This window comes from Kitasatospora sp. NPDC058115 (assembly GCF_042884635.1).
Classification (GTDB): domain Bacteria; phylum Actinomycetota; class Actinomycetes; order Streptomycetales; family Streptomycetaceae; genus Kitasatospora.
In genome coordinates this window covers 57,672-113,373 of record NZ_JBHVTL010000019.1, presented here as the reverse complement: position 1 = coordinate 113,373, position 55,702 = coordinate 57,672, and the positions used below count along the sequence as shown (strand labels likewise).

53 protein-coding genes (2 of these 53 only partly in view) are annotated in these 55,702 nt (G+C 71.7%); 21 read left to right on the top strand and 32 right to left on the bottom strand.

What is annotated here, in order from left to right; translation table 11 throughout:
• Positions 1-226, top strand: partial view of a VOC family protein gene (locus ACFVVL_RS21110; protein WP_380288481.1) — the 3' portion only. The gene continues 221 nt to the left of window position 1, outside the view; 226 of the gene's 447 nt are visible here — the last part of the coding sequence; its start codon lies beyond the left edge, outside the window; it ends in the stop codon at positions 224-226.
• Positions 227-297: 71 nt separating this feature from the next.
• Here the strand turns inward: ACFVVL_RS21110 and ACFVVL_RS21105 are convergent, their stop codons facing one another.
• A complete protein-coding gene (locus ACFVVL_RS21105; protein ID WP_387677358.1) occupies positions 298-1,911 on the bottom strand; it encodes a hypothetical protein in 1,614 nt (537 codons plus the stop codon).
• Between the two features lie 335 nt (positions 1,912-2,246).
• Here ACFVVL_RS21105 and ACFVVL_RS21100 point away from each other — a divergent pair, with 335 nt between their 5' ends.
• The 4 genes from ACFVVL_RS21100 (at position 2,247) to ACFVVL_RS21085 (ending at position 6,125) form a co-directional block, all read left to right on the top strand.
• Positions 2,247-3,578: an MFS transporter gene (locus tag ACFVVL_RS21100; RefSeq protein WP_380288483.1), complete on the top strand. Its 1,332-nt coding sequence runs from the start codon at positions 2,247-2,249 to the stop codon at positions 3,576-3,578.
• Between the two features lie 251 nt (positions 3,579-3,829).
• Positions 3,830-5,041, top strand: coding sequence for a helix-turn-helix domain-containing protein (locus ACFVVL_RS21095; protein WP_387677355.1), 1,212 nt, complete (start codon positions 3,830-3,832; stop codon positions 5,039-5,041).
• 91 nt (positions 5,042-5,132) lie between these two features.
• Positions 5,133-5,609, top strand: a complete 477-nt coding sequence (locus ACFVVL_RS21090; RefSeq protein ID WP_387677352.1) for an ATP-binding protein — start codon at positions 5,133-5,135, stop codon at positions 5,607-5,609.
• Between the two features lie 36 nt (positions 5,610-5,645).
• The gene (locus ACFVVL_RS21085) at positions 5,646-6,125 is read left to right on the top strand and encodes an NUDIX domain-containing protein (RefSeq protein WP_387677349.1); all 480 of its coding nucleotides are present in this window, start codon (positions 5,646-5,648) and stop codon (positions 6,123-6,125) included.
• 186 nt (positions 6,126-6,311) lie between these two features.
• On the opposite strand, the gene ACFVVL_RS21080 is transcribed toward ACFVVL_RS21085, so the two are convergent.
• Entirely contained in the window at positions 6,312-6,797 is a 486-nt protein-coding gene (locus tag ACFVVL_RS21080; protein ID WP_387677347.1) for a MerR family transcriptional regulator, read from the bottom strand.
• 25 nt (positions 6,798-6,822) lie between these two features.
• Here ACFVVL_RS21080 and ACFVVL_RS21075 point away from each other — a divergent pair, with 25 nt between their 5' ends.
• The 3 genes from ACFVVL_RS21075 to ACFVVL_RS21065 all read left to right on the top strand — a co-directional run bounded on the left by ACFVVL_RS21075 (position 6,823) and on the right by ACFVVL_RS21065 (position 10,408).
• Positions 6,823-8,256, top strand: coding sequence for an MFS transporter (locus ACFVVL_RS21075; RefSeq protein ID WP_387677344.1), 1,434 nt, complete (start codon positions 6,823-6,825; stop codon positions 8,254-8,256).
• 131 nt (positions 8,257-8,387) lie between these two features.
• Positions 8,388-9,251, top strand: a complete 864-nt coding sequence (locus ACFVVL_RS21070; RefSeq protein WP_387677342.1) for a hypothetical protein — start codon at positions 8,388-8,390, stop codon at positions 9,249-9,251.
• Between the two features lie 41 nt (positions 9,252-9,292).
• Positions 9,293-10,408, top strand: coding sequence for a serine hydrolase domain-containing protein (locus ACFVVL_RS21065; RefSeq protein ID WP_387677339.1), 1,116 nt, complete (start codon positions 9,293-9,295; stop codon positions 10,406-10,408).
• Between the two features lie 59 nt (positions 10,409-10,467).
• Here the strand turns inward: ACFVVL_RS21065 and ACFVVL_RS21060 are convergent, their stop codons facing one another.
• From ACFVVL_RS21060 to ACFVVL_RS21025, 8 genes are read right to left on the bottom strand one after another with little or no spacing between them, the layout of a single operon-like run.
• On the bottom strand, positions 10,468-10,842 hold the full coding sequence (locus tag ACFVVL_RS21060) for a metal-sulfur cluster assembly factor (RefSeq protein WP_376088450.1): 375 nt from the start codon (positions 10,840-10,842) through the stop codon (positions 10,468-10,470).
• A gap of 23 nt (positions 10,843-10,865) precedes the next feature.
• Positions 10,866-11,318, bottom strand: coding sequence for a Fe-S cluster assembly sulfur transfer protein SufU (gene sufU, locus ACFVVL_RS21055; RefSeq protein WP_380288504.1), 453 nt, complete (start codon positions 11,316-11,318; stop codon positions 10,866-10,868).
• 20 nt (positions 11,319-11,338) lie between these two features.
• Positions 11,339-12,592 carry a cysteine desulfurase gene (locus ACFVVL_RS21050; protein ID WP_387677539.1) on the bottom strand — a complete coding sequence of 418 codons (1,254 nt, stop codon included), beginning with the start codon at positions 12,590-12,592 and terminating at the stop codon, positions 11,339-11,341.
• A 26-nt stretch (positions 12,593-12,618) separates the two neighbouring features.
• Complete coding sequence (sufC, locus tag ACFVVL_RS21045; protein ID WP_380288506.1) at positions 12,619-13,383, bottom strand: Fe-S cluster assembly ATPase SufC; 765 nt, start codon at positions 13,381-13,383, stop codon at positions 12,619-12,621.
• 6 nt (positions 13,384-13,389) lie between these two features.
• Positions 13,390-13,707, bottom strand: a complete 318-nt coding sequence (locus ACFVVL_RS21040; protein WP_380288508.1) for a non-heme iron oxygenase ferredoxin subunit — start codon at positions 13,705-13,707, stop codon at positions 13,390-13,392.
• Positions 13,708-13,712: 5 nt separating this feature from the next.
• A complete protein-coding gene (gene sufD, locus ACFVVL_RS21035) occupies positions 13,713-14,945 on the bottom strand; it encodes a Fe-S cluster assembly protein SufD (RefSeq protein ID WP_387677334.1) in 1,233 nt (410 codons plus the stop codon).
• A gap of 60 nt (positions 14,946-15,005) precedes the next feature.
• On the bottom strand, positions 15,006-16,421 hold the full coding sequence (sufB, locus tag ACFVVL_RS21030) for a Fe-S cluster assembly protein SufB (RefSeq protein WP_350567561.1): 1,416 nt from the start codon (positions 16,419-16,421) through the stop codon (positions 15,006-15,008).
• Between the two features lie 9 nt (positions 16,422-16,430).
• On the bottom strand, positions 16,431-17,276 hold the full coding sequence (locus ACFVVL_RS21025; RefSeq protein WP_380288512.1) for a helix-turn-helix transcriptional regulator: 846 nt from the start codon (positions 17,274-17,276) through the stop codon (positions 16,431-16,433).
• Between the two features lie 164 nt (positions 17,277-17,440).
• Between ACFVVL_RS21025 and ACFVVL_RS21020 the strand changes: the two genes are divergently transcribed.
• Together ACFVVL_RS21020 and ACFVVL_RS21015 are read left to right on the top strand one after the other, a co-directional pair.
• Positions 17,441-18,367, top strand: coding sequence for an ABC transporter ATP-binding protein (locus ACFVVL_RS21020; protein WP_387677330.1), 927 nt, complete (start codon positions 17,441-17,443; stop codon positions 18,365-18,367).
• Positions 18,364-19,161, top strand: coding sequence for an ABC transporter permease (locus ACFVVL_RS21015; protein WP_380288516.1), 798 nt, complete (start codon positions 18,364-18,366; stop codon positions 19,159-19,161). Before ACFVVL_RS21020 ends, ACFVVL_RS21015 begins: the two co-directional genes overlap by 4 nt.
• A gap of 96 nt (positions 19,162-19,257) precedes the next feature.
• Here the strand turns inward: ACFVVL_RS21015 and ACFVVL_RS21010 are convergent, their stop codons facing one another.
• Both ACFVVL_RS21010 and ACFVVL_RS21005 read right to left on the bottom strand, forming a co-directional pair.
• Entirely contained in the window at positions 19,258-20,022 is a 765-nt protein-coding gene (locus ACFVVL_RS21010) for an LAETG motif-containing sortase-dependent surface protein (RefSeq protein WP_387677327.1), read from the bottom strand.
• 328 nt (positions 20,023-20,350) lie between these two features.
• The gene (locus tag ACFVVL_RS21005) at positions 20,351-21,742 is read right to left on the bottom strand and encodes a choice-of-anchor A family protein (RefSeq protein WP_387677324.1); all 1,392 of its coding nucleotides are present in this window, start codon (positions 21,740-21,742) and stop codon (positions 20,351-20,353) included.
• A 243-nt stretch (positions 21,743-21,985) separates the two neighbouring features.
• Between ACFVVL_RS21005 and ACFVVL_RS21000 the strand changes: the two genes are divergently transcribed.
• The gene (locus ACFVVL_RS21000) at positions 21,986-22,975 is read left to right on the top strand and encodes a heme A synthase (RefSeq protein ID WP_387677322.1); all 990 of its coding nucleotides are present in this window, start codon (positions 21,986-21,988) and stop codon (positions 22,973-22,975) included.
• A 71-nt stretch (positions 22,976-23,046) separates the two neighbouring features.
• On the opposite strand, the gene ACFVVL_RS20995 is transcribed toward ACFVVL_RS21000, so the two are convergent.
• On the bottom strand, positions 23,047-23,385 hold the full coding sequence (locus ACFVVL_RS20995; protein ID WP_387677319.1) for a hypothetical protein: 339 nt from the start codon (positions 23,383-23,385) through the stop codon (positions 23,047-23,049).
• 72 nt (positions 23,386-23,457) lie between these two features.
• Between ACFVVL_RS20995 and ACFVVL_RS20990 the strand changes: the two genes are divergently transcribed.
• Entirely contained in the window at positions 23,458-24,099 is a 642-nt protein-coding gene (locus ACFVVL_RS20990; protein ID WP_387677316.1) for a DUF2461 domain-containing protein, read from the top strand.
• Positions 24,100-24,157: 58 nt separating this feature from the next.
• Here the strand turns inward: ACFVVL_RS20990 and ACFVVL_RS20985 are convergent, their stop codons facing one another.
• Complete coding sequence (locus ACFVVL_RS20985) at positions 24,158-25,099, bottom strand: heme o synthase (protein ID WP_380288528.1); 942 nt, start codon at positions 25,097-25,099, stop codon at positions 24,158-24,160.
• A gap of 500 nt (positions 25,100-25,599) precedes the next feature.
• Here ACFVVL_RS20985 and tkt point away from each other — a divergent pair, with 500 nt between their 5' ends.
• The 5 genes from tkt (at position 25,600) to pgl (ending at position 32,432) form a co-directional block, all read left to right on the top strand.
• Positions 25,600-27,696 carry a transketolase gene (gene tkt, locus ACFVVL_RS20980; protein ID WP_387677312.1) on the top strand — a complete coding sequence of 699 codons (2,097 nt, stop codon included), beginning with the start codon at positions 25,600-25,602 and terminating at the stop codon, positions 27,694-27,696.
• 93 nt (positions 27,697-27,789) lie between these two features.
• Positions 27,790-28,929, top strand: a complete 1,140-nt coding sequence (gene tal, locus ACFVVL_RS20975; protein WP_387677309.1) for a transaldolase — start codon at positions 27,790-27,792, stop codon at positions 28,927-28,929.
• Between the two features lie 58 nt (positions 28,930-28,987).
• The gene (zwf, locus tag ACFVVL_RS20970; protein ID WP_380288595.1) at positions 28,988-30,544 is read left to right on the top strand and encodes a glucose-6-phosphate dehydrogenase; all 1,557 of its coding nucleotides are present in this window, start codon (positions 28,988-28,990) and stop codon (positions 30,542-30,544) included.
• The gene (opcA, locus tag ACFVVL_RS20965; protein WP_387677306.1) at positions 30,541-31,647 is read left to right on the top strand and encodes a glucose-6-phosphate dehydrogenase assembly protein OpcA; all 1,107 of its coding nucleotides are present in this window, start codon (positions 30,541-30,543) and stop codon (positions 31,645-31,647) included. Before zwf ends, opcA begins: the two co-directional genes overlap by 4 nt.
• Complete coding sequence (gene pgl, locus ACFVVL_RS20960; RefSeq protein ID WP_387677303.1) at positions 31,644-32,432, top strand: 6-phosphogluconolactonase; 789 nt, start codon at positions 31,644-31,646, stop codon at positions 32,430-32,432. Before opcA ends, pgl begins: the two co-directional genes overlap by 4 nt.
• A 63-nt stretch (positions 32,433-32,495) precedes the next feature.
• Here pgl and ACFVVL_RS20955 read toward each other — a convergent pair whose 3' ends face one another.
• The 11 genes from ACFVVL_RS20955 to uvrA all read right to left on the bottom strand — a co-directional run bounded on the left by ACFVVL_RS20955 (position 32,496) and on the right by uvrA (position 45,546).
• Positions 32,496-32,831, bottom strand: coding sequence for an RNA polymerase-binding protein RbpA (locus tag ACFVVL_RS20955; RefSeq protein ID WP_380288538.1), 336 nt, complete (start codon positions 32,829-32,831; stop codon positions 32,496-32,498).
• Between the two features lie 157 nt (positions 32,832-32,988).
• Positions 32,989-33,225, bottom strand: a complete 237-nt coding sequence (gene secG / locus ACFVVL_RS20950) for a preprotein translocase subunit SecG (protein ID WP_380288540.1) — start codon at positions 33,223-33,225, stop codon at positions 32,989-32,991.
• 87 nt (positions 33,226-33,312) lie between these two features.
• A complete protein-coding gene (gene tpiA / locus ACFVVL_RS20945) occupies positions 33,313-34,098 on the bottom strand; it encodes a triose-phosphate isomerase (RefSeq protein ID WP_380288542.1) in 786 nt (261 codons plus the stop codon).
• Positions 34,099-34,105: 7 nt separating this feature from the next.
• On the bottom strand, positions 34,106-35,308 hold the full coding sequence (locus ACFVVL_RS20940; protein ID WP_387677299.1) for a phosphoglycerate kinase: 1,203 nt from the start codon (positions 35,306-35,308) through the stop codon (positions 34,106-34,108).
• A 151-nt stretch (positions 35,309-35,459) separates the two neighbouring features.
• Positions 35,460-36,464: a type I glyceraldehyde-3-phosphate dehydrogenase gene (gene gap, locus ACFVVL_RS20935; protein WP_380288546.1), complete on the bottom strand. Its 1,005-nt coding sequence runs from the start codon at positions 36,462-36,464 to the stop codon at positions 35,460-35,462.
• A gap of 306 nt (positions 36,465-36,770) precedes the next feature.
• Positions 36,771-37,751 carry a DNA-binding protein WhiA gene (gene whiA, locus ACFVVL_RS20930; protein ID WP_209411690.1) on the bottom strand — a complete coding sequence of 327 codons (981 nt, stop codon included), beginning with the start codon at positions 37,749-37,751 and terminating at the stop codon, positions 36,771-36,773.
• Positions 37,742-38,815 (bottom strand): uridine diphosphate-N-acetylglucosamine-binding protein YvcK, encoded by a 1,074-nt coding sequence (gene yvcK, locus ACFVVL_RS20925; RefSeq protein ID WP_387677536.1) that lies wholly within the window; start codon positions 38,813-38,815, stop codon positions 37,742-37,744. The genes whiA and yvcK overlap by 10 nt, the downstream gene beginning before the upstream one ends.
• A 138-nt stretch (positions 38,816-38,953) precedes the next feature.
• Positions 38,954-39,784: an RNase adapter RapZ gene (gene rapZ / locus ACFVVL_RS20920; protein WP_350567636.1), complete on the bottom strand. Its 831-nt coding sequence runs from the start codon at positions 39,782-39,784 to the stop codon at positions 38,954-38,956.
• 199 nt (positions 39,785-39,983) lie between these two features.
• The gene (gene uvrC / locus ACFVVL_RS20915; RefSeq protein ID WP_380288548.1) at positions 39,984-42,035 is read right to left on the bottom strand and encodes an excinuclease ABC subunit UvrC; all 2,052 of its coding nucleotides are present in this window, start codon (positions 42,033-42,035) and stop codon (positions 39,984-39,986) included.
• A gap of 51 nt (positions 42,036-42,086) precedes the next feature.
• Positions 42,087-42,515, bottom strand: coding sequence for a Rieske (2Fe-2S) protein (locus ACFVVL_RS20910; protein ID WP_380288550.1), 429 nt, complete (start codon positions 42,513-42,515; stop codon positions 42,087-42,089).
• Positions 42,516-42,630: 115 nt separating this feature from the next.
• Positions 42,631-45,546 (bottom strand): excinuclease ABC subunit UvrA, encoded by a 2,916-nt coding sequence (gene uvrA / locus ACFVVL_RS20905; RefSeq protein ID WP_380288552.1) that lies wholly within the window; start codon positions 45,544-45,546, stop codon positions 42,631-42,633.
• A gap of 279 nt (positions 45,547-45,825) precedes the next feature.
• Between uvrA and ACFVVL_RS20900 the strand changes: the two genes are divergently transcribed.
• Complete coding sequence (locus ACFVVL_RS20900; protein WP_387677294.1) at positions 45,826-46,602, top strand: maleylpyruvate isomerase family mycothiol-dependent enzyme; 777 nt, start codon at positions 45,826-45,828, stop codon at positions 46,600-46,602.
• A 57-nt stretch (positions 46,603-46,659) separates the two neighbouring features.
• The gene (locus ACFVVL_RS20895) at positions 46,660-47,313 is read left to right on the top strand and encodes an MBL fold metallo-hydrolase (RefSeq protein ID WP_380288556.1); all 654 of its coding nucleotides are present in this window, start codon (positions 46,660-46,662) and stop codon (positions 47,311-47,313) included.
• A gap of 54 nt (positions 47,314-47,367) precedes the next feature.
• On the opposite strand, the gene ACFVVL_RS20890 is transcribed toward ACFVVL_RS20895, so the two are convergent.
• Complete coding sequence (locus ACFVVL_RS20890) at positions 47,368-48,426, bottom strand: RNA-guided endonuclease InsQ/TnpB family protein (RefSeq protein WP_387677291.1); 1,059 nt, start codon at positions 48,424-48,426, stop codon at positions 47,368-47,370.
• Between ACFVVL_RS20890 and ACFVVL_RS20885 the strand changes: the two genes are divergently transcribed.
• Positions 48,419-48,778, top strand: coding sequence for a UTRA domain-containing protein (locus tag ACFVVL_RS20885; protein ID WP_387677289.1), 360 nt, complete (start codon positions 48,419-48,421; stop codon positions 48,776-48,778). The genes ACFVVL_RS20890 and ACFVVL_RS20885 overlap by 8 nt on opposite strands.
• A gap of 89 nt (positions 48,779-48,867) precedes the next feature.
• Here the strand turns inward: ACFVVL_RS20885 and ACFVVL_RS20880 are convergent, their stop codons facing one another.
• The 6 genes from ACFVVL_RS20880 to zapE form a co-directional block, all read right to left on the bottom strand.
• Entirely contained in the window at positions 48,868-49,860 is a 993-nt protein-coding gene (locus ACFVVL_RS20880) for a TerC family protein (protein ID WP_380288565.1), read from the bottom strand.
• Positions 49,861-50,087: 227 nt separating this feature from the next.
• The gene (locus ACFVVL_RS20875; protein ID WP_380288567.1) at positions 50,088-50,669 is read right to left on the bottom strand and encodes a TerD family protein; all 582 of its coding nucleotides are present in this window, start codon (positions 50,667-50,669) and stop codon (positions 50,088-50,090) included.
• Positions 50,670-50,920: 251 nt separating this feature from the next.
• Positions 50,921-53,020 carry an excinuclease ABC subunit UvrB gene (gene uvrB / locus ACFVVL_RS20870; protein WP_380288569.1) on the bottom strand — a complete coding sequence of 700 codons (2,100 nt, stop codon included), beginning with the start codon at positions 53,018-53,020 and terminating at the stop codon, positions 50,921-50,923.
• Positions 53,021-53,076: 56 nt separating this feature from the next.
• Positions 53,077-53,385, bottom strand: a complete 309-nt coding sequence (locus tag ACFVVL_RS20865) for a helix-turn-helix domain-containing protein (RefSeq protein ID WP_380288571.1) — start codon at positions 53,383-53,385, stop codon at positions 53,077-53,079.
• The gene (locus ACFVVL_RS20860; protein WP_387677284.1) at positions 53,382-53,756 is read right to left on the bottom strand and encodes a type II toxin-antitoxin system RelE/ParE family toxin; all 375 of its coding nucleotides are present in this window, start codon (positions 53,754-53,756) and stop codon (positions 53,382-53,384) included. The genes ACFVVL_RS20865 and ACFVVL_RS20860 overlap by 4 nt, the downstream gene beginning before the upstream one ends.
• 65 nt (positions 53,757-53,821) lie before the next feature.
• Positions 53,822-54,877 carry a cell division protein ZapE gene (zapE, locus tag ACFVVL_RS20855; RefSeq protein WP_387677281.1) on the bottom strand — a complete coding sequence of 352 codons (1,056 nt, stop codon included), beginning with the start codon at positions 54,875-54,877 and terminating at the stop codon, positions 53,822-53,824.
• Between the two features lie 64 nt (positions 54,878-54,941).
• Between zapE and ACFVVL_RS20850 the strand changes: the two genes are divergently transcribed.
• Positions 54,942-55,702: the 5' portion of a pyrimidine reductase family protein gene (locus ACFVVL_RS20850; protein ID WP_380288577.1), read on the top strand. 7 nt of this gene lie beyond the right edge of the window; only the first 761 of its 768 coding nucleotides appear in the window; the start codon lies at positions 54,942-54,944; its stop codon lies off the right edge, out of view.

Genomic DNA, 55,702 nt, shown 5'->3' with positions numbered 1-55,702 from the left:
GTTCCGCGGCGTCACCCTCGCCGTGAACCTGGAGTCCCCGGCGCTGGTGGACGCCGCCCTGGGGACGGCGGTGGCGGCCGGCGCCATCGTGGTCAAGGCCCCGGCCGCCACCGACTGGGGCGGTTACTCCGGGTACTTCGAGGACCCGGACGGCCACCTCTGGGAGCTGGCCCACAACCCGTTCTTCGCCTTCACCGAGGACGGCTCGCTCGACCTGCCGAACTGACGGCGGGCTCGGCGGCCCCGGGAGCCCGGCGCCGGGAGCCCGCCCCCAGGGGCCCGGCCCCTGGACGCGCCTCAGCCCCGCGAGCGCGCCTTGAACGCCGCCTTGCGGGCCTCCTTGGCCACCGCCCGGTCCGGATGCAGCTCGCCGACCGCCTCCAGCACGTCCGCCGTGTAGGGGTGCTCGACCCGCCACAGCTCGCCGAAGTAGCCCACCGGCTCGTCCGTCACCGGCAGCTCGGTGACCAGGTCGCGCAGCTGGTCCGGATCGCCACCGGTGTCCAGCAGCTGGGCCGCGAAGGCGTCCACGACCGTCCACAGCGCCATCGCCCGGTCCGGCACGGGCACGTCCGCCACCCCGAGCGACACCAGCCAGGCCCGCGCGCCGCCGCCCAGCTCCGGGTCGTCCAGCACCTCCCGGGCGGCCGGCTCGGCGGGCGCGCCGAGCAGGCTCAGCGCCGAGTGGCAGAGCAGCCGCCGCATCGGGGCGTACGCGTCGGTGCCGCGCGCCGCCGCGAGCAGCTCGCGCGCCGCCGCCACCGGCTCCCGGCCGGCCACCCAGACCTTCAGCTCCTCCTCGGGCAGCACGTTGGCGGCCTCGCTGATCCCGCGGAGCAGCTCGGCCGCGTCGCCCCGGGCCAGGTCACCGACCAGCGGCGCGTCGTAGCCGTCCTCCAGCAGCCACTGGCGGATGCCGTACTGGCCCAGCGGGGTCAGCCGGACCAGCCCGAACCGGGCGGACTCCGCCTCGTCCAGCTCCGTCGGCTCCGCCCGCTCGTCCTCCCCCTCCTCCTCGTCGAAGAGCTCCGGGTCGATCGGCCGGTACTCCAGCACGCCCAGCTCGGCGAGGTCGGCGAGCATCGGGTCCAGGGCGACCATCACATCGGTGATGTCACCGAGCAGCTCGTCGCTCGGCTCCTCGCCCTCCGGGACCACCAGCAGCGCGGCCAGCACGCCCAGCGGCACCGTCTCGTTGCCCGGCTCGGCGAAGGCGGTGGTCTCGTACAGCACCTGGAGCGCCTCGTCGAGCAGCTCGGCGGCCTCGTCGCGGGCGTCCTCGACCTCGTTCAGGCCGTCCTCGTCCGCCTCGTCCGCCTCCACCGCGTCCTCGGCGGACTCCAGCTCCTGGGAGTCCGCCTCCACCGCCAGCTCCCGGACGATCCCGGCGGCGGTCAGCCACAGCTCCAGGACGGTCTCGGCGTCGCCCGCCTCGGCCTGCTCCAGGTCCGGGCCGGGAATCGCGACGTGCTCGCCCGCCGCCGTGGTGCCGATCTCGACGAGGTCGAGGTCGCAGGCCAGCGACCAGGCGCGCATCGCCTCGACCACCGCTTCCTGCGGCGCGTCCCCCTGCTCGGGGGCCAGGCCCAGCAGCCGGGCGGCCGGGGCCCGGTCCGGGCCGGCGAGGTCGCCGAACTCGTCCACCGCACGGTGCGGGGCCGTCCAGCGGGCCAGCTGCAGTGCCCAGCCGATCATCGGGACGGCCTTCGCCTGCTCGGCCAGCTCCGCCTCGGACGGCAGGGTGACCGGCGGCACCAGCACGGCCGCGTCGTCCAGGTCGTCGTCGTCCAGCCCGTGCGCGGCGAACGCCCCGTACAGATCCTGCAGCTCCAGGTCGGCGGGCAGCACCGCGCCCTCGCCCGGCGCACCCGCCGCCGGGGTGTCGGCGTTCCTACGACGTCGTGCGGCCATCGTTGCGCGTTCTCCCTACGCCGAGCGGTCAGCCGGGCCGGGGCCCGCGGAGATCACCTCCGCGTCACCGGTCCACCACCTCAGCGTATAGGCCGGGCACCCCGGACGCCCGGCCTCAAGGGGCGCGCGCCGCAACCGTGCGCCCACCCCTTATCCTTCGAAGTCGGTACCGCGCACAACCCCGCGCGCGCCGACGGGCAACGTAGCCCCCCTCTTCAAGCTCACCCGCTCCACCAGGGAGCCCGCACCGAGGCCACCACCACAGCGCCGCCAGGACGGGCGCGCCGGCACACCCCGCCGACCCGGGTGGTGCCCGGCCACAGGAGATCCCTGCCATGGCGGACCTCTCCCCCGCCGGCTCCGGCCTGCGCACCGCGCAGTTCGACGGACGCCGACTGTCGGAGGCCCTGCTTCCCCTGGAGCTCGCGCCACGCGCCCAGCTCCAGCTCTCCGCGATCAGCCGCTGGAACGCGCTGCGCGGAGTACGCGTCGGCCTCGTCGCCGCCGCCCTGCTCCTCATGCTGATCGGGGCCAACCTGGCCACGCCGATCTACTCGCTGCTCCAGCAGCAGCTGCACCTGACCGCGCTGGACACCACGATCCTCTTCGCGATCTACGTGTTCGCCCTGGTCCCGGTGCTGGCCGTGGTCGGCCACTGGTCCGACCACCTCGGCCGACGCGCCCTGATCCTGCCCGCCGTGGCACTGTCCGCCGTCGGCGACGTCGTGTTCGCGACCTCGGGCAGCTTCTGGCAGCTCGCCGCCGGGCGCGCCGTCCAGGGCATCGCGGTGGGCCTGTCGACGGGCGCCGCCGGAGCCGCCCTCGGCGACCTGATGCCGGACCACCCGGCCCGGGCCGCCAAGATCACCCTGGCCTGCTCGGCGGGCGGCGTCGCCCTCGGGCCGGTGATCGGCGCCCTGCTGGCCGGCGGCGCCGACCCGCTGCTCAGCCCGTTCCTGCTGCATTCCATCGCCCTGCTCGCGCTCTGCGTGCCGCTCGCGCTGGTCCACCCCCGCATGCCCGGCCGCAACCGCCCCCCGGCGTCCCCGCCCCGCATCACCACCCCGGCCCACCTGCGCCCCCAGCGCCCCCGGCTGCCGCTCACCGGCCGCCGCCCCTTCCTGCTCGCCGCCTCGGCCGGCTTCATCTCCTACGCGGTGTTCGGCGTCTACCTCAGCCTGGCCCCGGCCTTCGCCGCCAAGCTGCTGCACACTGACTCCAAGCTGGTCGGCGCCGTCGTCGCGGCCCTGCTGCTCGGCTCCTCGGCCGTTGCCCAGCTCCTCGTCCCGCCCACCGCGGACCGGCTGGTGATCGCCCTGGGCATGGCCGGCCTCGCCGCGGGCCTCGCCCTGGTGGTCACCGCCCAGTACACGGGCACCCCCGCGCTCCTCTTCATCGGCAGCGTCCTCGGCGGCGCCTGCCAGGGCATCGCCTTCCGCTCCCTGTTCACCACCGCCGTCGCCGCGATGAACCCCGAACGGAGGGGCTCCGAACTCTCCTCCCTCTGGATCATCATCTACCTCGGCTCCTCCCTCCCCATCGTCGCCGTGGGCGCCCTCGTCCAGGTCTACGGCCTCCTCCCCGCCACCAGCGGCTTCACCCTCCTCGCCGCCCTCCTCTGCGCCACCCTCGCCCTCGCCGTCGCCCGCAAGCCCAAGCACGGCTGACCGCAACGCCGCTGCCCGGGACTTCCCCCGAAGTCCCGGGCAGCGGCGTTTCCCGCGCATCATCCGCCTCGCCGAGCAGCCCTCCCGCCGTCCCCCACCCTCCACCCCCACCCGCCTCCCGGCGGGTGCCCGCCCCCGGCCCGGCCACGTGCCGCCCGGCGCCGTGGCACGGCGAGAACCGAAGCACCTCTGCCTGCCCCTGGGAACGGGTACCTTCCGAGTACGGCGGTGCACCCGGAAGGGGACCAGGGATGACTCAGTGGACCGACTACACCACTGGCGAGCGCATCAAGCTCCTTCGCGGGCCCGACATGACACAGGAACAGCTCGCCGAAGCATCCGGCCTGTCCGTGGCCACCATCCGCAAGGCGGAACGCAACCTCGGTGGCAGCCTCCAGACGCTGCTGCGGATCTCGGCCGCGCTGCACACGGATGTCTCGGTGATCCTCGGCCAACAAGCCCCGCGCCGTGCGATGCAGGGCGCCGACCGGGCCATGATGCGCGAGCTGTCCCGCGTCGTCCACGACACCGCCGCCGGTGTCGGCGTCGATGTGCAGCCCCCGTCCCCCGCCGAACTCGCTGCCGGACTCGCCGCCGCATGGGAGACCTACCGCTCCGGCGACTACTTGGGCGCGGGAGTCCGGGTCGCCCCGGCCTTGCGCGAAGCCGCCGCCACGCTGGAGGCCACTCCGGCCGAGCAGAGGAGCACGGCATCAGGCGTCCTCGCGGACGCGTACCGGCTGGCCGCCTACGTGGCGAACCAGTTCGGCGCCCGCGATCTGGCATACGCCGGAATCGGTCACGCCCAGCACGAGGCCGACCGCGCCGGGGACACCGTCCGCTCGGCCATGGTCGCCTCCGGCCGGTCGTGGATCTACCTGCGGGATGCCCGGCTCGACCAGGCGGAGGAGACCGCGCGCCTGTCGTACGAGTCCATCGAGCCCAGATACGGAGATCGGGATCTCGGAATGCTCGCCACCTACGGGTGGCACGTGACCTTCGCGGCCGTTGTCGCCACCCGCCAGGGGGACGTGGACAGCGCCGACGATCTGCTGTCGCAAGGGTATGCGGTAGCGGCCCGGATGGGCCGGGACGTCCGGGTGAACGGCACGGCGTTCGGGCCCACGACGGTCACCGCCCAGGCGATCGGGATCTCCGTCTCGACCAACCGTCCGGCACGGGCGTTGGGCCTGTTCGAGTCGCTCGCCGACATGAGCTCGCTCACCCCGTCCGCGCGCAACCGGATGATGCTCGACGTGGCGCTCGCGCAAGCCGAGACGCGGCAGTCGGACACCGCCCTGGACACCCTGCTCGACGTGTGCTCGGCCGCCCCCGGATGGGCGCGGCACCAGGGGCTGCCCGGGGTGATCGCACAGAAGGCGAGCGCGGGCAGCGCCACCACGGCGAAGCTGCGCAAGCTCTCGGCGATCCTCGGAACCTCCGTCATCATCAGCCAGGAGTGATACGAAGCGTCTCACTCGACACCGGTACGACTTCTGGAAGTGATACAGCCCGCCCGTTCACGAACGGTGACGGCTTCGCGACAGTGGCTGCATGCTGATGATCCATCGCCGACGCCCCGCGCTCACGCGCACATCGGGCCCGGCCACCCTCCGGCTGCCGTACACCCCCGCGTCGGCCCGCACTGCCCGCCTCCTGGTCCGCGCCAAGCTCACCGAGTGGAAGCTGCCGCAACTGATCGACGACGCCGAGTTGGTCATGTCCGAGCTGGTGGGCAATGCAGCGAGGACCGGTTGCCGGACGTCCATGCTGGTCGGCATCCGGCATGCAACCGGCGACACCGTGCGACTGCTGGTCGCGGACGGGTCGGCGATCCTGCCGGTGCTGATCGATGCCGACCCGGATGCCGAGTCCGGCCGAGGACTCCTCCTGGTCGATCAGCTCACCCGGCAGCGATGGGGCGTGATCCCCTGGCCGCGTGGCAAGGTCGTGCACGCCACTCTCTCCGTGTCGGCCGCGTGCACCGGCACGCGGCCGACACCTGGAACCCCCAAGCCTCCGGGCCGTTGAGCAGAAGGAACCCGCCCCACCCAGGAAGAAGGCGCCATGCAGCACCGAGTCCGGGCCGTCCTCCTCACTCCTCACAGCACCCTGCTGCTGATCAAACGCATCCGCCCCGGCGTCGACCCGTACTGGGTGATCGTCGGCGGCAGGGTCGAGCCGACCGACGCCGGGCCCGAGGAGGCGCTGGTGCGCGAGGTGCGGGAGGAGGTCGGGGGCGAGGCGGAGATCGTCGGCCTGCTCCACACCGTTGAGGGCGACGGCGAGCGCCAGGACTTCTACCTCGCCACCATCGAGAAGTGGAGCTTCGAGGACCGCAGCGGTCCCGAGTTCAGCCAGGAAGGCCGGGGCGAGTACCTCCTGGAGGAGATCCCGCTGACCACCGAGGCGCTCGACCCGATCAACCTCCTGCCGCCGGAGATCGCCACGGTCCTCCGCGCGGCCGTCGCCTGCCCCTCCAAGCACCCCTGGCCAGCAAAAACACCGCCGCCCCGAAACCTCCGTTTCGGGGCGGCGGCCGGCTGAGGGCGGCACGGGCTGCGGTGACAGTGTCAGCGGTCCCCCCGCGCCCGCTGCCGGGCCTGCCGTCCCACACGGCGAACAGGTGGTCAGCACGGCGCAGCAACTCGCTGATGGCGGCGTCGTGAAGACGGTCGAACTCCGCTCCGAAGGCCGGCTTGACCTTGGTCCGGCGGTGGTCCGCCGACGGGATCACGGCGACCGGTCGGCCCCCGGCGACGCCGTACGGCTCGCCGGTGTGCGGTGGGGCGCCCAGAGCTGGTCGGCGTCGCCGGCGGCGAGCCGGCCCCGGTAGACGTCGACCTTGTGAGCGATGAGTTTCAGGTCCTCCTGGAGTTCGGCGATCCTGGCGAGCACCTCGTCGTGGTGCGATTCGAGCAAGGCCAATCGCTCGCCTTCGTTGCCCCGGCCCGCCGCGACGAGTTCGGCGTAGCGGCGGATGCCCTTGATGGGCATGCCGGTCGCTCGGAGCCTGGTGCAGATGGTGATCCACTCCAGGTCGAACTCGCGGTAGCGGCGCCGGCCGCCGTGGGTGCGGTGGACGGGGCTGACGACCAGGCCGGCGCGTTCGTAATAGCGCAGGGTGTGCGCGCTCACTCCGGTACGGCGAGCAGCCTCGGCGATGCTCAGCCCCGTCTCGGGTACGGGCTCGGCACGTTGTTGGTTGACTTCGACCACGCTCTAGAACCTAGCGTCCTTGAACATGACCGACCCCATACCCGTGCTCGGTCCTCACCGCCGACTCCTGGTGCTCGCGATCTGCTGCGCCAGCGTGATCGTCGTGGTGATGGACATCTCCATCGTCAACGTCGCACTGCCGTCCATCCATCGGGACCTGCACGCCTCGGTGTCCGACCTGCAGTGGACGGTCGACGCCTACACCCTGACGCTGGCCGGATTCCTGGTGCTGGCCGGGTCCACCGCGGACCGCGTCGGCCGCCGGCGCGTCTTCCGGATCGGGCTGGCCGCCTTCGGGGTCGGCTCGTTGCTGTGCGGCCTGGCGCCGAGCATCGGTTGGCTGATCGCGGCGCGTACGCTGCAAGCCGTCGGTGGCACGATGCTCAACCCGGTGGCGCTGGCGATCGTCGCCGACACGTTCTCCGATCCAGCCGAACGGGCCCGGGCCATCGGCGTGTTCGGATCGATGACCGGCCTGTCCCTGACGCTCGGCCCGATCATCGGCGGCGCCCTGGTCGATGGCCTCGGCTGGCACTCCGTCTTCTGGATCAACGTACCGATCGTGGCCACCGTGGCCGTGCTCACCACCCTGTTCGTACCCGAGTCGCGCGCACCGCGGGCGCGCCGATTCGACCCGGTGGGCCAGCTCCTGACGATCCTGGTCCTCGGCAGCGTCGTCTTCGCGATCACCGAATCCAAGGAACTGGGCTGGTCCTCACCGGTCGTCCTGGGCCTGCTCGCCGTGGCCGTGCTCGGCGTGCTCGGGGTCCTGGGATACGAACCACGCCGGGTCGACCCGCTGCTGGAGCTACGCCTGTTCCGCAGCGTGCCGTTCAGCTCAGCGATCCTGATGGCGCTCTTCGCCCTGTGCGGGTTCGGTGCGTTCCTGTTCGTGACCACCCAGTACCTGCAGGGCGTGCGCGGCATGTCGGCGCTGACGACCGGGCTGTGCCTGCTCCCCGTCGGGACGCTGGTCATCGCGCTCTCCCCGTTCACAGGACGGCTGGTCGCCACCCACGGTCCCAGGCTGCCGCTGGTGCTCTCCGGGGGCGCGCTGGCGCTGGGCGGCGGCGCGTCCGTCTGGGTCGGACCGACGACCCCGCTGCCGACCGTGCTCTCGATCTACGCACTGTTCGGCTTCTTCCTGGGCACCGTCAACCCGCCGATCACCAACACGGCGGTCTCCGGAATGCCTCGCTCGATGGCCGGGCTGGCCGCCTCGTTGACCTCCGCCGGCCGGCAGACCGGCACCACACTGGGCGTCGCGATCTCCGGAACGATCGTGGGGTCGGCCTTGCCTCACGGCGGGACGGCGTTCAGCAGCACGGAGCGCGGAGTGTGGTGGATGGTGGCCGGGTTGGGCCTGGGCATTGCGGCCTTGGGACTGTTCAGCACCGGGGCCTGGTCCTCGGGCACCGCAGTGCGAGCTGCGGCACTGTTCAAGGAGGTGGAGCCTTGAATCCTATCAGGTAGTCACGAATTCCTCACGCTGCGTCAAATGGCGTGGTACGTTCCGTGCGCAGAGAGAAAAATGCGACCCCGGCGGTGCTACCAACACCCCGGGGTCCGGCAACAGGAGCAGACACTCCCATGCGTATCCATCGTAGCGCCCACGTGCGCAACTTCACCGTGTTGCCCAACTTCGTGTTGCAGTACCGGAAGTTGAGCTACACCGCCCGCGGTCTGCTCGCGGACCTGCTCTCCCGGCCCGATGGGTGGCGGGAGGACGGGCGGCACATGGCCGACACCAGTCCGCAGGGGCGTGGGGCCGTCCGCAAGGCCCTGAAGGAGCTCACCGACGCCGGGTACTACCACGTCGAGAAGATCCGGCTGCCCGACGGCACCCTCCGCAGCGAGGCGCACGTCTACGACACCCCGCAGCTTGCCCGGCCGGGTGTCACCCTCCCGGCGTCCGGTGGGCCGCCAACCGGCGGCGCTGGCAGTCCTGTTGTCAAGGACCGGTGCCAAGAACCCACCCTCCCGTCGGAGTCGGCCGACGACAGCGGGCGGGAGGCGGTGGACACCCTGTTCCGCGTGATCCGGGCCGAGCCACGGTTGCGTCTGGGCGAGGCCGAGGCGCGGGAACTGGCGCCGCTGGTGGGGCAGTGGTTGGCGCGCGGCTGCACCGCGGCCGACCTGGCGCACGCCCTGTTGCCGGGACTGCCCGCACCGATGCATTCGGCGGCGGCCGTGCTCCGCTATCGGTTGGAGCACAAGATGCCGCCCTGTCGGCCGGCGGAAGGGAGACGGAAAGCCAGCTACGTCGAGTGCGGCAAGTGCCATGATCCGGTGCCCGCACCGGGGATCTGCCGGGCCTGCGCCGGCCTCGTACAAGCACGAGAGGGCGGTGCTTCCGTGACAACGGCACGAGGCGTCGCGCGCGCACGCGCCGCCCTGCTGGGGACGAGAGCACCGCATGTCGAGATCTCCCCCTCGGTGGCGACCCGAGGGTGAGCGGTGCGCACGGGCGCGCCGCGGCCGAGGAGGAGAGCGGGATGCAGGAGCTCGTGCAGCGGGTCGTCGACGAGATGGTGGAGTCGGGCGAGGAGCTGGGCGTCCAGGTCGCGGTGTACCGGCACGGGGAGCTGGTGGTGGACGTCGCGGCGGGGGTCGCCGATCCGGGGAGCGGGCGGGCGGTCGGCCCGGACACGCCGTTCTACAGCGCCTCCACCGGGAAGGGGGTGACCGCGACGGTGGTGCACGTGCTGGCGGAGCGCGGGGTGATCGGGTACGACCAGCCGATCGTGGAGCTGTGGCCCGAGTTCGGGGCGCACGGCAAGCACGGGGCGACCGTGCGCCACGCGCTGACGCACTCGCTCGGCGTCCCGGCGGTGCCGGCCGGGCTCACGGTGCGGGACCTCGCGGACTGGGACGGGATGTGCGCGCTGATCGCCGGTTCCGAGCCCTGGTGGGAGCCCGGGACCAGGACCGGCTACCACGCGATGACCTGGGGCTTCGTAATGGGCGAGATCGTGCGCCGGGCCACCGGCAAGCCGGTCTCGCGGGTGCTCCGGGAGGAGGTGGCGCAGCCGCTGGGCATCGCCGACGAGCTGTTCCTCGGCGTCCCGGAGACCGAGCTCGGGCGGCTCGCGCGGCTTGAGGACGCGCCCGGTTCCGCCGAGGTGATGGCGGCGATGCCCGCCGACCTGCCGCTGTTCAGGGCCACGCCGCCCGCCGTGACGCCCAGCGCCGCGTACGGCAACGACCCCGTGGTGCTCACCTCGGACATCCCCTCGGGCGGCACGATGTCCGCCCGCGCGGTGGCCAGGATGTACGCCGCGCTGCTCGGTGAGGTGGACGGCGTCCGGCTGGTGTCGGAGGAGCGGCTGCGCGCGATCACGGCCCTGGCCACGGCCGAGGTCGACCAGCTGATCGGCTTCCCGGTGCCGCGCGCGCTGGGCTGGAACCTCGGCCGGCCCGGGGCGGACCCGCAGCGGACGCTCAGCACCTTCGGCATGCCCGGCATGGGCGGCAGCGCGGCGTACGCCGACACCGCGACCGGGATCGCCTTCGCGCTGACCAGGAACCGGTTCTTCCCCGGCCCCTCCACCGCCGTCGACCGGATCGGCGAGCTGGTCGCGAAGGCCGCCGCCGAGGCCGCAGGCAGCTGAAACGCGGGCGGCCCCTTCCCCCCGGACGAGGGGAAGGGGCCGCCCGGGAACGGCAGGCCTCAGACGTTGAAGCCGAGGGCGCGCAGCTGCTCGCGGCCGTCGTCGGTGATCTTGTCCGGGCCCCACGGCGGCATCCAGACCCAGTTGATCCGCAGGTCCTGGACGAGACCGTCGGTGGCGGTCTTCGCCTGGTCCTCGATCACGTCGGTCAGCGGGCAGGCCGCCGAGGTGAGGGTCATGTCGATGGTGGCCACGTCGGACTCGTCGATGTGGACGCCGTAGATCAGGCCGAGGTTGACGACGTCGATGCCCAGTTCGGGGTCGACGACGTCCATCAGGGCCTCGGTCAGGTCCTCGACGGAGACGGTGCCGGCGCTGGTGCCGACCGGGCCGGACGCGGTCTCCTCCGCGGGGGAGGTGGTTTCGTCGCTCATGGTGGGTGTCCTCCTCTGCGGTGTCAGTCGGTGACGGCGGGGTGCTCGGCGAGGGCCTTGGCGGTGGCGTCCTTCCAGGCCATCCAGCTGAGCAGCGCGCACTTGACCCGGGCCGGGTACTTGGAGACGCCGGCGAACGCGACGGCGTCCTCCAGCACCTCCTCGTCCCCCTCGGCCTGGCCCTTGCTCTGCATCAGCTCCAGGAAGGCCTCCTGGACCGCCTGCGCCTCGCCCACGCTCTTGCCGACCACCAGGTCGTTCAGCACCGAGGCACTGGCCTGGCTGATCGAACAGCCCTGGGACTCGTAGGAGACGTCCGTGACGGTGGCGCCGTCGAGCTTCACCCGCAGGGTGATCTCGTCGCCGCACGTCGGGTTGACGTGGTGCACCTCGGCGTCACCGTCGCGCAGCCCCTTGCCGTGCGGGTTGCGGTAGTGGTCCAGGATGATGTCCTGGTACATCGAGTCGAGCTTCATGGTCGCGTTGCCCCGTCCCGTCAGCCGAAGAAGTTCCGGACGTGGTGCAGGCCGTCGACCAGCGCGTCGACCTCGCCCGGCGTCGAGTACAGGTAGAACGACGCCCGGGTGGTCGCCGGAATTCCGTACCGCAGGCAGACCGGCCGCGCGCAGTGGTGGCCCACGCGCACCGCGATGCCCTGCTCGTCGAGCACCTGGCCCACGTCGTGCGGGTGGATGTCGCCCAGCGTGAACGAGATCGCCGCACCGCGGTCGACGGCCGTGCGCGGGCCGATGATCCGCAGGTCCGGGACCTCCAGCAGCCGCTCGACCGCGTACGCGGTGATGGCGTGCTCATGGGCGGCGATCCGCTCCATGCCGATGCCGGACAGGTAGTCGATGGCCGCGCCGAGACCGACCGCCTGGGCGATCGGCGGAGTGCCGGCCTCGAACTTGTGCGGCGCCGGGGCGTAGGTGGACGAGCCCATGGTGACGGTCTCGATCATCTCACCGCCGCCGAGGAACGGCGGGAGGTCCTCCAGCAGCTCCTGGCGACCCCAGAGCACGCCGATGCCGGTCGGGGCCAGCATCTTGTGACCGGTGAAGGCGACGAAGTCGGCCTCCAGCGCCTGCACGTCCAGCACCATGTGCGGCGCGGCCTGCGAGGCGTCGATCACGACCAGGGCGCCGACGTCCTGTGCCTTGCGCACGATCGCCTCGACCGGGTTGACGGTGCCGAGCAGGTTGGAGACCAGGGTGAAGGAGACCACCTTGGTCTTCTCGGTGATCAGCTCGTCGATGTTCGACAGGTCGAGCCGGCCCTCGTCGGTCAGCCCGAACCACTTCAGCTTCGCGCCGGTGCGCTGCGCCAGCAGCTGCCACGGCACGATGTTGGAGTGGTGCTCCATCTCCGTGATGACGATCTCGGAGTCCTTGTCGACCCGGTACGGCTCGTCGGCCCAGCCGAGCATGTTGGCGACCAGGTTGAGCGACTCGGAGGCGTTCTTGGTGAAGATCACCTCGTCGCGGCTCGGCGCGTTGACGAACGCCGCGACCTTGTCCCGGGCGCCCTCGTACAGCGCCGTGGCCTCCTCGGCGAGCACGTGCACGCCGCGGTGGACGTTGGCGTTGTGCCGCTCGTAGTAGGCGTTCAGCGCGTCGAGCACCTGGCGGGGCTTCTGCGAGGTGGCCGCGTTGTCCAGGTAGACGAGCTGCTTGTCGTCGTGCAGCAGGCGCTGCAGGACCGGGAAGTCCTTGCGGATCGCGTCGGTGTCGAGCAGGCCCGGCAGGACCACCGACCCGTGCGACTCGTGCGTATGGATCACTCGGACGCGCCACCCTTCACGTAGGCCTCGTAGCCCTCCTCCTCCAGCTTGTCGGCCAGCTCGGCACCGCCGGACTCGACGATGCGGCCGCCCGCGAAGACGTGGACGTGGTCGGGCTTGATGTAGCGCAGGATGCGGGTGTAGTGGGTGACCAGCAGGGTGCCCACCTCCCCGGTCGAACGAACGCGGTTGATGCCCTCGGAGACGACCCGCAGCGCGTCGACGTCCAGGCCGGAGTCGGTCTCGTCGAGGATCGCGATCCGCGGCTTGAGCAGCTCCAGCTGGAGGATCTCGTGGCGCTTCTTCTCACCGCCGGAGAAGCCCTCGTTGACGTTGCGCTCGGCGAAGGCCGGGTCCATCTGGAGGGCGGCCATCGCCTCCTTGACCTCCTTCACCCAGGTGCGCAGCTTGGGGGCCTCGCCGCGGACGGCGGTGGCGGCGGTGCGCAGGAAGTTGGAGACCGAGACGCCGGGGACCTCGACCGGGTACTGCATGGCGAGGAAGACGCCGGCCCGGGCGCGCTCGTCGACGGACATCTCCAGGACGTCCTCGCCGTCCAGCAGGACGGAGCCGCCGGTGACGGTGTACTTGGGGTGGCCGGCCAGCGAGTAGGCCAGGGTGGACTTGCCGGAGCCGTTCGGACCCATGATGGCGTGGGTCTCGCCCTGCTTCACGGTCAGGTCGACGCCCTTCAGGATCTCCCGGGGGCCGTTCTCCGCCTCGACGGAGACGTGCAGGTCGCGGATTTCAAGGGTAGCCATGTGTACTCAGGACTCCTGGTTGACGGAGACGAGCACATCGTCCCCTTCGATCTTTACGGGGTAGACAGCGACCGGCCTGGTGGCGGGCAGGCCGGAGGGCTTGCCGGTGCGCAGGTCGAAGCTGGAGCCGTGCAGCCAGCACTCGATCATGCAGTCCTCGACCTCGCCCTCGGAGAGCGCGACGTTCGCGTGCGAGCAGATGTCGTTGATCGCGAACACCCCCTCGTCGGTGCGGACGACGGCCACCGGCACGCCGTTGAGGTCGACGCGCTTGGGCACGTCCTCAGCCAGTTCGCTCAGCGCGCAGGCGCGAAGGAAGCTCATCGGGGTCAGACCGCCGCTTCCAGCTCGGCCTCGATCTTCTCCATGAGGTGGTCCTGGATCTCGGCGACGCCGATCTGCTGGACCAGCTCGGCGAAGAAGCCGCGCACCACCAGGCGGCGGGCCTCGTCGGCCGGGATGCCGCGGGCCTGAAGGTAGAAGAGCTGCTCGTCGTCGAAGCGGCCGGTGGCGGAGGCGTGGCCGGCGCCGACGATCTCGCCGGTCTCGATCTCCAGGTTCGGCACCGAGTCGACCCGGGCACCGTCGGTGAGCACCAGGTTGCGGTTGTGCTCGTAGGTGTCGGTGCCCTCGGCGGCGGCGCGGATCAGCACGTCGCCGATCCACACGGCGTGCGCGTCCTGGCCCTGCAGCGCGCCCTTGTAGACGACGTTGGAGCGGCAGTGGGGGGTGTCGTGGTCGATGACCAGACGGTGCTCCAGGTGCTGGCCGGCGTCGGCGAAGTAGAGGCCGAACAGCTCGGCCTCGCCGCCGGGCGCGGCGTAGCCGACCCGCGGGTGCAGGCGCACCACGTCGCCGCCGAAGGTGACGACGACGGACTTCAGCGAGGCGTCGCGGCCGATCAGCGCGGTCTGCTGGGCGACGTGCACGGCGTCGCGGTCCCAGTCCTGGACCGAGACGAAGGTGAGCTTGGCGCCGTCGCCGAGCAGCAGCTCGACGTTGGCGGCCCGGGTGCCGGTGCCGGTGTGGTTCAGCACCACGACGGCCTCGGCGAACGGCTTGACGTCGAGGACCACGTGCGCGAAGCGGGTGCCGCCCTCGCCGTGCACGTCGATCCGCACCGGCTCGGTGAGCGCCGTCTCCTGGGGGACGGTGACCACGAGCGCCTGCTCGAAGGCGCTGAACGCCTGCGCGGCGACCCGGTCGACCGGCTTGCCGGCCTTGCCGAGGCGGGCGTCGTCCCGGCCGACGGTCTCGGCGGTGACGCCCTCGGGCAGGCTCAGCTCGACCTTGTCCTCGCCCTTCTCGGCGTCGACGGCGGTGCCGTCGTGCAGGCCGCCGAGGCGGTGCAGCGGGGTGAACCGCCAGTCCTCCTCGCGGCCGGTGGGCACCGGGAAGTCCGCGACGTCGAAGGACGGCGCGACCGCGACGCGGGCGTCGATCGGCTGCCGGACGCTGTCCCGGCCGGTGCCGGGGCCGGCCAGCTGGGCGCCGGCGCCGGCGGTGCCGACCTCGATCGAACCGGCGGTGGTGGAGCCGGTGTTGTTCTGAACGTCAGCCATGGCTGTTCGTTGCGCTCTCTTCCTCAAAAAGTGTCGATGGACGGCGGGGCGGTCGGCGGGTCAGCCGACGGACCCCTCCATCTGCAGCTCGATCAGCCGGTTCAGCTCCAGCGCGTACTCCATCGGCAGCTCGCGCGCGATGGGCTCGACGAAACCGCGGACGATCATCGCCATGGCCTCGAACTCGGTCATGCCGCGGCTCATCAGGTAGAAGAGCTGGTCCTCGCTGACCTTGGAGACGGTCGCCTCGTGGCCCATGGACACGTCGTCCTCGCGGACGTCCACGTACGGGTAGGTGTCCGAGCGCGAGATGGTGTCGACCAGCAGCGCGTCGCAGAGCACGTTGGACTTGGCGCCCTTGGAGCCCTCGCCGATCTCGATCAGACCGCGGTACGAGGTGCGGCCGCCGCCCCGGGCCACCGACTTGGAGACGATGTTCGAGGAGGTGTTCGGCGCCATGTGGACCATCTTGGCGCCGGCGTCCTGGTGCTGGCCCTCGCCGGCGAAGGCGATGGACAGGGTCTCGCCCTTGGCGTGCTCGCCCATCAGGTAGACGGCCGGGTACTTCATGGTGACCTTGGAGCCGATGTTGCCGTCGATCCACTCCATGGTCGCGCCCTCGTACGCCACGGCGCGCTTGGTGACCAGGTTGTAGACGTTGTTCGACCAGTTCTGGATGGTCGTGTAGCGGCAGCGGCCGCCCTTCTTGACGATGATCTCCACGACCGCCGAGTGCAGCGAGTCGGAGGAGTAGATCGGCGCGGTGCAGCCCTCGACGTAGTGGACGTAGGCGTCCTCGTCGACGATGATCAGCGTCCGCTCGAACTGGCCCATGTTCTCGGTGTTGATCCGGAAGTAGGCCTGCAGCGGGATGTCGACGTGGACACCCTTCGGCACGTAGATGAAGGAGCCGCCGGACCACACGGCCGTGTTCAGCGCGGCGAACTTGTTGTCGCCGGCCGGGATGACGGTGCCGAAGTACTCCTTGAACAGCTCCGGGTGCTCGCGCAGCGCGGTGTCGGTGTCCAGGAAGATGACGCCCTGCTCCTCCAGGTCCTCGCGGATCTGGTGGTAGACGACCTCGGACTCGTACTGGGCGGCGACACCGGCGACCAGGCGCTGCTTCTCCGCCTCCGGGATGCCCAGCTTGTCGTACGTCGCCTTGATGTCCGCCGGCAGGTCCTCCCAGGACTCGGCCTGCTTCTCGGTGGAGCGGACGAAGTACTTGATGTTGTCGAAGTCGATGCCGGACAGGTCGGAGCCCCAGGTCGGCATGGGCTTCTTCCCGAACAGCTTGAGGCCCTTGAGACGCAGGTTCAGCATCCACTCGGACTCGTTCTTCTTGGCCGAGATGTCGCGGACGACGTCCTCGTTCAGTCCGCGCTTGGCGGCGGCGCCGGCCACGTCCGGGTCGGCCCAGCCGTACTCGTAAGTGCCGAGGCCTTCGAGCTCGGGGTGCGAAACGGTGTCAGTCATGCGGGCTTCCTAACGCGCGGACGCTGAATCATCGGTGGACGTACCGGCAGTCGGCGCGGCACCGGTGTCCCGGCCCGCGGCGGTGCGCAGGGCGGGCGACGATGCGGCACCGGGTGCCGGCACATAGGTCGTGCAGACCCCGTCGCCGTGGGCGATGGTGGCCAGCCGTTGCACATGGGTGCCCAGCAGCTGGGAGAAGACCTCGGTCTCCGCCTCGCAGAGCTGCGGGAACTGCTCGGCGATGTGCGCGACCGGGCAGTGGTGCTGGCAGAGCTGGGCGCCCGCCGGGGCCTTCGCCGCGGCCGACGGGACCCGCCGCACCGTGGCAGCGTACCCGTCGGCACTGAGTGCCTGGGCGAGTGCCTCGGTGCGTTCCGCCGCCCCGGCGGTGCGCAGGGCTTCCAGGTACTTCTCCGCCTGCCGGCCGAACCGGGCGCGGGCGAAGGCGGCGACCGCCTCCTCGCCGGCCTTGCCGCCGCCGACCGAGTCGGAGATCCAGCGCAGGGCGTCGGCGGCGAGCTGGTCGTACTCCTGGTAGAAGGCGTCCCGGCCGGCGTCGGTGAGGGCGAAGACCTTGGCGGGGCGGCCCCGGCCGCGGCTGCCGTAGACCCGCTGCTCGCGGGACTCGACCAGACCGGCGGCGGTGAGGCCGTCCAGGTGACGGCGGACGGCGGCGGCCGTGAGGCCGAGCCTGCTCGCCAGGTCGGCGGCGGAGGACGGACCGTGGTCCAGGATGGAGCGGGCGACCCGGTCCCGGGTGGCCCGGTGGCCGTCCAGCAGGACCTCGGCCGCCGTCGCGGGCACGGCGCAGCCGGGGGCCGACTCGGCCTCCTGCTGCGTGGAGTGCTCGCGCATGTTTTTCACAACACCAGTGTTGCGTAATTACTTCCGGCAGGACAAGCCGTGATCCAGGCCTCACCCGTGGCATCTGTCACGCAGGTAAGCCTTACCTGACCAGCGGATGAAGTGATCAAGCCCGGCGTGCAAACGGCCTGTTGGGGGCTCTTAGACTCACCCGTATGCAATCCGAACCCGCGGTCCAGATCACCGGGCTGGTCAAGCGCTACGGCGAGAAGGCCGCGGTGGACGGTCTCGACCTCAGCATCGCGCGCGGCACGGTCACCGCCGTCCTCGGCCCCAACGGCGCCGGCAAGACCACCACCATCGAGACCTGCGAGGGCTACCGCCGTCCGGATGCCGGCACCGTGCGGGTGCTCGGCCTGGACCCGGTCGCCCGGGGCGCCGAGCTGCGCCCCCGGATCGGCGTGATGCTGCAGTCCGGCGGCGTCTACGCGGGGGCCCGCGCCGTCGAGATGCTCCGGCACACCGCCCGGCTGCACGCCCACCCGCTGGACGTCGACGCGCTGGTCGATCGGCTCGGCCTCGGCTCCTGCGGGCGCACCGCCTACCGCCGGCTCTCCGGCGGCCAGCAGCAGCGGCTCGCCCTGGCGATGGCCGTGGTCGGCCGCCCCGAGCTGGTCTTCCTGGACGAGCCCACCGCGGGCCTGGACCCGCAGGCCCGCCGCGCCACCTGGGAGCTGGTCCGCGACCTGCGCCGGGACGGCGTCACCGTGGTGGTCACCACCCACCACATGGAGGAGGCCGAGCAGCTCGCCGACCGGGTCGCGATCGTCGACCGCGGCCGGGTGATCGCCGAGGGCACCCCGGACGAGCTCTGCCGCGGCGGCGCGGAGTCCACCGTGCGCTTCGACGCGCCGCCCGGGCTGGACCTCGCCACCCTGCTCAAGGAGCTGCCCGAGGGCGCCACCGCCGCCGAGACCTCCCCCGGCAGCTACCGCGTCGAGGCGCCGGTCGACCCGCAGCTGCTGGCCACCGTCACCGCCTGGTGCGCGGCCGGCGGCGTGCTGCCCGAACGGCTCGCGGTGCAGCGCCGCAGCCTCGAAGACGTCTTCCTCGACCTGACCGGACGGGACCTGCGTTCATGACCACCACCGACCACGCCGACGACACCGGCCACGCCGGCTACGCCCCGAGGCCCGGCGCCGCGCCGGTCGGCCGGATGCTGCTCGCGCAGACCGCGTTCGAGACCCGGATGCTGCTGCGCAACGGTGAGCAGCTGCTGCTCACCGTGGTCATCCCGACGGTGCTGCTGGTGCTCTTCTCCGCCGTCGACGTCGTCGCCGTCGAGGGGCCCGGCAAGCGGGTGGACTTCCTCGCCCCGGGGCTGCTCGCGCTCGCGGTGATGTCCACCGCGTTCACCGGCCAGGCCATCGCCACCGGCTTCGAGCGGCGCTACGGCGTGCTGAAGCGCCTCGGCGCCAGCCCGCTCCCCCGCTGGGCGCTGCTCACCGCGAAGACCGGCTGCGTGCTGGTCACCGAGGCGCTCCAGGTGGCGCTGCTGTCGGTGATCGCGCTGGCCCTCGGCTGGTCCCCGCAGGGCAACCCGCTCGGCGTCCTCGCCCTCCTGGTGCTCGGCACCGCCGCCTTCTCCGGCCTCGGCCTGCTGATGGCCGGCACCCTGCGCGCCGAGGCCACGCTGGCCGCCGCCAACCTGGTCTTCATCCTGCTGCTGCTGGCCGGCGGGGTGATCGTCCCGCTCTCGAAGTTCCCCGCCGCCGTCCAGTCGGCCCTGGAACTCCTCCCCATCGCCGCCCTCTCCGACGGCCTGCGCGCCGTCCTGCAGACCGGCGCCGCCACCCCCTGGACCGACCTCGCCGTCCTCGCCGCCTGGGCCGTGGCCGCCCTCGCCGCCGCCGCCCGGTTCTTCCGCTGGGAGTGACACCCGGCCCCTGTTACGACGGAACGGCCCCCGGCTCGGTGGATGAGCCGGGGGCCGTCGTCGTCTCCGGACCGGGGGACCCGCGTCCCCTCCGGATCAGCTCTCGGGGTTGGCGCCGCGGCGGCGGCGGGCGAGCACCAGGAGGGCGCCGCCGAGGACGACCACGCCGCCGCCGACGGCCGCGATGACCGGGGTGGCGTCGCTGCTACCGGTCTGCGCGAGCGCCGGGGCGGCCGGGGCCGGCGTGACGACCGGGGCCGGGGTCGCCGTGCGGCTGGGGGTGGGGGTCGGCGTCACCGTACGCGTCGGCGTGGGGGTGGGCGTCGGGGTCGGGGTCGGGGTGGCCGTCCGGGTGGGCGTGGGGGTCGGCGTCGGCGTGGGCGTCGGCGTCGGCGTCGGGGTCGGCGTCACCGTGGGGGTGGGCGTCGGCGTCGGGGTCGGCGTCGGCGTGGGGGTCGGGGTGGGGGTCGGGGTGGGCGTCGGCGTGGCGCAGACCGGGATCGTCTTGGTCTCGGTCTTGTTCCAGTCGTTGTTCTTGGGGTCCTCGGTGGTGGTCACCACGAGCGTGGCGTCGACCGGCGCGTTGTGCGCCGCCACCGGGAAGGTCTGGTGGAACTCCTTGCCGAACTCCTTCTGGTCCAGCAGCTTCACGCCGTCCAGGGTCAGGCTGACGGAGTTCTTGATCCCCGCCTCGGCACTGTAGTTGGTCAGGTCGACCACGATGCTGTCGCAGGTCACCCGCCAGGTCGGCACATGGGCCGACGCGCTGGTCGCCAGCACCACCGGCAGCAGGACGGCGGCCGCCGCCGTGCCCGCCACCGCCGCGCCGGTTCCGATCATCTGCCGCCGCTGTCGCGCCATCTCGTTGTCCCCTCCGAATGGTCTTGTGCAGCAGGCGTGTTGAGTGGAACAGCGGTGGCCCGCTACGACTGTCCGGGGGACTCTACCGGCACTCCCGTACCTCTCCACACCCCGCTGCGCGGCCGGATTTCCTCTGTCCGGCCGCCTGTGCGTGTGCATCGGTACCCCATCACACCCACGGCCTCGGAGGACGCCGCTTCGGCCAACACGGAATGAACTCCGTCACAGTGGCCGAAAAGCGCGACCCCCGGTGATCGTTCGCGATCACCGGGGGTGCCTGATCGGGCAGTTCGGATCATTGACGGTCCGACACCTTCCAGGGGCGGGCTCAGGCCTGGCCGGCCGCCTTGCGCCGACGCGCGACCAGGACCAGCGCGCCACCGGCGGCGATGACCACCGCGCCGCCGATCGCCAGCGGCACGACCGGGCCGGAACCGGTGTGGGCGAGGTCGCCCCCGGCGTCGGCCTTGACCGACGGGCTCGCCGAGGCGCCCGGCACGACCGCCGCGCCGGACGCGGAGGCCGACGGGCTCGCCGAGGCGCTCGCGGACGGCTTGGCCGTCCCCGAGGCGGACGGGCCGGTCGAACCGCTCGGCGTCACCGACGGAGCGGTGGTGCCCGGGGTGGCCGGCGGGGTGCTCGGCGTCCCGGTGGTGCCCGGGGTGGGCGGCGTGGACGGCGTGGTGGTGGCGGACGGCGTACCGGTCGGCACCACCACCGGCGGCGTGGTGGCCGGCGTGGTCGGCGGCGTGGTGGGGGGCACGACGCCCGGCAGGCAGCCGGTGAACGGGTAGTGGTGCGTCTCCGCACCGCCCTTGCCGGTCAGCGACTTGACGATGACCGAGCCGTTCACCGGGGCGGCCGAGCCGAGGTCGAACGCGGCGTTCGGCGCCAGCACGGTGCCGGACCAGGCGGCCAGGCTGCTCTTGACCACCTTGGTGGCGGTCGGGAAGTTCCAGAGCAGCTTGGAGCGGACGGCGCCGCCGTGCGCGCTCTGGTTCTTGTCGTCGAGGACGTAGGCCTTCTTGCCCTCGTCCCACAGGTGGAAGCCGGTGGTCTTCGCGGCGGCCTGGTCGTACGACGCGCCGGTGACGGTGACCACGGTGACCGCGCCGGCCGGCACCTTCACGAAGATGTCGGTGGCGCCCTGCAGGGTGGCCGCCGGAACGGTGAAGCTGTTGAACTTCGCGTCGCCGCTGGTGAGGTAGAGCTCCTTGCCCTTGGCCTCGACGGTGGCGCCGGCGGTCTGCGGCAGCCCCGCCAGCGTGGTGGCGACGGCGCGCGCCCTGGCGAACTCGGCGGCGAAGTCGATCGGCGAGCCGCCCTGGCCGACGGTGCCCTGGTGGGCCTGGATCACGGCGGCCTCGGGCTTCGCGCCGTAGACGCCGTTGCCCTTCATCACCTGGGTGTTGCCGCCGGTCAGCTTGCCGGCGACGACCAGGGCGTTGCCGCCGGGCAGCGCCTTGACCTGGTCCGCGGTCAGCTCCTGGCCGACCGAGAAACCGCCGGTGAAGTCGGCGTTGCCGCCGACCGCCACCGCACCCTCGGCGTCCGGCGTATGGGTGTCGTCACCCTCGACGAACTCTCCGTAGAGGTTGGCGACCCCGAGGCTCAGGCACTGGTTCGGGTCGGCGGCGTAGGCGGTGGCCGGGGCTACCAGCCCGGCCAGAACGAGTGATCCACCGAGCGCGAGCGCTGCGGCGGGAACGGATATGCGCATGTGCAGGATCTCCGCTTACGTGCGGGGGTGGGAGGGGTCCACCTGAAAAAGGTATGGACCAACCCGCACTCTTTCGGCCAAATGGGTGAATGGTCAAGACCAATGACCGCGTTGCCCGAACAGTCCTTTTTGCGACGTCTTTACGGAACATGGGTTTACCGCTAAGTCGACTCGGGAAGACTCCGCCGTTCGACCGGACGCCACCGCCGCCCCGCCCCAAGATCGGCTGTAAGGCCGCATACCATGGACGCCGTGCCTAACACCACCCCCTTCTCCCTGCTCGCCGAGCGCTGGCAGCCCTCCGCCGCCGTGGTCAAGCGCGCCGCGTTCGCCGCGCTGGTGATGAGCGTGGTGATCGTCGTCACCGGCGGCGCCGTCCGGCTCACCGCCTCCGGCCTCGGCTGCACCACCTGGCCGCGCTGCACCGACGAGAGCCTCACCCCGACCGCCGAGATGGGCTTCCACGGCGTCGTCGAGTTCACCAACCGGATGCTCACCTACGTGCTGAGCGCCGCCGTCGGCTGGGCGATCCTCGCCGCCCGCTGCCACCGCCCCTGGCGGCACAGCCTGACCAAGCTCGGCTGGGCGCAGTTCTGGCTGGTGATGAGCAACGCCGTGCTCGGCGGCATCACCGTGCTGACCGGCCTCAACCCCTACACCGTGGCGCTGCACCTGATCGCCGCAATGGCCCTGGTCTGGGTCGCCACCCTGATGTGGGAGCGCAGCAAGGAGGGCGACGGCCCGGCCCGCCCGCTGGTCGCCGAGCCCATCAAGCGCCTCGGCTACGTCCTGGTCGGCGTGATCGGCCTGCTGGTGGCCGCCGGCACCCTGGTCACCGGCGCCGGACACCACCCGGGCACGCCCAAGGACAACAAGATGGTCCCGCGCATCCCGCTGGACTACGACCGCCTCGCCCAGGCCCACGCCGACCTGGCCTTCGTCTCGATCGGCCTGTCGATCGCGGTGATCTTCGTCTTCGCCGCCGTCAAGGCCCCGCCGGCCGCCAAGGCCCGGGCCCGTGAACTCCTCGCCGGCCTGCTGCTCCAGGGCGTGATCGGCTTCGTCCAGTACTTCACCGACGTCCCCGAGCTCCTCGTCGGCCTCCACATGCTCGGCGCCACGCTGATCTGGATCGCCGCCCTGCGCATCCCCCTCGCCCTGCGCACCCGCGACGCCGTCCCGGTCGCCGCCGGCGCCCCCGCCGCCCGCACCCCCGAGGCCGCGGCCGTCTGACGGCTCCCGGACACCGCGAAAGGCCCCGGTCGTACCCGACCGGGGCCCTTCGGCGTCGCACGGGCGGCGGGTCAGCCGCCGAGCTGGATGCCGGCCATCCGCTTCCACTCGTAGGCGCCGGTCCGCACCTTCAGGCCGAGCTCGCCCTCGAAGGAGTCGTGCAGGGTGATCCCCGCGAGCTCGGCGGCGCGGCGGCCCACCGCGTAGCTGGGCGCGACCTGGTCGCCCCAGGCGCCGTCGGCGCCGACCACCACGATCCGGGTGGCGACCGCGCCGACGTACTCGACGACGCCGTCGGCGCTGCCGCCGTGCTGCGCGGCGAAGGCGGTCAGGTTCTTGGCGATGCGCTTGGCGCGGCGCTCGGCACGGGCGTCCGGCGCGGCGGGGGTGGCGGTCTCTGCGCTGCTCATGCCCGCATGCTACCCAGCGGTAGGGGTGCTGGCGACGGGAGCGCCGTGTGCACCGGGCCACATACTGAGGGGGTGACCTTCGACGGCTGGCCGGCCGAGGCGCTCGACTTCTACGAGCACCTCGAAGCCGACAACTCCAAGACCTTCTGGCAGTCCCACAAGGCCCGGTACGAGCACGCCGTACGGGAGCCCATGGAGCAGCTGCTGGCCGAGCTGGAACCCGGGTTCGGGCCGGGCACGATCTTCCGCCCCCACCGGGACGTCCGGTTCAGTGCCGACAAGTCCCCGTACAAGACCCACATCGGCGCCCATCTGCGGGCCGGCGGCTACGTGCAGCTCTCCGCCGACGGCCTGGCCTGCGGCAACGGGCTCTACCGGCTCGCCGCCGACCAGCTGGAGCGCTACCGCGCCGCGGTCGCCGAGGACGTCTCCGGCGCGGAGCTGGAGCGGGTGGTCGCCCGGGTCCGCGCGGCGGGCCCCGAGGTGGTCGGCCGGGACTCGCTGAAGTCCGCCCCGCGCGGCTACCCCAAGGACCACCCGCGGATCGCGCTGCTGCGCCACAAGGGGCTGGTCGCCTGGCAGGAGTGGGCCCCCGGGCCCTGGCTGGGCACCCGGGACGCGTACGAGCGGATCACCGGCTTCCTGCGCGCCTCGCAGCCGCTCAAGGACTGGCTGGACGGCCACGTCGGCCCCTCGGAGCTCCCCTCCCGGTGACGGCGCCGGAGAACGAAGAAGGCCCCGGTCGCATCGACCGGGGCCTTCTCGGCAGTCCTCACTTCACAAACGGGTCCACCGCGATCACCACGAACAGCAGCGTCAGGTAGGTGATCGACCAGTGGAACAGCCGCATCTCCTTGAGCTTGGCACCCACCACACCGGCCTTCGCCCGCCCGTACAGCGCGTGCGCCTCCTTGAGCCAGGCCGCGCCGAGCAGCACCGCCGAGACCGGGTAGAGCCAGCTGGTGTCGGCCAGCGGCCACAGCAGCAGCGAGACGCCCACCATCACCCAGGAGTAGGCGACGATCTGCTTGGCGACGGCCAGGTTGCCCTTGATCACCGGGAGCATCGGCACCCCGGCCCGGGCGTAGTCCTCGCGGACCTTCATCGACAGCGGCCAGTAGTGCGGCGGCGTCCAGAAGAAGATCACCAGGAAGAGCACCAGGGCCGACCAGGAGACCGAGTTGGTGACGGCCGCCCAGCCGACGAAGACCGGCATGCAGCCGGCGATCCCGCCCCAGACGATGTTCTGCGCGGTGCGCCGCTTGAGTCCCAGCGTGTAGACGAACACGTAGAACAGCAGGGCGCCGAGCGCCAGCGCCGAGGACAGCCAGTTGACCAGGACGCCCAGCCAGACCGTCGACAGCACACCGAGCGTGATGCCGAACACCAGCGCCTCGCGCGGCGAGACCATGCCGGTGACGATCGGCCGCCGCTCGGTACGGGACATCACCGCGTCGATGTCGCGGTCGATGTACATGTTGAGGGCGTTGGCGCCGCCCGCCGAGAGGTACCCGCCGAGGACCACCTTCAGCACCAGCAGCAGGTTCGGCACGCCGCGTTCCGCCAGGAACATCACCGGAACCGTGGTGATCAGCAGCAGCTCGATGATCCGCGGCTTGGTCAGTGCGACGAAGGCGCCCACACGGGCCCCGAACGGCCGTTGCGCAGGCGTCGCCCCGGTGACCCCGGCGGGACGGGATTCGACGGCGGTCACTAACACCCCAACTGAAGATGAATCCTCGCAGGCGGCCACCGGAACGTTGTCTCCCGAATCGTCCGCTCTGCGCGTACCACGCCACCTTAGACGCTCCATATCTCCCCACCGGCCCCGGGGGTGCCCCGGCGGGGCGGAACGCACACCCCCGGGTGAACCCCCGCCGCCCCCACCTGGAACGTTGCCCGAGGGGCCGCGCGGGGCCGCCGGTCCCCCGTCCCGCACCCCGGGGAGGCGAACCGGACGGATCCGGGCGAGGGTGGACAAAGGGACCGGCCCCGCCGGGCCAGGGTCGTCCACGGACCGTCCGGGGAATGACGGCCAACATGCCTGAGTTGTCCCACCACGGAGGGTGAGCCCCGGCCCGGACGGTAGGCTCGCCCACAGAAGCGGGATCTACCCTCCGTGACCGGCACCACCACAGCGTCCGGCCCCAGCGACGTGGCCGACCCGGTCCCTCACGGGGTCACTCTTCACCATGGAAGGAGCCCTGAGACAGGGTGAGCACGACGCCGAATGCATTCGAGTGGTCGGACCTCGACGAGCGGACCGTCGACACGGCCCGGGTCCTGGCGATGGACGCGGTCCAGAAGGTCGGGAACGGACACCCCGGGACGGCCATGTCGTTGGCCCCGGCCGCCTACCTGATCTTCCAGCGCTTCCTGCGCCACGACCCCACCGACCCGTCCTGGGTCGGCCGTGACCGGTTCGTCCTCTCCCCCGGTCACACCAGCCTGACGCTCTACACGCAGCTCTACTTCTCCGGCTACGGCCTGGAGCTCGACGACCTCAAGGCCTTCCGGGTCGCCGGCAGCCGCACCCCCGGCCACCCCGAGCACGGGCACACCGCCGGCGTCGAGACCACCACCGGCCCGCTCGGCCAGGGCATCGCCAACGCGGTGGGCATGGCGATGGCCGCCCGCTTCGAGCGCGGCCTGTTCGACCCGGACGCCCCGGCCGGCGAGTCGCCCTTCGACCACACCATCTGGTCCATCGTCTCCGACGGCGACCTGGAGGAGGGCATCTCCGCCGAGGCGTCCTCGCTGGCCGGCCACCAGAAGCTCGGCAACCTGGTCGCCCTCTACGACGACAACCACATCTCGATCGAGGGCGACACCGAGACCGCCTTCTCCGAGGACGTCCTCAAGCGCTACGAGGCGTACGGCTGGCACGTCCAGCGCGTCACCCCGAAGGCCAACGGCGACATCGACGTCGCCGCGCTGGCCGAGGCGCTGGCCGCCGCGAAGGCCGAGACCTCCCGCCCGTCGATGATCGCGATGCGCACGATCATCGCCTGGCCGGCCCCGGACGCCCAGAACACCGCCAAGGCCCACGGCTCCGCGCTCGGCGCCGCCGAGATCGCCGCCACCAAGAAGGTCCTCGGCTTCGACCCGGAGAAGACCTTCGAGGTCGGCGACCAGGTCATCGAGCACGCCCGGCTGGTCGTCAAGCGCGGCAAGGCCGCCCGCGCCGAGTGGCAGCAGTCCTTCGACGCCTGGCGCGCGGCCAACCCGAGCCGCGCCGCCGAGTTCGACCGCATCCAGGCCGGCGAGCTGCCCGACGGCTGGAAGAAGGCCGTCCCGGTCTTCGAGGCCGGCAAGGACGTCGCCACCCGCAAGGCCAGCGGCGAGACCCTCAAGGCCCTCGGCGCGGTGATCCCGGAGCTGTGGGGCGGCTCGGCCGACCTCGCCGAGTCCAACCTCACCACCATCGACGAGGACAGCTCCTTCCTCCCCGAGGGCAACCCGCTGAAGACGGCCGGCCCCTACGGCCGCACCATCCACTTCGGCATCCGCGAGCACGCCATGGGCTCCACCATGAACGGCATCGCACTGCACGGGAAGACCCGCGTCTACGGCGGCACCTTCCTGGTCTTCGCCGACTACATGCGCCCGGCCGTCCGCCTGGCCGCCCTGATGAAGCTGCCGGTCACCTACGTCTGGACCCACGACTCCATCGGTCTGGGCGAGGACGGCCCGACCCACCAGCCGGTCGAGCACCTCGCCTCGCTGCGCGCCATCCCGGGCCTGTCCGTGGTCCGCCCGGCCGACGCCAACGAGACCGCCGTCGCCTGGCGCACCATCATCGAGCGCCAGACCACCCACCCCGGCCCGGTCGGCCTGGCGCTCACCCGCCAGAACGTCCCGACCTTCGACCGGGCGTCCTACGGCAACCCCGAGGACACCGCGAAGGGCGGCTACGTCCTGGCCGAGGCGTCCACCGGCACCCCGCAGGTGATCCTGCTCGGCACCGGCTCCGAGGTCCAGCTGGCCGTCAAGGCCCGCGAGGTCCTGGAGGCCGAGGGCATCGCCACCCGCGTCGTCTCGCTGCCGTCCTTCGAGTGGTTCCAGGAGCAGGACCAGGCCTACCGCGACAGCGTGCTGCCGCCGTCGGTCAAGGCCCGCGTCTCGGTCGAGGCCGGCATCGCCCAGGGCTGGCGCGAGCTGGTCGGCGACCACGGCCGGATCGTCTCGCTGGAGCACTTCGGCGCCTCCGCCGACTACAAGGTGCTCTTCGAGGAGTTCGGCATCACCGCCGAGCGCGTGGTCGCCGAGGCCCACAACGCGCTGCGCTCGCTCGAAGCCGTCAACCGCTAGCGGCACCGGGCCGGGGCGCCGACCGCACACCGGCGCCCCGGCCCGCCCCCCACAACACCACAGCAAGAAGAAGCACTAAGGGACGGAAGCACCATGACTGACGCACTGAAGCGCCTCAGCGACGAAGGCGTGGCGATCTGGCTGGACGACCTCAGCCGCAAGCGGCTGAACACCGGCAACCTCGCCGAGCTGGTGCAGCACAAGCACGTGGTGGGCGTGACCACCAACCCGACCATCTTCCAGAAGGCCATCGGCGGGGGCGACAGCTCCTACGACGGCCAGCTGCGCGACCTCGCCGTCCGCAAGGTCACCACCGACGAGGCCATCCGCATGATCACCACCTCGGACGTGCGCGACGCCGCCGACGTGCTGCGCCCGGTCTACGACGCCTCCAACGGCCGCGACGGCCGGGTCTCCATCGAGGTCGACCCGCGGCTGGCCCACGAGACCGCCGCCACCGTCGCCGAGGCCAAGCAGCTGTGGTGGCTGGTCGACCGCCCGAACGTCTTCATCAAGATCCCCGCCACCAAGGCCGGCCTGCCCGCGATCAGCGAGGTCATCGGCAAGGGCATCAGCGTCAACGTCACGCTGATCTTCTCGCTGGAGCGCTACAAGGCCGTCATCGACGCCTACCTGACCGGTCTGGAGGCCGCCAAGGCCAAGGGCCTGGACCTCTCCCAGATCGAGTCGGTCGCCTCCTTCTTCGTCTCCCGCGTCGACACCGAGATCGACAAGCGCCTGGAGAAGATCGGCGGCGACGCCAAGGACCTCCGCTCCAAGGCCGCCCTCGCCAACGCCCGCCTCGCCTACCAGGCCTACGAGGAGGTCTTCGGCACCGTCGACGGCAAGACCGCCGGCACCGCCCGCTGGAAGGCCCTGGAGGCCGCCGGCGCCAAGCCGCAGCGCCCGCTCTGGGCGTCCACCGGCGTCAAGGACCCGGCCCTGCCGGACACCCTGTACGTCACCGAGCTGATCGCCCCCGGCACCGTCAACACGATGCCCGAGGCCACCCTGGACGCCACCGACGACCACGGCGTGGTCACCGGCGGCACCATCGTCCCCAACTACGCCGACGCCAAGGCCGTGATGGACGCCGTCGCCGCCGTCGGCGTGGACTACGACGACGTGGTCCAGGTGCTGGAGGACGAGGGTGTGGAGAAGTTCGAGCAGTCCTGGAAGGAACTGCTCGACACCGTCACCGCCTCGCTCGCCTCCTTCGCCGACGAGAAGTGACCCCCTGCTCACAGCGCACGAAAGCGGAGCCCATCAAGTGAGCACTGATTTCCCCGAGTTGACGTCGGAGTCGGACGCGGAAGACCTCCCGTCCGCCCCTGTCAACCCGCTTCGCGACCCCTCCGACCGGCGGCTCCCGCGCATCGCGGGGCCGTCCGGCCTGGTCATCTTCGGGGTCACCGGTGACCTGTCCCGCAAGAAGCTGATGCCGGCCGTCTACGACCTGGCCAACCGCGGCCTGCTGCCGCCGGGCTTCTCGCTCATCGGCTTCGCCCGCCGTGAGTGGAAGGACGAGGACTTCGCCCAGGAGGTCCACGACGCGGTCAAGGAGCACGCCCGCACCCCCTTCCGCGAGGAGGTCTGGCAGCAGCTCGCCAAGGGCATGCGCTTCGTCCACGGAACCTTCGACGACGACGAGGCCTTCGACAAGCTCCGCGAGACCATCCAGGAGCTGGACAAGGCGCAGGGCACCAGCGGCAACTTCGCCTTCTACCTGTCCGTCCCGCCGAAGTTCTTCCCCACGGTCGTCCAGCAGCTCAAGAAGCACGGCCTGGCCGACCCCCCGAACGGCTCCTGGCGGCGCGCCGTCATCGAGAAGCCGTTCGGTCACGACCTGGAGTCCGCCCAGGAGCTGAACCGGATCGTCCACGAGGTCTTCCCCCGGGACGAGGTCTTCCGGATCGACCACTACCTGGGCAAGGAGACCGTCCAGAACATCCTGGCGCTGCGCTTCGCCAACCAGATGTTCGAGCCGATCTGGAACCGGTCGTACGTCGACCACGTGCAGATCACCATGGCCGAGGACATCGGCATCGGCGGCCGGGCCGGCTACTACGACGGCATCGGCTCGGCCCGTGACGTCATCCAGAACCACCTGCTCCAGCTGATGGCCCTCACCGCCATCGAGGAGCCTGCGTCCTTCCACCCGAAGGCGCTGGTGGCCGAGAAGCTCAAGGTGCTCAGCGCCGTCAAGCTCCCGGCCGACCTCGGCCGGCACACCGTGCGCGGCCAGTACACGGCCGGCTGGCAGGGCGGCGAGGAGGTCGGCGGCTACCTCGACGAGGACGGCATCGACCCGGAGTCCAAGACCGACACCTACGCGGCCATCAAGCTGGAGATCAACAACCGCCGCTGGGCGGGCGTGCCGTTCTACCTGCGCACCGGCAAGCGGCTGGGCCGGCGGGTCACCGAGATCGCGGTGGTCTTCCAGCGCGCCCCGTACCTGCCGTTCGACTCCTACGCCACCGAGGAGCTGGGGCAGAACGCCCTGGTCATCCGGGTGCAGCCGGACGAGGGCGTCACCGTGCGGTTCGGCTCCAAGGTGCCGGGCACCTCCTTCGAGGTCCGGGACGTCACGATGGACTTCGCCTACGGCGAGTCCTTCACCGAGTCCTCCCCGGAGGCGTACGAGCGGCTCATCCTCGACGTGCTGCTCGGTGACGCCAACCTCTTCCCCCGTCACCAGGAGGTCGAGCTCTCCTGGCAGATCCTCGACCCGATCGAGAAGTACTGGGACACCCACGGCAAGCCCGCCGAGTACGCGGCCGGCACCTGGGGCCCGGCCGAGGCGGACGAGATGCTCGCACGAGACGGCAGGAGCTGGCGCCGGCCATGAAGATCGACCTCACGAACACCACGTCCGGCAAGATCAACGCAGCGCTCATGGAGGCCCGCCGGGGCAGTGGCGCCACCGCCGCCGGCATGGTGCTCACCCTGGTGATCGTGACCGACGAGGGCAGCGCCTACGACGCCCTCAAGGCGGCCAACGACGCCTCCCGCGAGCACCCCTCGCGCACCCTGGCGGTCATCAAGCGCGCCGGGCGCTCGCCCCGGGCCCGCGCCGAGACCCGCCTCGACGCCGAGGTCCTGGTCGGCTCCGACGCCGGCTCCGGAGAAACGGTCGTCCTGCGGATGCACGGCGAGCTCGCCGCGCACGCCCAGTCGGTCGTCCTGCCGCTGCTGCTGCCGGACGCCCCGGTGGTGGTCTGGTGGCCCGACAACGCGCCGCTGCACCCGGCGCAGGACCCGCTGGGTGCGCTCGCCCAGCGCCGGATCACCGACGCCGTGACCGCCGAGTCCCCGGTCGGCCAGCTCGCCCAGCGGGCCCAGAGCTACACCCCGGGCGACACCGACCTGGCCTGGACCCGGATCACCGGCTGGCGCTCGATGCTGGCCGCCGCGCTGGACCAGCGGCCGTCGACGATCACCTCCGCGGTGGTCGAGGGCGAGTCGTACAACCCCAGCGTCGAACTGCTCGGCCTGTGGCTGCACACCCGGCTGCACGCACCGGTCGAGCGCGTCGTCACCAACGGCCCGGGCATCACCGCGGTGCACCTGCGCACCAAGGACGGGGACATCACCCTGGACCGCCCGGACGGCCTGATGGGCACCCTGTCCATGCCCGGCTCGCCGGACCGCCAGGTGGCGCTCAAGCGGCGCGAGACCTCGGAGCTGATCGCCGAGGAGCTGCGCCGGCTCGACCCGGACGACATCTACGCCGCCGCCGTCCGCACGCCCGTGGACCGGCTCAAGGAGCCGGACAACGCCGAGCAGGCGGCCGCGGCCGAGGTCGCCGGGGCGGTCGACGAGACCGCCGCGCAGGCCGGCGAGCAGGGTGGCGAGCAGGTCGCCAACCCGGCCCGGGTGACCGCCGAGGCGGCCACCGGCACCGCGAAGAAGGCCGCCGGCAAGCGCGCCGCCAAGAAGGCGGAGGCATGACCGCGGCCACCCCGCAGCTGGTCGTCCACCGGGACAAGGAGCTGATGGCCCAGGCCGCCGCGGCCCGCCTGATCACCCGGATCGTGGACGCCCAGGCCACCCGCGGCACCGCCTCGGTGGTGCTCACCGGCGGGCGCAACGGCAACGCCCTGCTGGCCGCGATCGCCGCCTCCCCGGCGCGCGACGCGGTCGACTGGGCGCGGCTGGACCTCTGGTGGGGCGACGAGCGGTTCGTGCCCTCCGCCGACCCGGAGCGCAACGCCGTGCAGGCCCGCGCCGAGCTGCTGGACGCCGTCCCGCTCGACCCGGCCCGGGTGCACGAGATGCCCGCCTCGGACGGTGCCGACGGCTCGGACGTCGACGCCGCGGCGGCCCGCTACGCGCAGGAGCTGGTGAAGGCGGCCGGACCGGGCGACCGGGCCGGTGTCCCGGCCTTCGACGTGCTGCTGCTCGGCGTCGGCCCGGACACCCACGTCGCCTCGCTCTTCCCGGAGCACCCGGGCGTGCGGGAGACCGAGCTGACGGTGATCGGCGTGCGCGGCGCGCCGAAGCCGCCGCCGACCCGGATCTCGCTCACCCTCCCGGCCATCCGCGCGGCCCGCGAGGTCTGGCTGCTGGCGGCCGGCGAGGACAAGGCCGGCGCGGTGGCGATGGCGCTGTCCGGCCCCGGCGAGCTCCAGGCGCCGGCCTCCGGCGCGCACGGCACCGGCCGCACGCTGTGGCTGCTGGACCGCGCCGCGGCGTCCGGGCTGCCGGCCCAGCTGTACCCCCCGGCCTCGGCCTGAGGCCCGGGAACGCCGGAGGGCGTCACCCCCGCGGGGGTGACGCCCTCCGGCGTTCGCCTGTGCTCAGATCTCGCCGCGCAGCTTGGCCAGCGCCTCCGCCAGGATCGCCTCGCCGTCGGCGTCGGTGCGCCGCTCCCGGACGTAGGCGAGGTGGGTCTTGTACGGCTCGTTGCGGGACGGCGCGGGCGGGTTGTGCTCGTCCTGGCCGGCCGGGAAGCCGCAGCGCGGGCAGTCCCAGGTCTCCGGGATCACCGCGTCGGCCGCGAAGCTCGGCCGGGTCTCGTGCTTGTTCGCGCACCAGAAGGAGATCCGGTTGCGGGGGGCGGATTCGCCGCGCTCCGCCTCACCCATCGGGCCGGCTCCGACCCTGCTGCCACGGATGGCGTTGCCACTTGCCACGGTCTGACTCCCCTGCGTGCTGGTGCGCCGACGCGCGCGACGCGCATCGGTGGCGAAAGTCGTCCTAGTGTAAGCAGGAGTTAAGCATGCGCCACCACCGGCTCCGCCCCGGACCTGTCCAGGATAGGCCGCGGGGCGACGGGGCGTCAGAGTTATGTCAGCCCTTGTACTTCAGCACCAGGCCGAGCACCACGAGGCTGGCGAACCAGGCGAGGCCGACCACGATCGTGATGCGGTCGAGGTTGCGCTCGGCCACCGCCGAGCCGCCGCCGGTGGACATCGCGCCGCCACCGAACATGTCCGACAGGCCACCGCCCTTCCCCTTGTGCAGCAGCACCAGGAGGATCATCAGCAGGCTGAAGACGATCAGGGCAATCGAGAACCCGATAACCACGACGGGACCAACTCTCTCGTATCTTCGGCGAAGGGGCCGGACCACGTCGGGTGGTCCGGCCCCAAAGCCTACGTTGCTGCGGCGGCGTTAGCCTACTGCCTGCTCACGGTACCGCACGATCTTGACGAACTCGTCGGCGTCCAGCGAGGCTCCGCCGATCAGGCCGCCGTCGATGTCCGGCTTGGCCATCAGGCCGGCCGCGCTCGACGACTTCACCGAACCGCCGTAGAGCACCCGGACCTTGCCGGCCAGCTCGGCGTCGTACAGCTCGGCGATCCGCGCGCGGATGGCGGCGCAGACCTCCTGGGCGTCCTCGGGGGTCGCCACCTCGCCGGTGCCGATCGCCCAGACCGGCTCGTAGGCGACCACGACGGACTCGGCCTGCGCGGCCGGGACGTCCTTCAGGGCGCCGTCGAGCTGGGCCAGGGTGTGCTCGACGTGGGTGCCCGCCTTGCGGACCTCCAGCGGCTCGCCGACGCACAGGATCGGGGTGATCCCGCTGCGGTAGGCGGCCTTGACCTTGGCGTTGACGATCTCCTCGTTCTCGCCGTGGTACTGGCGGCGCTCCGAGTGGCCGATCACTGCGTAGGTGCACTTCAGCTTGGACAGCATCGGCCCGGAGACCTCGCCGGTGTAGGCGCCGCCGTCGTGCTGCGAGATGTCCTGCGAGCCGTACTTGATCTTCAGCTTGTCACCGTCGACCAGGGTCTGCACCGAGCGGAGGTCGGTGAACGGCACCAGGACGGCCACCTCGACCGACTCGTAGTCCTTGTCGGCCAGCGCGAAGGCCAGCTTCTGGGTGTGCTGGATGGCCTCAAGGTGGTTGAGGTTCATCTTCCAGTTGCCCGCCATCAGCGGGAGACGCTCAGTCATGCGTGATTCAGCCTTCCAGGGCGGTGAGACCGGGGAGCTGCTTGCCCTCCAGGTACTCCAGGCTCGCGCCACCGCCGGTCGAGATGTGCCCGAACTTCGTCTCGTCGAAGCCCAGGATGCGGACGGCCGCGGCGGAGTCCCCGCCACCGACCACGGAGAACGCGTCGCTGTCGAGCAGGGCCTGCGCGACGGCCTTGGTGCCGTCGGCGTAGTCCGGGTGCTCGAAGACGCCCATCGGACCGTTCCAGAACACCGTCTTCGCGTCGGCCAGCTTCGCCGCGAACAGCTCGCGGGTCTTCGGGCCGATGTCCAGGCCCTCCTGGTCGGCCGGGATCGCGTCCGCGGCGACGACCGAGAAGGTGGCCGGGGCCTTGGTCTTCAGGTCCGGGAACTCGGTGGAGACCAGGACGTCCGTCGGCAGGACGAACTCGACGCCGCGCTCCTGCGCCTCCGCCAGGTAGCCCTGGACCGTCGGGATCTGGTCCTCCTGCAGCAGCGAGATGCCGACCTCGTGGCCCTGGGCCTTGAGGAAGGTGTACGCCATGCCGCCGCCGATCAGGATCCGGTCGGCCTTCTGCAGCAGGTTCTCGATCACGCCGACCTTGTCGGAGACCTTGGCGCCGCCGAGCACCACCACGTAGGGGCGCGCGACGTCCTCGGTGAGGCGCTTGAGCACGCCCACCTCGGTGGCGATCAGGTCGCCGACCGCGTGCGGCAGCAACGCCGGCAGGTCGAACACCGAGGCGTGCTTGCGGTGCACCGCGCCGAAGCCGTCGCCCACGTAGAGGTCGGCCAGCGCGGCCAGCTGCCCGGCGAACGCCGTGCGCTCGGCGTCGTCCTTGCTGGTCTCACCGGCGTTGAAACGCAGGTTCTCAAGCAGCGTGACCTCGCCGTCGGCCAGGGCGGCGACGGTGGCCTTCGCGCTCTCGCCCACGGTGTCGGTCGCGAAGGCGACCGGCTTGCCGAGGATCTCGCCGAGGCGGCCGGCCACCGGCGCGAGGGAGAACTGCGGATCCGGCGCGCCCTTGGGACGGCCGAGGTGGGAGGCGACGACGACCTTCGCGCCGCGCTCGACGAGCTTGGCGATGGTCGGGGCGACGGCACGGATCCGGCCGTCGTCGGTGATCGTGCCGTCGGAAAGCGGAACGTTGAGGTCGGCGCGCACGAACACGCGCTTTCCGGCGACGTCCAGATCTTCGATGGTCTTCACGGTCTTCGGTCTCCTGGCGAGATGGTGGAGCAGGGGACGACACAACGTTGTGCCGTCCATGGGGAGTTGAGGGTGCGCAGACGGAGGGCCCGGTCGGCTTCGCACATGCCTTCCGGGCCCTCCCCCCTACTTCACGTCAGCTCCCGCTGCGTCAGAGCCCGGCACCGACGAGGGTGGTCAGGTTGACGAGGCGGTTCGAGTAGCCCCACTCGTTGTCGTACCAGCCGAAGACCTTGACCTGGTTGCCCTGGACCATGGTCATCAGCGAGTCGAAGATCGTGGAGAACGGCGAGTTCACGATGTCGGAGGAGACGATCGGGTCCTCGGTGTACTGCAGGATGCCCTTGAGGGTGGTCTCGGAGGCCTTCTTGAAGGCCTCGTTGACCTCGGCGACGGTGACGTCGCGCTCCAGGGTGACGACCAGGTCGGTGATCGAGCCGGTCGGGACCGGGACGCGCAGCGAGGTGCCGTCCAGCTTGCCCTTGAGCTCCGGCAGGACCAGCGCGGTCGCCTTGGCGGCACCCGTCGAGGTCGGAATGATGTTGAGGGCCGCGGCGCGGGCGCGACGCAGGTCCTTGTGCGGGAAGTCCAGGGTGACCTGGTCGTTGGTGTACGCGTGGACCGTGGTCATCAGACCCTTGACGATGCCGAAGTTCTCGTTCAGCACCTTCGCCAGCGGCGCCACACAGTTGGTGGTGCAGGAGGCGTTGGAAATGACAGTGTGCTTGGCACCGTCGTACTTCTCGTCGTTGACGCCCATGACGATGGTGATGTCCTCGTCGGTGGCGGGCGCGGAGATGATGACCTTCTTGGCGCCGGCCGTGACGTGCTTCTTCGCCGCCTCGGCCTTGGTGAAGATGCCGGTCGACTCGATGACGATGTCGACGCCCAGCTCGCCCCAGGGGAGGTTGGCCGGGTCGCGCTCGGCGATGACCTTGAAGGTCTTGCCGTCGACGGTGATGCTGTCCGCGGTGTGCGACACCTCGCCCGGGAAGGTGCCCAGGATCGAGTCGTACTTGAGCAGGTGCGCCAGGGTCTTGGTGTCGGTCAGGTCGTTGACACCGACGATCTCGATGTCCGCGCCCTGGGCCTGAACCGCACGGAAGAAGTTGCGGCCGATGCGGCCGAATCCGTTGATGCCTACCCGGATCGTCACGAACCGATCTCCTCGTTAGGTACGCCGGACGCTATGCCGACGGGGTGGAATTTTGGGATGTCCCCGACCGCCTATGACCCTACCCCTCCGAGGCCGGGTAGAGCACATCAGGCGCCCGCGCAACCCCTGGCGTGGCGCGTGTTCACAACAATTCCGGGTCGTCCGGCCTTGCCCTCCCGGGCAGTTGGTCCCGGCCCCGCGCGGGCCCGGGCGCGCGGCCCCGTCCCACCCCCCGGACACGGCTCCGCCGGTGCCCGCGCGAGCGGACACCGGCGGAGGGTTCGGCCCCGGGTGCGGCCGTCGGCGTCAGTTCAGCGCCATCTCGTCGGTGAGGTTGGCCTCGGTGCTCGGCAGGCCGAGTTCGGAGGCGCGCTTGTCGGCCATCGCCAGCAGCCGGCGGATCCGGCCGGCCACCGCGTCCTTGGTCAGCGGCGGGTCGGCGAGCGCGCCCAGCTCCTCCAGCGAGGCCTGCTTGTGCTGCATCCGCAGCTGGCCGGCGGCGGCCAGGTGCTCGGGCACCTCGTCGCCGAGGATCTCCAGCGCCCGCTGCACCCGGGCGCCGGCCGCCACCGCGGCCCGGGCCGAGCGGCGCAGGTTGGCGTCGTCGAAGTTGGCCAGCCGGTTGGCGGTGGCCCGCACCTCGCGGCGCATCCGGCGCTCCTCCCAGGCCAGCACCGACTCGTGCGCGCCGAGCCGGGTGAGCAGCGCGCCGATCGCGTCGCCGTCACGGATCACCACCCGGTCGACCCCGCGCACCTCGCGGGCCTTGGCCGGGATGCCGAGCCGGCGGGCCGCGCCGACCAGGGCGAGGGCGGCCTCCGAGCCGGGGCAGGTGATCTCCAGCGAGGACGAGCGGCCGGGCTCGGTGAGCGAGCCGTGCGCCAGGAAGGCCCCGCGCCAGGCCGCCTCGGCGTCACAGGTGGCGCCGGAGACCACGGCCGGGGGCAGACCGCGGATCGGGCGCCCGCGGCCGTCCACGAGGCCGGTCTGGCGCGCGAGCAGCTCGCCGTCCTTGACCACCCGGACCACGTAGCGGCTCCCGCGCCGCAGGCCGCCGGGGGCCATCACGACCAGGTCCGAGGAGTGTCCGAAGATCTCCAGCAGGTCCTTGCGCAGCCGCCGCGCGGCCGCTCCGGTGTCGAGCTCCGCCTCGATCACGATCCGGCCGCTCACGATGTGCAGCCCGCCCGCGAATCGCAGGATCGCCGACACCTCCGCCTTGCGGCAGCAGGCCCGGGTGACCGGGAGCCGGCTGATTTCGTCCTTCACCGCTGGAGTCATCGCCATGGCCCGATCCTTCCATGTGTCCGGAAAATCCGGTCGTACGCCGCCGCCAAGAGCTCCGGGTCGTGTCGCGGCGTGCCGTCGGTGCGGGCGACCCGGCCGAGCACCAGGGCTGCTCCCATCCGCTCGGCGGCCTTTTCCAGTCCGGCCAGGTCCGCCTGGCCGAAGGCGCCGCCGGTGACGGCGCGCTCGTCCACAAGGATCGCATCCACCTCCAGGTCCGGAGCGTGGTCGGCGATGACCTCCAGGTGACGCTGCGGGGTGAAGCCCTCGGTCTCGCCGGGCTGCGGGGCCAGGTTCAGGGTCAGCAGCCGGCGCGCGCGGGTCTCCACCAGCGCCTTCGCCAGCTCGGGCACCAGCAGGTGCGGCAGCACGCTGGTGAACCAGGAGCCGGGGCCGAGCACCACCCAGTCCGCCTCCCGGACGGCGGTGACCGCCTCCGGCACGGCGGGCGGCTCGGCCGGCAGCAGCCGCACGGACTGCACGGTGCCGGGGGTGACCGCGACGCTGGCCTGGCCGCGGACGGCGGCCAGCTCGGCGGGGCGGGCCGGGTCGTGGCCGCGGACCACGGCCTCGATGTCCAGCGGCACCGCCGACATCGGCAGCACCCGGCCCTGCACGTTGAGCAGCCGGCCGACCCAGTCCAGGGCGGCGACCGGGTCGCCGAGCTTCTCCCAGAGCGCGACGATCAGCAGGTTGCCGACGGCGTGGCCGCCCAGCTCGCCGGTGCCGGTGAAGCGCTGCTGGATCACCTCGGACCAGGTGCGGCCCCAGTCGTCGTCGCCGCAGAGCGCGGCGAGCGCCTTGCGCAGGTCCCCGGGGGGCAGCACCCCGAGCTCCTCGCGCAGCCGGCCGCTGGAGCCGCCGTCGTCGGCGACGGTGACCACGGCGGTGAGGTCGGTGGTGAGCCGGCGCAGCGCGGAGAGCGAGGCGGACAGGCCCTGGCCGCCGCCGAGCGCGGTGATCCTCGGCGCCTGGTTGGTCCGGGCCGTCTGACTGGTCCGGGGGGCCGGGTGGGGACGGGCCGGGCCGGTGCGGGCCGCCCCGGACCGGGGCCGGCCGGTCACGGTGGACCGGGCCGGGGCCCCGTTCCGGTCGGCGGTCTTGTTCTGGAACTGCCGCCCGGGCACGTATCCCGTCACACCTACCTCGCGTTCCTGTTGCCCGCCGCCGGCCTCCGCCGGCGGCCCGGCAGGGCGCGGCGGCTACTCCCGTCCCATGTCACGGTGGACGAGCACCGTTTCCACTCCGTCCGCGATGAGACGCTTCGTCAGGCGCTCGGACATCGCGACGCTGCGGTGCTTGCCACCGGTGCAGCCTACGGCAAGGGTCATGTAACGCTTCCCCTCGCGGCGGTAGCCCTCGGTGACGATGCGCAGCAGCTCGGCGTAGCCGTTGAGGAACTCGTTGGCCCCGGGCTGCTGGAACACGTAGTCGGCGACGTCCGCGTCGGTGCCGGTGCGGGCCCGGAGTTCGGGTACCCAGTGCGGGTTGGGCAGGAAGCGGCAGTCCACCACGAGGTCGGCGTCGACCGGCAGGCCGTACTTGAAGCCGAAGGACATCACGGTGGCGCGCAGCTCGGGCTCGTCGTGGTCGGCGAACTGGGCGTCGAGCTTGGCGCGCAGCTGGTGGACGTTGAGGTTGGAGGTGTCGATCACCAGGTCGGCCTCGCCGCGCAGCTCGCGCAGCAGGTCGCGCTCCTGGGCGATGCCGTCGACGATCCGGCCGTCGGCCTGGAGCGGGTGCGGGCGGCGCACGCTCTCGAAGCGGCGCACCAGCGCCTCGTCGGAGGAGTCCAGGAAGACGACGCGCAGCCGCACGCCGCGCTTCTCCAGCTCGTCCAGCGAGGTCAGCAGGTCGTCGAAGAACTGCCGGCCGCGGACGTCCACGACGGCGCCGATCCGGGCGACGTTGCCCTGGGAGCGGGCGCCGAGGTCGACCATGGTCGGGATGAGGGCCGGCGGCAGGTTGTCCACCACGAACCAGCCCAGGTCCTCCAGGCACTTGGCGGCGGTGGAGCGGCCGGCCCCGGACATGCCGGAGATGATCACCAGCTCCGGGGTGTTCTCGCCGCCGGCCTCGGGCCTGGCGGTGCCCCCGTAATCGGACACGGTCACTTCGGTTCCCCGCTCTCGGTGGTTCTGCTGTGGAGAACGCGCGTCGCGCGGGCATGCTTCCCCGGCCCACTCGGACGAGTGGCTCCGGGGCGCGCCGGCTGACGGGCGGCGTCGGCCGTCATGGCGTCTCCTGGATGGGTGCGGTCTCGGGCTCGGGCGCCGCGGGCGCCGGCTCGTCGGCGCCGTCCTCGATGATCTCGCCCGTGGCGGTGTTCACGGCGGGTGCGGCAGGTGTACGGGACGACAACGCCGCCGCAACGGTCTCCGCCGTCCGCCGGCCGATGCCGGGGACGGCGCAGAGTTCGTCGACGGTGGCCGCCCGGAGCTTCTTCAGCGAGCCGAAGTGCTTGAGCAGCGCCTGACGGCGAGTCTCGCCGAGGCCGGGGACGGAGTCCAGTTCTCCGGCGGTGAGTCGCTTGGAACGCTTGCCGCGCTGGTAGGTGATGGCGAAGCGGTGGGCCTCGTCGCGGACCCGCTGGAGCAGGTAGAGGCCCTCGCTGCTGCGCGGGAGCACGACCGGGTCGTCCTCGCCGGGCAGCCAGACCTCCTCCAGGCGCTTGGCCAGGCCGCACAGGGCGACGTCGTCGATGCCGAGTTCGTCCAGGGCCCGCCGGGCGGCGGCGACCTGGGGCTGCCCGCCGTCGACGACGAGCAGCTGCGGCGGGTAGGCGAAGCGCTTGGGGCGGCCGTCCTCGGTGCGCGGGCCGTCCTCGGGGTGCTGTCCGTCCTCCGGGCCCTCGGGCTGCTCGGGGACGGCCCACTCGCCGGTCTGCTCGCGCTCCTGGAGGTAGCGGCGGAAGCGGCGGCCGACCACCTCGTGCATCGAGCGGACGTCGTCCTGGCCCTCGAAGCCCTTGATCTGGAAGCGGCGGTACTCGCTCTTGCGGGCCAGGCCGTCCTCGAAGACCACCATGGAGGCGACCACGTCCTCGCCCTGGAGGTGGGAGATGTCGAAGCACTCGATGCGCAGCGGGACGCTGTCCAGGTCGAGCGCCTCGGCGATCTCCTGGAGGGCGCGGCTGCGGGTGGTGAGGTCGGAGGCGCGCTTGGTCTTGTGCAGCGCGAGCGCCTGCTGGGCGTTGCGCTGCACGGTGGCCATGAGGTCCTTCTTGTCGCCGCGCTGCGGGACGCGCAGGTCGACCTGGGCGCCGCGCAGGCCGCCCAGCCAGTCGCGGACCGGCTCGACGGGGTCGGGCAGGGCGGGGACGAGCACCTCACGGGGGACGGACTCGGTGCCGCCGCCGTAGAGCTGCTGGAGGGCGTGCTCGACCAGGCCGGCGGTGTCGACGTCCTCGACCTTGTCGGTGACCCAGCCGCGCTGGCCGCGGACCCGGCCGCCGCGGACGTGGAAGATCTGGACGGCGGCCTCCAGTTCGTCCTCGGCGACGGCGAGCAGGTCGGCGTCGGTGGCGTCGGCGAGGACGATGGCGTTCTTCTCCATGGCCCGCTTGAGCGCACCGATGTCGTCGCGCAGCCGGGCGGCCTTCTCGTACTCCAGGTCGGCGGCGGCCTCCTGCATCTCGGTCTCCAGCCGGCGCAGGTAGTTGCCGGTGCGCCCGGCCATGAAGTCGCAGAAGTCCTCGGCCAGGGCGCGGTGCTCCTCGGCCGAGACGCGGCCGACGCAGGGGGCGGCGCACTTGCCGATGTAGCCGAGCAGGCAGGGGCGGCCGACCTGCCGGGCGCGCTTGAAGACGCCGTTGGAGCAGGTGCGGACGGGGAAGACGCGCAGCAGCAGGTCGACGGTCTCGCGGATCGCCCAGGCGTGGCCGTAGGGGCCGAAGTAGCGCACGCCCTTCTTGTGCGCGCCGCGCATCACCTGGACCCTCGGGTACTCCTCGTCGAGAGTGACGGCGAGTTCCGGATAGCTCTTGTCGTCGCGGTACTTGACGTTGAACCGGGGGTCGAACTCCTTGATCCAGGAGTACTCCAGCTGGAGCGCCTCGACCTCGGTGGAGACGACGGTCCACTCCACCGAGGCGGCGGTGGTGACCATGGTGGCGGTGCGCGGGTGCAGCCCGGCGAGGTCCTGGAAGTAGGACGAGAGCCGGGGCCGCAGGCTCTTGGCCTTGCCGACGTAGATGACCCGCCCGTGGGCGTCGCGGAACTTGTAGACACCGGGCGAGAGCGGGATCGCGCCCGGCGCCGGGCGGTAGGTGGACGGGTCAGCCATGGGTCCACCGTACCGACTCGGGCCGGGGGCGCGTGCGGGAGATCAACTGCTTCAGCGCGGGGTCACCTTGAGGTTGCCGCCCTCGACCTCCACCGTGTACTCGGGCAGCGGGGTGGGGGCCGGGCCGTCCAGCACGGCGCCGTCGGTGATGCCGAACAGGCTGCCGTGGCAGGGGCATTGGATCTTCTGGTTCTTGACCTGGTCGACGATGCAGCCGGCGTGGGTGCACTTGGCGCTGAACGCCTTGTACTGGCCCTCGGCGGGCTGGGTGACGACGATCTTCTTCTCGCGGTAGACGGTGCCGCCGCCGACCGGGACGGCCGAGGCGGGGCCGACGTCGACCGGGGACTTGGCGCCGGAGTCGGAGGCGGACGAGGAGCAGCCGGTGACGGCGACGGTGCCCCCGGCGGCGAGGACGGCCGCGGCTCCGCAGAGCAGGGTGCGGCGGGTGGGGGCGGGGCTCTCGTGGGCCTCGGGCATGTGCTTCGCTCCTGGTCGCGCGGTGGCCTGCGGCTGCGGGCCGCCCGGCAGTCTATGCGGCCTGACAACGGCCGCCCCCGGTGCGTCCGGGGGCGGCCGTGGGTGTGTCTCCCGGCTACTTCTTCGCCGCGGCGGCCCGCTTGCGCGGAGCCCGGGCCTTGGCCGGGGCCTTGACCGGGGCGTCGGCGAACTCGCCCGGCAGGATGTCGCGCAGGAACTTGCCGGTGTGGCTCTCCGCGACGGCGGCGATCTCCTCGGGGGTGCCCTCGGCGACCACGCTGCCGCCGCCGGAGCCGCCCTCGGGGCCCATGTCGACGATCCAGTCGGCGGTCTTGATGACATCGAGGTTGTGCTCGATGACGATGACCGTGTTGCCCTTGTCCACCAGGCCGGTGAGGACCTTGATCAGCTTGCTGATGTCCTCGAAGTGCAGACCGGTGGTCGGCTCGTCCAGCACGTAGACGGTCCGGCCGGTGGAGCGCTTCTGCAGCTCGGAGGCGAGCTTGACGCGCTGGGCCTCCCCGCCGGAGAGGGTGGGCGCGGACTGGCCGAGCCGGACGTAGCCGAGGCCGACGTCGTTGAGCGTCCGCAGGTGGCGGGCGATCGCCGGGACGGCCTCGAAGAAGTCGAGCGCCTCCTCGATCGGCATGTCCAGCACCTCGGCGATGGACTTGCCCTTGTAGTGGACCTCCAGCGTCTCCCGGTTGTACCGGGCGCCGTGGCAGACCTCGCACGGCACGTAGACGTCCGGCAGGAAGTTCATCTCGATCTTGATGGTGCCGTCGCCGGAGCAGTTCTCGCAGCGGCCGCCCTTGACGTTGAAGGAGAACCGGCCGGGCAGGTAGCCGCGGACCTTGGCCTCCTGGGTCTCCGCGAAGAGCCGCCGGACGTGGTCGAACACGCCGGTGTAGGTGGCCGGGTTGGAGCGCGGGGTGCGGCCGATCGGCGACTGGTCGACGTGCACCACCTTGTCCACCAGGTCGGTGCCGGTGATCCGGGTATGCCGGCCGGGCACCGTGCGGGCGCCGTTCAGCTCCCGGGCGAGGTGGGTGTAGAGGATGTCGTTGACCAGGGTGGACTTGCCCGAGCCGGAGACACCGGTGATCGCGGTGAAGGTGCCGAGCGGGAAGCCGACCGTGACGTCCTTGAGGTTGTGCTCGCGGGCGCCGTGCACGGTGAGCTGGCGCTTCTTGTCCCGCGCGCGCCGGGTGTCCGGGATCGGGATGAAGCGCTTGCCGGCGAGGTACTGGCCGGTGAGCGACTCCTTGTTGGCGAGCAGCTGCTTCAGCGAGCCGGAGTGCACCACCTTGCCGCCGTGCTCACCGGCGCCGGGGCCGATGTCGACCACCCAGTCGGCCATCTTGATGGTGTCCTCGTCGTGCTCGACGACGATCAGCGTGTTGCCGATGTCGCGCAGCCGCACGAGGGTCTCGATCAGCCGGTGGTTGTCGCGCTGGTGCAGGCCGATGGACGGCTCGTCCAGCACGTAGAGCACGCCGACCAGGCCGGAGCCGATCTGGGTGGCGAGCCGGATGCGCTGGGCCTCGCCGCCGGAGAGCGTGCCGGCCGCGCGGTCCAGCGACAGGTAGTCCAGGCCGACGTCGACCAGGAAGCGCAGCCGCTCGTTGACCTCCTTGAGGACGCGCTCGGCGATCTGCTTGTCCCGGGCGTTGAGCTTCATCGCGCCGAGGAAGTCCGAGCAGTCGCTGATCGACATCGAGGAGACGTCGGCGATCGAGCGGCCCTCGACGGTGACCGCGAGCACCACCGGCTTGAGCCGGGTGCCGCGGCAGGTCGGGCAGGGCACCTCGCGCATGTAGCCCTCGAAGCGCTCGCGGCTGGAGTCGCTCTCGGCCTCCTGGTGGCGGCGCTGGATGAACGGCACCGCGCCCTCGAAGCCGGTGCTGTAGGAGCGGTCGCGCCCGTACCGGTTGCGGTAGCGGACCTGCACCTGGTGCTTGTGCCCGTACAGCAGCGCCTTCTTGGCGCGGGCCGGCAGCCCGGCCCAGGGGATGTCGGTGCGGAAGCCCAGCTCGCCGGCGAGGGCGTCGATCAGCCGCTGGAAGTACTCCTTGGTGTGGCCGCCGGACCACGGGTGGATGGCGCCCTCGTCCAGCGAGCGCTCCTCGTCGGGCACCACCAGCTCCGGGTCCACCTCCATCCGGTTGCCGAGGCCGGAGCAGTCCGGGCAGGCGCCGAACGGCGAGTTGAAGGAGAACGAGCGCGGCTCCAGCTCCTCGAACGACACGTCGTCGTAGGGGCAGTAGAGGTGCTCGGAGTACATCCGCTCGCGCTCGGGGTCGTCCTCGGGGAGGTCGACGAAGTCGAGCACGACCATGCCGCCGCTCAGCCGCAGGGCGGTCTCCACCGAGTCGGTGAGCCGGCGCTTGGCGCTCTCCTTGACGGTGAGGCGGTCGATCACCACCTCGACGGTGTGCTTCTCCTGCTTCTTCAGCTTGGGCGGCTCGGCGAGCTGGACCGTCTCGCCGTCCACCCGGGCCCGGGCGTAGCCCTTGGACTGGAGGTCGGCGAAGAGGTCGACGAACTCGCCCTTGCGCTCGCGGACCACCGGGCTGAGGACCTGGAAACGGGTGCCCTCGGCGAGTTCGAGCACCTTGTCGACGATGGCCTGCGGGGACTGCTTGGCGATCGGGCGGCCGCAGTGCGGACAGTGCGGCTTGCCGATCCGGGCGAACAGCAGACGGAGGTAGTCGTAGACCTCGGTGATGGTGCCGACGGTCGACCGCGGGTTGCGGTTGGTGGACTTCTGGTCGATCGAGACGGCCGGGGAGAGGCCCTCGATGAAGTCCACGTCGGGCTTGTCCATCTGGCCGAGGAACTGGCGGGCGTAGGACGACAGCGACTCGACGTAGCGGCGCTGGCCCTCGGCGAAGATCGTGTCGAAGGCGAGCGAGGACTTGCCGGAGCCGGAGAGGCCCGTGAAGACGATGAGGGAGTCGCGGGGCAGGTCGAGCGAGACGTTCTTGAGATTGTGCTCGCGAGCACCGCGGACGATGAGGCGGTCGGCCACTGCTTCTGGCGCCTTTCTCCGGGGCGAGAGGGCTGAAACGAAAGGTGTACTTCTTCCAGGATGCGGCAGCCAGCCTACTAGCTCACGCGTTCGATTAACGACCATGTCCAGCCGGGTCCACCCGAACGAGTGAGGACAGCTCGCGAAGCCTTGACGCGCGGTCCGCGAAAGCCCCTGCTCAGCACCGGGGAACGACGGTAGCGTCACCCGCAGCGCCACACCCTCAACGAGCGGGGCCCCGCGCGGGCAACGCGCCGCCATCCACGGAAGGCCGATCCGATGACCGACCCGCAGTCCGCCGCCGCCGCCTCCCCCGCCGCCGCGTCCGCCTCCGGCGCCGCCGCCGCCCGCGCCGCGCGTTACCTCGCGCTGGTCGAGGGGAGCACCCGGCACCTGCTGCACACCGTCGGCGAGCTCAAGCCCGACGCCGTCGCCGAGCCCTCCGCGCTGCCCGGCTGGACCCGCGGCCACGTCCTGGCCCACCTCGCCCGCAACGCCGACTCCCTGGTCAACCTGCTGGACGGCGCCCGCACCGGCACCGACATCCCGCAGTACCCGAGCGAGGAGGCCCGCGACCGGGGCATCGAGGAGGGCGCGCCCCGCCCGGCGGAGGCCCAGCTCGCCGACCTGCGCGCCACCGGCGGGCGCTTCGCCCGGGCCGCCGCGCTGCTGCCCGACGGGGCCTGGGCCACCGAGGTCCGCCACCGCAGCGGCCACCTCTTCCCGGCCTTCGACATCCCCTGGAAGCGGCTCATGGAGGTCGAGTACCACCACGTCGACCTGGACGCCGGCTACACCCCCGCGCACTGGCCGGCCGAGTTCGCCTCCGCCGAGTTCCGCCGCCTGTCCGGCAAACTGGCCGGCGCCGCCCTGCCCGCCGTCGAGCTGTTCGCCGAGGACACCGCCGAGCGCGCGGTGATCGGCACCGGCACCCCCGCGCTGACCGTCGAGGGCCCGGTCCGCGCCCTGCTCGCCTGGCTCTCCGGCCGCGCCGACGGCGACGGCCTGCGCCGCACCCCCGACACCGCCCTGCCCGCCCTGCCCCCACTGGGCTGAGCGGCCGCCAGGCGCGAAGATGACCTCGACCCTGTAGACCCGACAAGGAGCGGACGGATGACGTACCACGGAGCGGTCAAGGTCGGCGGACCGCCGGACGTGCGCGAGCTGGCGCATCTGATCATCACCAAGGTGGCGGTCGGCCCGTACGACAACAACGCCTACCTGCTGCGCTGCCGCGACACCGACGAGCAACTGCTGATCGACGCGGCCGCGGACGCGCCGGTGCTGCTGGAGACGGTCGGCGAGAACCTGGCCACCGTGGTCACCACGCACCGGCACCGCGACCACTGGAGCGCGCTGGCCGAGGTGGTCGCCGCCACCGGCGCGCGCACCGCGGCCGGCGAGCACGACGCCGAGGGCATCGAGGTGCCCACCGCGCTGCCGCTCGCGGACGGCGACACCCTCGCGGTGGGCCGCTGCGCGCTGACCGTCCGGCACCTGGTCGGCCACACGCCCGGGGCGATCGTGCTGGTCTACGACGACCCGCAGGGCCACCCGCACGTCTTCACCGGGGACTGCCTCTTCCCCGGCGGGGTCGGCAACACCTGGGGCGACAAGGAGGCCTTCGCGAGCCTCTTCCGGGACGTCAACGAGAAGATCTTCGACGCCCTACCGGACGAGGCCTGGGTCTACCCCGGCCACGGCAACGACACCACCCTCGGCGCCGAGCGCCCGCACCTGCCCGAGTGGCGCGAGCGCGGCTGGTGACTTCCGCTCCCCGCCCCTGAGCTTGTTGCTCAGGGGCGGGGATTCCTACCACGGTCATCCGACCGTCTCGGTGGGTTCCTGCTTCAATGCGCTGCGCCGGGAAGGCCCCGGTCTTACCTGCGCTCCACAGGCTGTCACCGCCAGTCCGGCGGCCTTGGCGACGTTGACCGCCGCGTTCACGTCCCGGTCGAGGACGGTCCCGCACGCCCTGCACATCCATTCGCGGACGTGCAGGGGTTTGGCGCCGTCCTTGACACCACAATGCGAGCAGACCTGCGAGGTCGGCTCGAAGCGGCCGATACGCAGAAAGGCGCGCCCGTACCGGGTGGCCTTGTATTCCAACATGGCGACGAACGCCGACCAGCCGGCATCGTGAATCGACTTGGCCATCCGGGTACGGGCCAACCCCTTGACCGCCAGGTCTTCCATGGCGATCGCTTGGTTCTCGCGGACCAGCCGAGTGGAGAGCTGGTGGTGGAACTCGCGCCGCTGGTCGGCCACCCGCGCGTGCGCGCGGGCCACCTTGGCACGGGCCTTCTCCCGGTTCTTGCTGCCCTTGGCCTTGCGGGACAGGGCTTGCTGTGCACGCTTGAGCTTCTTCTCGGCCCGGCGCAGCGCCTTCGGGCTGTCGATCTTCGTGCCATTGGAGAGGACGACAAAGTGGGTCAGGCCCAGGTCGATGCCGACCTGGCCTCTGGTTGCAGGCATCCGGGAAAGGTCGCGCACGGGGTCGGTCTCGATGACGAAACTGGCGAAGTACCGCCCTGAAGAATCCTTGACCACTGTGACCGTGGACGGCACTGACGGCAGGGTGCGAGACCACTTGACCCGCACGTCGCCAATCTTCGGCAACGACAGGTCACCACCGGACGTGATCCTCCACCGGGCGTTGGAGGTGAATCGCACGGCCTGCCGGTTGTCCTTGCGGGACTTGAAACGGGGAGCGCCCATGCGCGGGCGACGGCCCTTCAATCCGTCGAAGAAGTTCCGGTAGGCGGCGTCCAGATCCCGCAATGACTGTTGCAGCACCACAGCCGAGACCTCCCCGAGCCAGGCCCGTTCGGTGGTCTTCTTCGCCTCGGTGATCCAGCCCGGCGATCCGGTGATGCACACCAGCTACACCTACCTGGCCGACGGCGAGCCCGCCCAGCTCGCCGAGAGCTGGGAGCCCATGGCGATCACCGGCGGCAGCCTGATCGTCCTGCCGGAGGCCGGCCCGCACGCCGGTATCGGGGTCGCCGATCGCATGGCGCTCATCGGCATCGAAGTCGGCACTCCGGTCGAGCGGGTCACCGCCCGCCAGGCGACGCGGTCCGAGGCCCAGAACCTCGGCGTCGCGCCAGCCGTGCCCGTCCTGGCGATCGAGCGCACCTACTACGACCAGGCCACCGGCCGGCCGGTCGAGACCGCCGACATCGTGCTGCTCGGCTCACGCTGGATCGCCGAGTACGGTCAGCGCCCGTAACCCACTGGGCATCGGCGCCGGACGCGAAAGGGCGGGCCCGCGACCGCTGCTCGGTCGCGGGCCCGCCCGGTACGGGGGGAGGCCTCCCGTCAGGCGTCCAGCTTCTGCGGCTCGTCGCGCTCGTCCGGCTCGGCCAGGGCGGCCCGCTTGGAGGCCATCAGGCTGGTCACGGTGGTGACCCCGAGGACGACCACGATGAAGCCCAGGGAGAAGGGGATGCCGATCTCCGGCACGTGCACGCCCTGCTCGTGCAGCGCGTGCAGCACCAGCTTCACGCCGATGAAGCCGAGGATCACCGACAGGCCGTACGAGAGGTGGACCAGCTTCTTCAGCAGGCCGCCGATCAGGAAGTACAGCTGGCGCAGGCCCATCAGGGCGAAGGCGTTGGCGGTGAAGACGATGTACGGGTCCTGGGTCAGGCCGAAGATCGCCGGGATCGAGTCCAGCGCGAACAGGACGTCGGTGGTGCCGATCGCCAGCATGACGATCAGCATCGGCGTCATCAGCCGGCGGCCGTTCTCCCGGATGAAGAGCTTGGTGCCGTGGTACTTGTCGGTCGACGGGAAGCGCTTCTCGATCGACTTGAGGAGGCGGTTCTCCTCGAACTCCTCGTCCTCCTCGTCGGCCCGCGCCTCCTTGATCAGCTTCCACGCCGTCCAGATCAGGAAGCCGCCGAAGATGAAGAAGACCCAGGAGAACTGGGCGACCAGCGCGGCGCCGCCGGCGATGAAGACCGCGCGCAGCACCAGGGCGATGATCACACCGAACATCAGCACGCGCTGCTGGTAGATCCTGGGCACCGCGAACTTGCCCATGATCAGGATGAAGACGAAGAGGTTGTCGACGCTGAGCGACTTCTCGGTGATGTAGCCGGCGAAGAACTCACCGGCGGGCGTCGCGCCGGAGTGCCACCAGAGGAAACCGCCGAAGATCGCCGCCAGCACGATCCAGACGGTCGTCCAGATGCCGGCTTCCTTGATCGACACCTCGTGCGGCTTGCGGCCGCCGATGAAGAAATCGGCGGTGATCAGGGCCAGCAGCACCACAATGGTGCCGACCCAGAGGCTTACGGAAACGTCCACTACTGCTCCTCCGGCAGGTAGGCGAGACAGTCATCGTCACTGCCGGAGGTCTCTTCCGCCCGTCGGGCGCGCGACGGCGCACCCGCGGACCAGCGCCCCGGGGCACCGCGACGGGCGCCCGTGATGACGGGGACGGCTGCGTGGGAATACTCCCCTCCGCTGCAAGAAGGGTAACAGCATCCCCAAAGAAAGGTAAAGAAGGTAAAGACCCGTCAGGTCCCCGCCGGTCAGAGGTAGGGCTCGATGGCCGGCAGCAGGTCCTGGAACGTCCGCCCCTTGGCCGGGGCGCCGATCGCCTGCATCTCCCAGCCGCCGTTGCCGTCGCGGAACACCTTCGCCATGATCTGGCCGGTGTGCGGGCCGCCGCCGGTCAGCTCGTAGCGGGCCAGTTCCAGCCCGGTCGACTCGTCCACCAGCCGGCAGTGCGCGTTCTGCACCTCCGCGAAGGTCTGCCCGGTGTAGGAGCTGACCGTGAACACCACCTGGGTGATCTGCGGCGGCACGTGCGCCAGGTCCACCAGGATCGACTCGTCGTCCTCCCCCGCCCCCGCGCCGCCGACCAGGTTGTCCCCGGTGTGCCGGACGGAGCCGTCGGCGCTCTCCAGGTGCTGGAAGAACACCACGTCGGAGGGGGTCCGCTCGGCGTACAGCAGCGCCGAGGCGTCCAGGTCGATCTGCCTGGTCCGGCTGCCGAACAGGCCCCGCCGGGGCGCCGCCTTCCAGCCCAGGCCCATCCGGACCACGGTGAGCGTCTCCCCCGGCCCCTTCTGCAGACTGACCCGCTGGCCCTTGGCAAGGTTCACCGACACGGCGCATGTCCTCTCTGCCCGGCCGCGCGGGAACGCCGCGCCGGCTCCACGGTGGAACACCCCGTTGCCGTCCCCCGGCTGAGGCCCCCTCTTCCGGCCACCCTGTCCCCGGGCGGCCACCGCAGGCCAGCCTAGGGCCTGCGGTCGAACGCGCTGCCCGCCCTGTACCCGTTTGTGGCAGGGCTGAGACACCGCCGGGCTTGACCGGGGACGGAACCGGCCACGCCCGGCGGAGGGTCGCCGGGGGGAGGTCAGGCGATACCGGCCTCGCGCATCTGCCGCAGTTCCTTCTTCAGCTCCTTGACCTCGTCGCGCAGCCGGGCCGCCACCTCGAACTGGAGGTCCACCGCGGCGGCGTGCATCCGGTCCGTCATCGACTGGATCAGCTCGGCCAGCTCGGCCGCCGGCAGCGACTTCGCCGGCTTGCGCTCGGCGCCCAGCGCCGGCACCGGGGCCTTGCCGCCCTTCGCGCCGCCCGCGCCCCGGTAGCCGGTGGACAGCAGCTCGCCGGTGTCCACGTCCTCGCGGGCCAGGGTGTCCAGGATGTCGCCGATCTTCTTGCGCAGCGGCTGCGGGTCGATCCCGTGCTCCTTGTTGTACGCCTGCTGCACGGCCCGGCGGCGGTTGGTCTCCTCGATGGCCTTCTCCATCGCCGGGGTGATCCGGTCCGCGTACATGTGGACCTGGCCGGAGACGTTGCGGGCGGCACGGCCGATGGTCTGGATCAGCGAGGTGCCGGAGCGCAGGAAGCCCTCCTTGTCCGCGTCCAGGATCGCCACCAGGGAGACCTCCGGGAGGTCCAGGCCCTCACGGAGCAGGTTGATGCCGACCAGCACGTCGTACTCGCCGGCCCGCAGCTCGCGCAGCAGCTCCACCCGGCGCAGCGTGTCAATGTCGCTGTGCAGGTACCGCACCCGGATGTCCAGGCCGAGCATGTAGTCGGTGAGGTCCTCGGCCATCTTCTTGGTGAGCGTGGTGACCAGGACGCGCTCGTCCTTCTCCACCCGCTTGCGGACCTCGTGCACCAGGTCGTCGATCTGGCCCTCGGTCGGCTTGACGATCACCTCGGGGTCGATCAGGCCGGTCGGACGGATGATCTGCTCGACCTGGCCGTCGCCCCGGGAGAGCTCGTACGGGCCCGGGGTCGCCGACAGGTAGACGGTCTGGCCGATCCGCTCCAGGAACTCCTCCCACTTCAGCGGGCGGTTGTCCATCGCCGACGGCAGCCGGAAGCCGTGCTCGACCAGGGTGCGCTTGCGCGAGGCGTCGCCCTCGTACATCGCGCCGATCTGCGGGACGGTGACGTGCGACTCGTCGATGACCAGGAGGAAGTCGTCGGGGAAGTAGTCCAGCAGGGTGTTCGGCGGGGAGCCGGGCTCGCGGCCGTCGAAGTGCATCGAGTAGTTCTCCACGCCGGAGCAGGTGCCGATCTGGCGGAGCATCTCGATGTCGTAGGTGGTGCGCATCCGCAGCCGCTGGGCCTCCAGCAGCTTGCCCTGCTTCTCCAGCCGGGCGAGGGTCTCCTCCAGCTCCTTCTCGATGTCGTTGACCGCGCGCTCCATCCGCTCCGGGCCCGCCACGTAGTGCGAGGCCGGGAAGACGTGGACCGACTCGTCCTGGCTGATGATCTCGCCGGTGAGCGGGTGCAGCGTGTACAGCGCCTCGATCTCGTCGCCGAACATCTCGATCCGGACGGCCAGCTCCTCGTAGACCGGGAAGATCTCGATGGTGTCGCCGCGCACCCGGAAGGTGCCGCGGGTGAAGGCGAGGTCGTTGCGGGTGTACTGGATGTCGACGAAGCGCCGCAGCAGGACGTCCCGGTCGATCTCCTCGCCGACCTTCAGCCGCACCATCCGGTCCACGTACTCCTGCGGCGTGCCGAGGCCGTAGATGCAGGAGACGGACGCGACCACGATCACGTCCCGGCGGGTGAGCAGCGAGTTGGTCGCCGAGTGGCGCAGCCGCTCGACCTCCTCGTTGATCGAGGAGTCCTTCTCGATGTAGGTGTCCGTCTGCGGGACGTACGCCTCGGGCTGGTAGTAGTCGTAGTACGAGACGAAGTACTCGACCGCGTTGTTCGGCAGCAGCTCGCGGAACTCGTTGGCCAGCTGCGCGGCCAGCGTCTTGTTCGGCGCCATCACCAGGGTGGGCCGCTGCAGCTTCTCGATCATCCAGGCCGTGGTGGCCGACTTGCCGGTACCGGTGGCACCGAGCAGGACGACGTCCTTCTCCCCGCCCCGGATCCGCCGCTCCAGCTCCGCGATCGCCGCCGGCTGGTCACCGTTGGGCTGGTAGGGACTGACGACCTCGAAGGGCGCCACTGACCGCTCAATACTCGTGATGGGTCGCACGCCTCCACCGTACGACCCACCACCGACAACCGGGACCGGAACCGGGCACCCCCGGCTCAGGCCGCGTGGGCCTCGAAGCTGATGGCGGGCTCGCCGGCCGGGTCGATCCGGACCGCCGAGTCGAACGCGGCGGCCAGCCGCTCGATCAGCGGCAGGGTGGGATCGACCCCGCTCTCCTCGATGCTCTCGACGGTCTCCTCGTCCAGCCCCGCCCGCCCGGCCAGCTCGGCCGGCGTCCATCCGAGCGCCGAACGACGGGCGTACACGGCCTCGGCCAGCGCCATCCGCCGCCCGGCCGCGCGGTACTCCTCGGTCTCCCGGTGCTCCGGCGGCACGACCCAGCGGGTGTGGTAGCCGCTGCTCATCGCTCCTCCTCGTCCCTGTCGTAGACCTGGTGGCCGTCGGCGGCCCCGTGCCCGGCCTCGCAGACCTTCTGAGCCCGGTGCGCCCGACCCACCTCGTCGGTCTCGCGGCTCCTAGTCTTGCGGAAGACCGTCAGCAGCACAGCCCGCCGTCCGGGGGCGAGCCAGTACGTGACCCGCATCGGCCCGATGCGCAGCTCCCGCAGCGGGCCGCCGAGGTGGCTCGCCAGCGGGAACCGCAGCAGTTCGCCGTCCTCGGCCAGCCGGTCGGCGGCGCGTTCGGCCGCCCGGTACTCGGCGGTCGAGCAGGTGCGCAGCCACGCGCGCACCTCGGGCTCGATCTCGATCGTCCAGGCGGCCTGGTCCCCGGTCATGTTCTCCCCTCTCCGCTCCCCCTCCCCACGGAGAGCAACGCCCGACCGGGGCGCGGGTCACGCCCTCAGTTCCTGGCGCTGTCCCGGGCGAGGGCGACGAGGCGGGAGATGGCGCGGAGGTACTTCTTGCGGTAGCCGCCGCGGAGCATCTCCTCGGGGAACACCTGGTCGAAGGGGAGGCCGGAGGCGGTGACGGGGAGTTCGCGGTCGTACATGCGGTCGGCGAGGACGACCAGGCGCAGGGCGGTGGACTGGTCGTCGACCCGGTGCACGCCGCGCAGGCAGACGGCGGTGACGTCGTCCAGCAGGGCGCCGTAGCGGCTGGGGTGGACGGCGGAGAGGTGGGCGAGCAGGGCGTCGAAGTCGTCGAGGGAGGCGCCCGGGGTGCGGGCGGCGACGGCCTCGACCTCGGCGGCCGGGTAGGGCGGCGGGGCGTCCGGCAGGCCGCGGTGGCGGTAGTCCTGGCCGTCGATCCGCATCGGGCGGAAGTGCGCGGACAGGCCCTGGATCTCGCGGAGGAAGTCGGCGGCGGCGAAGCGGCCCTCGCCGAGCTTCTCGGGCAGGGTGTTGGAGGTGGCGCAGAGCTTGACGCCGTTCTCCACCAGGCGGCCGAGCAGGGTGGAGACCAGGACGGTGTCGCCCGGGTCGTCGAGCTCGAACTCGTCGATGCAGAGCAGCGTGTGCCCGGACAGGGTCTGCACGGCCTGCTGGAAGCCGAGCGCGCCGACCAGGTTGGTCAGCTCGACGAAGGTGCCGAAGGCCTTGGGGCCGGGGGCGGCGTGCCAGAGCGAGGCGAGCAGGTGGGTCTTGCCGACGCCGTAGCCGCCGTCCAGGTAGATGCCGGCCGGGCCGGCCGGGGCCGGGGCGCTGCGGCGGAACCAGCTGCGCTTGGGCGCCGAACCGTTTCCGCTGTTGAGCGTGCCGGCGAACTGCTCCAGGACCTGCACGGCCTCGTACTGGCTGGGCTGGGACTGGTCCGGGATGTACGTCCCGAAGCTCACGTCGGAGAAGCGCGGCGGCGGCACCATCTCGGCGACCAGGCGCTCGGCGGGGACGACGGGACGCCGGGAGGTGAGGGCTATCGGCGCGGTCGCGGTGGCGGGGCGGGAAGCTGCGGGCACGGTGATAAAGGGTACGCCTGCCCGGACGGGCCCCGGGACCTGCACCCGGTGGAACACTGGGGGCATGCAACAGCTGATCAGCCCGGTGGCGGAGACCTTCGACGATCCGAGTTCGCTGGCGGCGCTCGCCGCCGTCTACGCCTACCCCGGACAGGTGGACCGGGGACGGCCCTGGCTGCGGGCCAACATGGTGGCGGGGCTGGACGGCGGGGCCCGGCTGGACGGGCTCTCCGAGGGCCTCTCCGGCGACGCCGACAAGCGGATCTTCGGTGTGCTGCGGGCGCTGTCGGACGTGGTGCTGGTGGGCGCCGAGACGGTGCGGGCCGAGGGCTACCGGCCGGCCCGGGCGCGGGCCGACTTCGCCGGGGCGCGCCGGGCGGCCGGGCAGGCTCCGGCGCCCGCGATCGCGGTGGTCAGCCGCTCGCTCGGGCTGGACCTCTCGGCGCCGCTGTTCACCGAGCCGCTGGTGCGCACGGTGGTGATCACCACCGAGGACGCGCCGGTGCGCAGCCTGGCGGCGGTCACCGAGGTGGCCGACGTGATCGCGGTGGGCCGGGGCACGGTGGACCTGCGGGCGGCGGTCGCGGCGCTGGCCGACCGGGGCTGGACCCGGCTGCTGACCGAGGGCGGGCCCCGGCTGCTGGGGCAGCTGGCCGCCGAGGACCTGCTGGACGAACTGTGCCTGTCGCTGGCGCCGCTGCTCACGGGCGGCGACGCGCCGCGCATCCTGCACGACGCGCGGATGCCGGACGTGCAGCGGATGCGGCTGGTCTCATTGATCGAGGAGAAAGGATTCCTCTTCACCCGCTACCTGCGTCCGACCGC

Bases quoted from the DNA above. Each gene is read 5' to 3' on its own strand.
- ACFVVL_RS21105 (WP_387677358.1), bottom strand. From the start codon at position 1,911: ATGGCCGCACGACGTCGTAGGAACGCCGACACCCCGGCGGCGGGTGCG.
- ACFVVL_RS21100 (WP_380288483.1), top strand. From the start codon at position 2,247: ATGGCGGACCTCTCCCCCGCCGGCTCCGGCCTGCGCACCGCGCAGTTC.
- ACFVVL_RS21095 (WP_387677355.1), top strand. From the start codon at position 3,830: ATGACTCAGTGGACCGACTACACCACTGGCGAGCGCATCAAGCTCCTT.
- ACFVVL_RS21090 (WP_387677352.1), top strand. From the start codon at position 5,133: ATGCTGATGATCCATCGCCGACGCCCCGCGCTCACGCGCACATCGGGC.
- ACFVVL_RS21085 (WP_387677349.1), top strand. From the start codon at position 5,646: ATGCAGCACCGAGTCCGGGCCGTCCTCCTCACTCCTCACAGCACCCTG.
- ACFVVL_RS21075 (WP_387677344.1), top strand. From the start codon at position 6,823: ATGACCGACCCCATACCCGTGCTCGGTCCTCACCGCCGACTCCTGGTG.
- ACFVVL_RS21070 (WP_387677342.1), top strand. From the start codon at position 8,388: ATGCGTATCCATCGTAGCGCCCACGTGCGCAACTTCACCGTGTTGCCC.
- ACFVVL_RS21065 (WP_387677339.1), top strand. From the start codon at position 9,293: ATGCAGGAGCTCGTGCAGCGGGTCGTCGACGAGATGGTGGAGTCGGGC.
- ACFVVL_RS21060 (WP_376088450.1), bottom strand. From the start codon at position 10,842: ATGAGCGACGAAACCACCTCCCCCGCGGAGGAGACCGCGTCCGGCCCG.
- sufU (WP_380288504.1), bottom strand. From the start codon at position 11,318: ATGAAGCTCGACTCGATGTACCAGGACATCATCCTGGACCACTACCGC.
- sufC (WP_380288506.1), bottom strand. From the start codon at position 13,383: ATGGCTACCCTTGAAATCCGCGACCTGCACGTCTCCGTCGAGGCGGAG.
- ACFVVL_RS21040 (WP_380288508.1), bottom strand. From the start codon at position 13,707: ATGAGCTTCCTTCGCGCCTGCGCGCTGAGCGAACTGGCTGAGGACGTG.
- sufD (WP_387677334.1), bottom strand. From the start codon at position 14,945: ATGGCTGACGTTCAGAACAACACCGGCTCCACCACCGCCGGTTCGATC.
- sufB (WP_350567561.1), bottom strand. From the start codon at position 16,421: ATGACTGACACCGTTTCGCACCCCGAGCTCGAAGGCCTCGGCACTTAC.
- ACFVVL_RS21025 (WP_380288512.1), bottom strand. From the start codon at position 17,276: ATGCGCGAGCACTCCACGCAGCAGGAGGCCGAGTCGGCCCCCGGCTGC.
- ACFVVL_RS21020 (WP_387677330.1), top strand. From the start codon at position 17,441: ATGCAATCCGAACCCGCGGTCCAGATCACCGGGCTGGTCAAGCGCTAC.
- ACFVVL_RS21015 (WP_380288516.1), top strand. From the start codon at position 18,364: ATGACCACCACCGACCACGCCGACGACACCGGCCACGCCGGCTACGCC.
- ACFVVL_RS21010 (WP_387677327.1), bottom strand. From the start codon at position 20,022: ATGGCGCGACAGCGGCGGCAGATGATCGGAACCGGCGCGGCGGTGGCG.
- ACFVVL_RS21005 (WP_387677324.1), bottom strand. From the start codon at position 21,742: ATGCGCATATCCGTTCCCGCCGCAGCGCTCGCGCTCGGTGGATCACTC.
- ACFVVL_RS21000 (WP_387677322.1), top strand. From the start codon at position 21,986: ATGGACGCCGTGCCTAACACCACCCCCTTCTCCCTGCTCGCCGAGCGC.
- ACFVVL_RS20995 (WP_387677319.1), bottom strand. From the start codon at position 23,385: ATGAGCAGCGCAGAGACCGCCACCCCCGCCGCGCCGGACGCCCGTGCC.
- tal (WP_387677309.1), top strand. From the start codon at position 27,790: ATGACTGACGCACTGAAGCGCCTCAGCGACGAAGGCGTGGCGATCTGG.
- opcA (WP_387677306.1), top strand. From the start codon at position 30,541: ATGAAGATCGACCTCACGAACACCACGTCCGGCAAGATCAACGCAGCG.
- pgl (WP_387677303.1), top strand. From the start codon at position 31,644: ATGACCGCGGCCACCCCGCAGCTGGTCGTCCACCGGGACAAGGAGCTG.
- tpiA (WP_380288542.1), bottom strand. From the start codon at position 34,098: ATGACTGAGCGTCTCCCGCTGATGGCGGGCAACTGGAAGATGAACCTC.
- whiA (WP_209411690.1), bottom strand. From the start codon at position 37,751: ATGGCGATGACTCCAGCGGTGAAGGACGAAATCAGCCGGCTCCCGGTC.
- rapZ (WP_350567636.1), bottom strand. From the start codon at position 39,784: ATGTCCGGGGCCGGCCGCTCCACCGCCGCCAAGTGCCTGGAGGACCTG.
- uvrC (WP_380288548.1), bottom strand. From the start codon at position 42,035: ATGGCTGACCCGTCCACCTACCGCCCGGCGCCGGGCGCGATCCCGCTC.
- ACFVVL_RS20910 (WP_380288550.1), bottom strand. From the start codon at position 42,515: ATGCCCGAGGCCCACGAGAGCCCCGCCCCCACCCGCCGCACCCTGCTC.
- ACFVVL_RS20900 (WP_387677294.1), top strand. From the start codon at position 45,826: ATGACCGACCCGCAGTCCGCCGCCGCCGCCTCCCCCGCCGCCGCGTCC.
- ACFVVL_RS20895 (WP_380288556.1), top strand. From the start codon at position 46,660: ATGACGTACCACGGAGCGGTCAAGGTCGGCGGACCGCCGGACGTGCGC.
- ACFVVL_RS20885 (WP_387677289.1), top strand. From the start codon at position 48,419: ATGCACACCAGCTACACCTACCTGGCCGACGGCGAGCCCGCCCAGCTC.
- ACFVVL_RS20865 (WP_380288571.1), bottom strand. From the start codon at position 53,385: ATGAGCAGCGGCTACCACACCCGCTGGGTCGTGCCGCCGGAGCACCGG.
- ACFVVL_RS20860 (WP_387677284.1), bottom strand. From the start codon at position 53,756: ATGACCGGGGACCAGGCCGCCTGGACGATCGAGATCGAGCCCGAGGTG.